Consider the following 57191-nt stretch of genomic DNA (forward strand, 5'->3'; position numbering starts at 1 on the left):
GTGCAGGCGGTGCAGATGCTGAGGTTGGAACTCGCCCTTCGCCAGCAAGCTCGCCCCACATGCTTTGTGGCCCGGCTCGATACCAGTCAACCCCGCATTATCCGCGGGCGTGCGCCTGCTCGCTCGCGCACGTTTTTCGCCGTTCCATGCCGACTACGGCATCACCCGCCCTTTACCCAAGTGCTTGGCTTTGTACATCCAGCGATCGGCTTCGCGCATGAGTTCGTCCGGCGCTTTGCCCGAGCCTGGCTCGTACATGGAGAACCCGACGCTGGCGTTACTGCGGATGACGTCGCCTTTGATGATGATTGGCTCGGCAATCGCCGCCAGCAGCTTTTTCGCCACTTCCCGCGCTTCGTCGGCGCCCGGGACAATGCCTTCCAGCACCACGATGAATTCGTCACCCGCCAGCCGCACCAGGCTGTCAGTCCTTCGTACGCAGGTTTGCAAGCGAGCGGAAATGGTACGCAGCAGATCGTCGCCCGCATCATGCCCGTAGGTGTCGTTGATGCCCTTGAAGCCATCCAGATCGATGAACATCAGCGCCAGCTGCAACCTGGAGCGGTCCGCCCGCGCTTGCGCGATCGGCAGTAATGCATCCAGCGCGCGTCGATTGTGCAGGCCGGTGAGCGCGTCGTGCCGCGCCTCTTGCTCCAGTTCTTTGCGCGCCTGAATGTCCTGAATGATGGAGATGAAGTAATCCAGATCGCCGTTCTCGGACAGCTTCTTGGTCACGCTCAGGCTGACCCACACGGACGCGCCGCCCTTGCGCAGATAACGCTTTTCCAACTGATACCGGTCGATCTCGTTGCCGACCAGTTGATTGAGCAATTCCATGTCCGTGTGCAGGTCATCCGGGTGGGTGATGTCCTGGAAGGTCAGGTGTTTGAGCTCCTCCGGCGTGTAGCCAAGGATCTCGCACAGCGCCGTGTTGACGCTGATCCAGCCACCGTCCGGCGCCACCAGCGCGATGCCCACGGAAGCCAGTTCGAACATCGACCGATAGCCCGCTTCGCTGGCCTTGAACAGTGCGTCAGAGCGGTTTTTCTGCAAGCGCGCCAGCATCAGGTTCTCCCTCAGCTGCACTTCACGACTGACGATGTCGGCCAGATCGCGAAGGATGTCCAGCTCCTCCTGAGTCAGCTCGCGGGGACGCTCATCCAGCGCGCACAAGGTGCCCACGGCGAAGCCTCTGCTGGTGCGAATGGGCACACCGGCATAAAAACGGATATGGGGCGCGCCGGTCACTAACAGGTTGTCACGAAAGCGCTCGTCTTCGGCGGCATCGGGTACGACCAAGGGTGTGCTCTGCAGAATGGCGTGGGCGCAGAAGGCCATTTCTCTGGGGGTTTCCGGCGCATCGAGCCCCGTGCGGGACTTGAACCATTGTCGGTCCTCATCGACCAGCGAAACCAGCGCAATCGGCACATCGAGCACACGTGCCACCAGACGGGTGATCCGGTCGAGCGAGGCTTCGGCCGGGGTATCGAGAATTTCCAGTTGATGCAGCGCCTCAAGGCGCTCGTTCTCACACACAGGAATGGGCGCTTTCATATACCGGCCGATTCTGAAAAGACTGTCTGGAGTCTATACCCCACACCCTGAATGCGCATCCACGGACAGAAATCAGTCATTAATCCGACGCAATCGGCTGCACAGCGGCACGGCGCCGCAGCAACTCGATGAATTGCAACAACTCGCGACTCGCCGCTTCGCCCCGACGCGTCAACAGACCGAACGGCGCCATCCGCTCCTCGATCTTCACGGGCAGCGCCTTGACCAGTCCCATCTTCAGGTAGTCGCGCAGCGCCGACTCGGACAGCACCATGATTGCATCGGTGAGCTGAACCAGTTGCTGCATCGAATACACCGAACTGCATTCGATGATGTCGGCAGGTGCAGGCAGTGCGAGCCGCTCCAGCGCCTGATCGAATGCCATGCGCGCCGGGCTGCTCTCGGGTTGCAGAATCCAGGGCCAGTCGCTGACCAACTCGGCCCAGTCGAGCTTGCGCCGCCTGGCGAGCGGATGGCCCTGATGCACGACGACCATGAGCTGCTCGTTCCCAAGCGGTTCGAACGCATAGTGCTCCCGGTCGGTGGACGCATTGCGACGCGCGATGGCCAGATCGATGCGGCCCTGCTCCAGCAGCTGAATCACCTGATCGCTGGTATCGCCCATGATCCGGATGCGCAACTGAGGGTTGAGCGTCTTGATCTCGGCCACGGCATTCATGACCAGATCAGGCGCCGCGCCCATGATCGTCCCGATCGCCAGATAGCCGTAGCCACCGTGAAGCCGCGCCTGCATGTCGGCCGCGCAGCGATCGAGCCCGCTGAGCGCGGATTCGGCGAAGCGCAGAAGCTCCATGCCCAAGGCCGTCGGGCGCATGCCACGCGGCAGGCGCTCGAACAGTTCGCAGCCGAACATGTCTTCGATTTCGTGAAGCATGCGCGTCGCGGCAGGCTGCGACATGTGCATGTTCAGCGACGCGCGGTGCAGGTTGCGACTGGACCCGAGCACAACCAGCATTTGCAGATGCTTGTAGCGCAGACGGCTGAACAGCTGCTGCGAAGAGACGTTATCAGCCACTGAATGGCCTCCGAGGACTGATACCTTGAAGGTATCGATCTTAAGCTAAAAACGATTAGTCACGCATCGCTTCGCAGCAGTAGAGTCCTTCTCATTCCGGCCAGGACCGGAACGGCGACACGCCGGCTTACGCAGTCAAATAATTCCAAAAAGGAAACTGTCGTGAACACACTCCCCGCGTCCTTGCTGGCCAAGGTCTCATGGCGTCTTCTGCCCTTTCTGTTGCTGATGTACATCATGGCGTTTCTCGATCGCGCCAATGTCGGCTTCGCCAAGCAGGCTTTTCAGGCTGACACCGGAATCAGCGACGTCGCGTTCGCTTTCGGCGCTGGCGTGTTCTTCGCCGGTTACGCGCTGCTCGAGGTTCCCAGCAACCTGATGATGCACAGGATCGGCGCCAAGCTGTGGATGTGCCGGATCATGGTGACGTGGGGCCTGGTGTCTGCGGCGATGGTCTTCGCCCACACCGAAACGACGTTTTATGTGCTGCGCTTCCTGCTGGGCGTGGCCGAGGCCGGGTTTTTCCCCGGCGTCATCCTCTACCTGACCTACTGGTTCCCCAATGCCGCGCGAGGCCGGGCGATGGGCTTTTTCTACTTCGGCGCGCCGCTGGCGTTCATCTTCGGTAGCCCGCTGTCCGGCCTGTTGCTTGAACTCGATGGCGTGCTGGGCAGCCATGGCTGGCAATGGCTCTTCGCAGTCGAGGGGCTGATGGCGACTGCCGTCGGCGTGTGGGCCTACTTCTATCTGGACAACCGCCCGGCCGATGCCAAGTGGCTGACCGCTGCTGAGCGTCAGCAATTGCAGGCCGTGCTCGATGCCGAAGACAGCGAAAAACAGCGCCACGGCAGCGTGCTCAAGGCCATGTGCCAACCAGCGGTGCTGTATCTGTGCGTGATCTACCTGCTGATCCAGGCCAGCGTTTACGGCGTGGTGTTTTATCTGCCCAGCCAGGTCGCGGGCCTGATGGGCAGCAAAGTCGGCCTCATGGTCGGCCTCGTCAGCGCCATTCCGTGGGTCTGCGCGCTGATTGCCGCCTGGCGCGTCCCTGCGATTGCCGACCGCACAAGCCAGCGTCGGACGGTCGCGGCGCTGACGCTGGTGGTGTCAGGTCTGGGCATCGCCGCGTCGGTGACGTTCGCCAACCCGCTACTGGGCATCCTGGCGCTGTGCTTTGCTGCATCGGGGTTCATCGCCGTGCAACCAGTGTTCTGGACCTTCCCGGGAAGTTTCCTGGCGGGCAGCGCCGCTGCGGGCGCCATTGCTCTGATCAATTCGTTCGGCGCGCTGGGCGGATTCGTCGCGCCGATCATCAAGAACTGGGCCGAAGGCGCATTCCAGACGCCGACGGCGGGGCTTTATCTGCTGTCAGTAACCACGCTGATCGCTGCGGCGCTGGTGATGGGCATTCGCTCACCCAGAACCGGGACACCCCACACGTTACCGACCTATCAACACTGATCGCCATTCTCTCGGATCACAGGAGTCCTCCATGAGCACGCCCACCATCAAACACGTCCGCGCTTTCGTTCTGCGGGGCGGCGGTGCCGATTATCACGACCAGGGCGACGGCCACTGGATCGACGACCACATCGCCACGCCAATGAGCAAATACCCGGAATACCGTCAAAGCCGCCGCAGCTTCGGGATCAATGTGCTCGGCACCCTGGTGGTGGAAATCGAAGACTCGGCAGGCAACGTCGGCTTCGCCGTGACCACCGGTGGCGAACCCGCGGCGTACATCGTCGAGAAACATCTGGCGCGTTTTGTCGAAGGCGCGAAGGTCACCGACATCGAGAAAATCTGGGATCAGATGTACCTGTCGTCGCAGTACTACGGCCGCAAAGGGCTGGTGATCAATACCATTTCCGGCGTCGACCTGGCGTTGTGGGACCTGCTCGGCAAAGTGCGTCAGGAGCCGGTTCATCAATTGCTGGGCGGTGCGGTGCGCGATGAGCTGCAGTTCTACGCCACCGGCGCCCGCCCGGACCTTGCCCAGAAAATGGGTTTCATCGGTGGAAAGCTGCCCCTGCACCACGGCCCGGCGGAAGGCGAAGAAGGCCTGCGCAAAAACCTCGAGGCGCTCGCCGTAATGCGCGAGCGCGTGGGCAAGGATTTCTGGCTGATGCTCGATTGCTGGATGAGCCTGGACCTCAACTACGCAACAAGGTTGGCCCACGGCGCGCAAGCGTTCGGACTGAAATGGATAGAGGAGGCGCTTTCGCCTGACGATTACTGGGGCTACGCCGAGCTGCGCAAGAACGTTCCCAAAGGCATGCTGGTCACCACCGGTGAGCACGAAGCCACGCGCTGGGGGTTCCGCATGCTGCTGGAAATGGGCTGCTGCGACATCATCCAGCCGGATGTCGGCTGGTGCGGGGGGATTACTGAGCTGATCAAGATTTCCGCGCTGGCCGATGCCCATAACACGCTGGTCGTGCCGCACGGATCTTCAGTCTACAGCTATCATTTCGTCGCAACGCGCACCAACAGCCCGTTCGCCGAGTTTCTGATGATGGCGCCCAAGGCTGATGAAGTCGTGCCGATGTTCCATCCACAACTGCTCGGCGAGCCGGTGCCGGAAAACGGGCGCATGCGACTGTCCAGGCTTGATCAGCCGGGGTTTGGCGTCACGCTCAACCCTGAATGTCAGCTTCACCGTCCGTACACGCATTGACAGGAAATGGTTATGAAAATACCTCACAACGCGTTCAAGGCCGCTTTGGCCAGACGCGAGCCGCAGTATGGAATCTGGGCCGGTTTCGCCACGGGCTATGCGACTGAAATCGTCGCCGGGCTGGGATATGACTGGATGCTGATCGATGGCGAACATGCGCCGAACACCGTGCCGAGCATCCTTTCGCAGCTGCAGGCGGTAATGCCCTACAGCACCGCACCCGTCGTGCGCGCCGTGACCGGCGATGCCGTGCTGATCAAGCAATTGCTGGATGTCGGCGTGCAGACGTTGATGGTGCCGATGGTGGAGTCCGCCGAGCAGGCCCGCGCGCTGGTGCAGGCAATGCGTTATCCGCCACACGGCATTCGCGGCGTCGGCGGCGGCCTCACCCGCGCCACGCGTTGGGATGCTGTGCCGGATTACCTCAACACGGCTCACGAGGAGCTGTGCCTGATCGTGCAGGTGGAATCGCGCAAAGGCGTCGAAAACGTGGAAGCGATCGCAGCGGTTGAAGGCGTCGACGCCGTGTTCATCGGCCCGGCAGATCTGTCGACCGGCATGGGCCATATCGGCAATCCGTCGCATCCCGACGTCCAGGCCAGCATTCGCCGTGCGGTGGATGCCATCCTTGCGGCGGGGAAAATCTGCGGCATCCTTGCGCCCGCCGAGGAAGATGCCCGACGCTACATGGGCTGGGGTTGCCAGTTCGTGGCCGTAGGCATCGATATCAGCCTGCTGCGTCAGGCGGCGAAGGAAAACCTGGCACGCTATCGCGAACCTCAGGACCTCGCCGCGCCCTCGCGGACGTACTGATCTCCCGAACTGTGGGAGTCAGCGGACGGGCTTTGAAGCCCCCATCGATCAACGGCGTCACACCCGACGCCTTCCCGGCTGAAGCCGGTCCTACGAAAACTCGCGGCGTCTGTAGGACCGGCTTCAGGCGGGAATAGGCACTCATCTGAATTCAGCCCCCTGCTTTCCGACATTTTCTGTCATAAAAACATGCTGATTACTGTGATCACATTAAGACATCACACCCCGATGTCGCCCGATTACAGGAAGTCACCCATGTTTCAATTTTCCCGAATGATGCTGGCCGCAGGCCTTGGCATTGCGCTCAACCTGTCTTTGCCGAGCAGCGCCGGCGCGGCGCAGGAGGTGACCGGCGCGGGCTCCACATTCATTTATCCGGTGCTCTACAAATGGGCGACCGATTACAACCAGAAGACCGGCGTCAGGGTGAATTATCAAAGCATCGGTTCTGGTGCCGGTGTGGCGCAGATCAAGGACGGCGCCGTCGACTTCGGTGCCACTGACGTACCGATGAGCCCGGCCGACTTGCAGACACTCGGCCTGCAGCAATTTCCGTCGGTGATCGGCGGCGTCGTGCCGGTGATCAACGTGGCATCGATCAAGCCCGGCAGCATGAAGTTCACGGGCAGCGTGCTGGCCGACATCTACCTGGGCAAAATTGCGCGCTGGAACGACCCCGCGCTGGTGGCGCTGAACCCCGAGCTCAAACTGCCGGACGCCAGAATCAACGTGGTCTACCGCTCGGAAGATTCAGGGACTACGTACAACTGGGTCAGTTATCTGTCGCGCCTGAGCCCTGAGTGGAAAAGCAAGGTTGGCGCAGGCACTTCTGTGAAATGGCCCGTCGGTATCGGCAGTAAGGGGAGCGAAGGCGTAGCGTCCTACGTGAAGCAGATGCCCAATTCCATCGGCTACGTCGAGTACGCCTACATCAAGCAGCAGAAGCTCAACTTCGGCCTGTTGCAAAACGCTGCCGGACATTTCGTCGTGCCCAGCGCTGAAACATTCCAGGCCGCTGCTGCAACGGCTGACTGGAAAACCGCCAAGGACTTCGACTTGTCGTTGCTCAATGCGCCGGGCGACAACGCTTATCCAATCACCGCGGCGACATTTATCGTGATGTACAAACAGCCCAAAGACGCAGATCGTCAGAAGACCGTTCAGGATTTCTTTCGCTGGACACTGGAAAGCGGTCAGGAGCTTGCGCGCTCGCTGGACTTCGCGCCGATTCCTGACGATCTGAAGAACCAGATCGAGCGTTATTGGGGCGATACGCCCAAGGCGCAATGAACTCCTTGCAACCCGCGGCTCTGGGCGAGTGAACGGACTGTTGCCAGAGCCGCAGATTCGCAACGAATGAAGATTCATGCGAAAACCGTGCGGCATCCGAGGAATGAGGGAAGGCAAGGAAAGTAGCGGAAATGTAAAAGGCGTCCCGAAGGACGCCTTTTTGTGGGCTTCGACACAAGTGGCGTCGGAGCCGGATTTTCTGCCCGGGTACTGCTGGGGCGAAAATGGTCGGGGTAAGGGGATTCGAACTCCTGACATCCTGCTCCCAAAGCAGGCGCGCTACCGGACTGCGCTATACCCCGATGAAACAGAGAAACACCTTGTAAGGCGTTCCTTAAGCGGGTGACGCAATTGGCGTCACTCCCTAAGATTCAACCCGATGAAGCCAGGTCAAAAATGGTGGGTCGTGTAGGATTCGAACCTACGACCAATTGGTTAAAAGCCAACTGCTCTACCAACTGAGCTAACGACCCAAATAATGGTCGGGGTAAGGGGATTCGAACTCCTGACATCCTGCTCCCAAAGCAGGCGCGCTACCGGACTGCGCTATACCCCGACGGTACTACGTCATGAAATTGGCTCCGTGACCAGGACTCGAACCTGGGACCCAATGATTAACAGTCATTTGCTCTACCGACTGAGCTATCACGGAACGATCTATCAATTTCAGATGTAGCGTTTGACGCGCTTCGATACAACAAATTCAGTACATCTTTGCAAGACGAGTCCTGCACTTACAACCCTGAATCTACTGCATTTTCAGCCTCTTCGACCTGTCTGCATCGCTGCGTTCACGTCTCTGAGGCGCGCTATTCTACATTCCCAGAAACACCTGTCAACCCTCTAAATTGCTTTTAAGACAATGATTTGCGACTTTTTTTCGAGAAGGCCCGCAAGCCGCGAAAAACCTGCTTTCGCAGGCAAATGCCGTCGCGAAAAAAAGGGGCTCCTGATGGGAGCCCCTTTCGCGCTTCTATATAGAAGCAGCGGATCAGCCGAACACGATCTCGTCGTCTGCCACCGAGCCCTTGATGCTGGTGCCGGGCATGAAGCCACCGGACAGGATCAACTGAGCCAGCGGGTTCTCGATCCAGCGCTGGATCGCACGCTTGAGTGGCCGTGCGCCATAGACCGGGTCGTAACCGACAGCGATCAGCTTGTCCATTGCCTCAGGCGTCAGCTCGAGTTTCAGGTCACGCTCAGCCAGACGCTGACGCAGACGACCAAGCTGGATTTCAGTGATACCGGCAATCTGATCACGAGCCAGCGGTTCGAAAATCACCACTTCGTCGACCCGGTTGATGAATTCCGGGCGGAAGTGCGAGCCCAGCGCATCCATCACCGCAGCGCGCTGCGCCTCGCGATCACCGACCAGCTCCTGGATGCGTGCCGAGCCCAGGTTGGAGGTCATCACGATCACCGTATTGCGGAAGTCCACCGTGCGACCATGGCTGTCGGTCAGACGCCCGTCTTCGAGCACCTGCAGCAGAATGTTGAAGACATCCGGATGCGCTTTCTCGACCTCGTCCAGCAGAATCACCGAGTACGGCTTGCGACGCACCGCTTCGGTCAGATAGCCGCCTTCCTCGTAACCGACATAGCCTGGCGGCGCACCGATCAGACGAGCCACGGAATGCTTCTCCATGAACTCGGACATGTCGATCCGCACCATGGCCTCTTCGGTGTCGAACAGGAATTCGGCCAACGCCTTGCACAGCTCAGTCTTACCCACACCGGTCGGACCGAGGAACATGAACGAACCACTTGGACGATTCGGGTCCGACAGCCCCGCTCGCGAACGACGCACCGCGTTGGCCACCGCCACCACCGCCTCGTTCTGACCGATCACACGCTCGTGCAGCAGGCTCTCCATCTTCAGCAGCTTGTCGCGCTCGCCCTCGAGCATCTTCGACACCGGTATCCCGGTCCATTTGGACACGACCTCGGCGATCTCCTCCTCGGTCACTTTACTGCGCAGCAGCTGATTTTCAGGCTTGCCGTGCTGATCGACCATTTGCAGGCTGCGCTCCAGATCCGGTATCACGCCGTACTGCAACTCGGCCATGCGGTTGAGATCGCCCTTGCGGCGAGCCGCTTCCAGTTCCTGACGGGACTGCTCGATCTTTTGCTGGATCTGCGCGGAACCGGTGACCTCAGCCTTCTCGGACGTCCAGATTTCTTCCAGGTCGGCGTATTCGCGTTCCAGACGCTCGATTTCTTCCTGAAGTTTTTCCAGGCGTTTTTTCGCGGCTTCGTCGTCTTCTTTCTTAAGCGCCTGAGATTCCACCTTCAGCTGAATCAGGCGACGTTCAAGGCGATCGAGCACTTCCGGCTTGGAGTCGATTTCCATGCGGATGCGGCTGGCAGCCTCGTCGATCAGGTCGATGGCCTTGTCCGGCAACTGACGGTCCGTGATGTAACGATGACTGAGCTTGGCGGCTGCGATGATCGCGCCGTCAGTGATCGCGACTTTATGGTGAACCTCGTAACGCTCTTTCAAGCCACGCAGGATGGCGATGGTGTCCTCTTCGCTCGGCTCGTCCACCAGTACTTTCTGGAAGCGTCGCTCAAGCGCCGCGTCCTTCTCTATATATTGGCGGTATTCGTTGAGCGTGGTGGCGCCAACGCAGTGCAACTCGCCACGCGCCAGCGCGGGCTTGAGCATGTTGCCCGCGTCCATCGAGCCTTCGGCCTTGCCCGCGCCGACCATCGTGTGCAGCTCGTCGATGAACAGAATGATCTGGCCTTCCTGTTTGGACAGCTCGTTGAGCACGGCTTTCAGGCGCTCCTCGAACTCGCCGCGGAACTTGGCCCCGGCAATGAGCGCGCCCATGTCCAGTGACAGCAAACGCTTGCCGCGCAGGCCATCCGGCACCTCGCCGTTGATGATGCGCTGCGCAAGACCTTCGGCAATCGCGGTTTTACCCACGCCAGGCTCACCGATCAGAACCGGGTTGTTCTTGGTTCGCCGTTGCAAAACCTGGATGGTCCGACGAATTTCATCGTCACGGCCGATGACCGGGTCGAGCTTGCCGTCTTCGGCGCGCTTGGTCAGGTCGACGGTGTATTTGTCCAGCGCCTGACGCGACTCTTCGGCGTTCGGGTCATTGACCGCATCGCCGCCGCGCAGGTTGCTGATGGCGTTTTCCAGCGCCTTTTTGCTCACGCCCTGGCCAAGCAGAAGCTTGCCCAGCTTGCTGTTTTCGTCCATTGCGGCGAGCAGAACCAGTTCGCTGGAAATGAACTGATCACCTTTTTGCTGAGCGAGACGATCGGCCTGATTGAGCAGGCGCGCGAGGTCCTGCGACATGTTCACGTCGCCGGTCGGGTTTTGAATCTTGGGAAGCTGGTCGAGTTCTTTGCTCAACGCCTTGCGCAGGCTGTTGATGTCGAAGCCGACTTGCAACAGCAAGGGTTTGATCGAACCACCCTGCTGGTCGAGCAAGGCCTGCATGAGGTGCGCAGGCTCGATGGCGGGATGGTCCATCCCCACCGCCAGAGATTGAGAATCGGATAAAGCGAGCTGTAACTTGCTGGTTAAACGGTCAATACGCATTGGTCACCTTCCTAAATGGGCAGGCCGGAGCAATGAACACACCTTAATGAAGAAAACCTGCCAGATAGCCCTTAGATGTGGCCGATTACGCAGGATTCAAGCGGCAGGCGCTTGACACAGATCAACGTTAGCTTGTCGGGGAGGAATATGAGGAATAAACACGGAAATTGTAGGAGCGTGGCTTGTCCCCGCGATCGGCGACGAAGTCGCCGTAAGTCCAGAGCTCACGATACATCTACCATTGCCAATAACCATGGACGCGACTGCTTCGCAGCCGATCGCGGGGACAAGCCACGCTCCTACAGATATCGCCGTAAAGACTATTGCTCGATCCACACCAACGACGCAAACCGTCCGGTGCGCGCACCTCGGCGGTAGGAGAAAAAGCGCTCGTCGTTGTAGGTCGAAAGACCACCGCCATACACCGCCGTTACCCCGTGGGCCGCCAGACGCGCGCGCGCCAGCTGATAGATGTCGGCCATGAATTTGCCCGGATTGGCACTGGGCACGAACGCATCTGCAGTTTGCGGGTGAGTGGCCATGAAGGCTTCGCGCACTTCGGGGCCGACTTCGAACGCTTGCGGGCCGATCGCCGGCCCCAGCCACACCAGAATCTCGGAAGGCGCATCATCGAAGCTGTCGACAGCCGCCTCCAGAACACCTGCCGCCAACCCGCGCCAGCCGGCATGGGCAGCGGCGACCTGTGTGCCCTGACGATTGCAGAACAAGGCCGGCAGGCAATCGGCTGTCATGATGGTGCAGGCAATGCCAGGCGTCCTGCTCCAGCTGGCGTCAGCCTGCATGACCTCGGCCGGCGTCGCTTCGACGACGTCAATGCCGTGAACCTGCTTCAGCCATGCGGGCTCGACCTGCAGCCGCGAGGTCAGCGTCGATCGGTTCCGGGCGACGGCATGTGGATCATCGTCGACGTGATCGCCGAGATTGAAACTGTCGAACGGCGCCGCGCTGACACCGCCCGCACGCGTCGTGACGCAGGCCTTGATGCCTGCAGGCGCGGGCCAGTCAGGTGTCAGCCAGTCCGTCACGAGTTCACTCATCCGATGAACGCCTCACGGTCCTGCTTGAGCAGGGACAGCAGCCAGACAAAGTCATCCGGCAGCGGCGATTCCCAGCTCATGCGCTGACCGGTCGTCGGATGATCGAGCTCCAGGAAGCGCGCGTGCAAGGCCTGACGCGGGAAATGTTTGAGCGACTCGACCATTGTGGCGCTCGCCGCCGGCGGAATGCGGAAGCGGCCGCCGTAGGCAGGATCGCCCACCAGCGGGAAGTTGATGTGGGCCATGTGCACGCGAATCTGGTGCGTGCGGCCGGTTTCCAGCTTGACGCGCACATGGGTGTGCGAGCGGAAACGTTCCAGAACGCGGTAATGGCTGACGGCAGGCTTGCCGCCTTCCATCACGGCCATGCGCTGACGCTGCTGCCCGTGACGACCGATCGGTGCGTTGATCTTGCCGCCGGCCGTCACCACGCCGATGACGATGCATTCATAGATGCGGCTGACGGTCCGCTTCTGCAGCTGCGCGACCAGTTGGGTCTGCGCCTGGATCGTCTTGGCCACGACCATCAGGCCGGTCGTGTCCTTGTCCAGACGGTGCACGATGCCGGCACGCGGGACATTGATGATGTCCGGCACGTGGTGCAGCAACGCGTTGAGCAACGTGCCGTCGGCATGGCCGGCAGCCGGGTGCACGACGAGGCCCGCCGGTTTGTTGATCACCAGAATCTGGTCGTCTTCGTAGACGATGTCCAGTTCGATGTCCTGAGCCACCCACTCGCCTTGCGCCTCTTGCTCGGCCTGCAGCACCAGCACAGCGCCGCCATGCACGATGTCACGCGGGCGCAGAACGCCACCGTCCACTGTCAGGCGGCCGTCTTTGATCCAGGCGGAAAGGCGCGAGCGCGAGTGCTCTGCGAATAATTGGGCGGCGACTTGGTCGAGGCGTTGACCGCCCAATTCGGACGGCACCTCTGCGCGGAGTTCTATGATCTCAGACATGCTCAAACTAGGAGGTGGCACGGGCCTTTGGTTTCGGCTGTGCGCTTGTGGTTAAATACGGCGTCTTTTGTCCCGGGGGTTCCACGGGGCGCCCATCATAACAGGACGGTCCTGCGCAAGACAGCAGGCCGTTATAGGGACGCAAGCCGCCATGCAAGTGAAACACCTGCTGCTGATAGCCATCCTCGGACTTACCGCTGCCTGTTCTTCGAAGAAAGAAGTCATCGACGAAAACCTCAGCGAAGTCGAGCTGTACCAGCAGGCGCAGGCCGATCTGGACAACAACAGCTACAACAGCGCCACTGAAAAGCTCAAGGCGCTTGAATCGCGCTACCCGTTCGGTCGCTATGCCGATCAGGCACAGCTGGAACTGATCTACGCCAACTACAAGAATGGCGAACCTGAAGCCGCGAAATCCGCCGCCGAGCGCTTCATTCGTCTTCACCCTCAGCATCCGAACGTCGACTACGCCTACTATCTGAAAGGCCTGACATCGTTCGACCAGGACGTCGGCATCATCGCCCGCTTCCTGCCGCTGGACCAGACCAAGCGTGACCCGGGCGCCGCGCGCGACTCTTATAACGAGTTCGCCCAACTGACCAGCCGCTACCCGAACAGCCGCTATGCCCCTGACGCCAAGCAGCGCATGATCTACCTGCGCAACCTGCTGGCCGCGTACGAAATCCACGTGGCTGACTACTACCTGACCCGTCAGGCATATGTCGCTGCCGCCAACCGCGGCCGTTACGTGGTGGAAAACTTCCAGGAAACCCCATCGGTCGCCGACGGCCTGGCGGTGATGGTAGAGGCGTATCAGCGTCTGCAACTGGACGATCTGGCCGACACCAGCCTCCAGGTCCTGAAAGCCAACTACCCGGACCATCCGCAACTGGCCGACGGCAAGTTCGAACCCCGCACGCCAGACCCGGACAACCGCTCGTGGCTGTCGAAAGCGACACTGGGCCTGATCGAGAGCCGTCCGCCGCTGCCGCCGGGAGAAACTCGCGCCAACCAGGACGTGATCAAGCAGTACCAGGACGCCAAGGAAGCGATTCCTGCCGATCTGCTGCCTGAGAACCAGCCAGCCGAAGAAGAAAAGAAGAACGATGACGACGACGGCACGCCGAAAAGCCGCTCGATCTTCAGCTACATGACCTTTGGCCTGTTCGACTGATCCAGTCCCGGCAAAGCGTCAGACGAAAAGAGGCCCTGCGGGGCCTCTTTTTCATTTCCGGCAATCTTGAGCGCTGCAGATCACTGTGCGCCCGACAATGCCTTGGCTACACTGCGGCATCTTCACTTCATAAGCTGGTAGACATGATTCGCTTGATTATGTGGATTGCCTTGGTCATGGCGATCATCTGGTTGTTCAAACGCGCCACAAAAAGGCCGGCCGCCAGGCCCAGGGCCGCATCGCCTGAGCCCGACGCTGCACCGATGGTGCGTTGCGCGCAATGTGGTGTGCATCTCCCGCGCGACCGCGCCTTGAGCCAGAACCAGCAGTGGTATTGCACCGAAGCGCACCGGCTGCAGGGCCCCGCCGCCCGTGACCGCTGAAAGCCTGTCGCTGGCAACCCCGCAGGCCCAGCGCATTCTGCGGCTGTACCATCTTTACCGGCTCAGCATCGGCATCCTGCTGGTGCTGCTCATCTCCAGCAGCCTGGACGCCGAGCTGCTGGAGCTGGCGGACATCGAGCTGTTCCGCACCGGTTGCTGGCTGTATCTGGTGTTCAACATTCTGGTCGTCGTGCTGCTCGAACGGCCCAGCCGTCAGGGCCAGCTGTTCACGCTCGCCATGACCGACACGCTGATGCTCGCTGCCCTGTTCTATGCCGGCGGCGGCGCGCCGAGCGGCATCGGTAACCTCATCGTCGCGTCGGTGGCCATCAGCAACGTGTTGCTGCGCAGGCATACCGGCCTGTTGATCGCGGCGGTTTCGGCGATCGGCATCATTTACCTGACGTTCTATATCAGCTATCACAAACCGGCCGCGTCCAACCACTTCGTTCAGGCAGGCTCGCTGGGCGCATTGTGCTTTGCCGCTGCGCTGCTGGTGCAGACCCTCGCCAGTCGCCTGCAGGTCAGCGAGGACATTGCCGAGCGTCGTGCTGCCGACGTCGACAATCTTGAAGAGCTCAACGGACTGATCCTTCAGCGCATGCGCACCGGGATTCTGGTGCTGGACTCCAACCGCGAAGTACTGCTCGCCAATCAGAGCGCGTTGAACCTGTTGGGACACGAGCGTTTGCTGGGCGAGATCATCGACGCCTACTCCCCGCAACTGGTCGAGCGTCTGCGCCAGTGGCTGATCAACCCCACGATGGTCCCGCGCAGCATTACCACGTCTGCCATCGGCCCGGTGCTGCGTCCCGGGTTCGTTGCGCTGACCCGTGGCAGCCATCGACACACGCTGGTGTTTCTCGACGACCTGTCGCAGATTTCCCAGCAGGCTCAGCAACTCAAGCTCGCCGCGCTGGGCAGGCTGACGGCCGGTATCGCCCACGAGATCCGCAATCCGCTGGGCGCGATCAGCCATGCGGCGCAGCTGCTGGGCGAGTCCGAGGAACTGAGCGGGGCGGACCAACGTCTCAGTCAAATCATTCAAGATCAATCACGACGGATGAATCTGGTGATCGAGAACGTTCTGCAGTTGTCTCGTCGACGTCAGACCGAACCTCATCTGCTCGATCTCAAGCAGTGGCTCGAACACTACGTCGAAGAGTTGCGCGGCAGTCTGCCAGCCGACCAGACCGTGCATCTGGACATCAGTCCCGGCACGCTGACAACGCGCATGGATGCCGAGCAACTGCAGCAAGTGGTGACCAACCTGGTGCAGAACGGGTTGCGCTACAGCGGCCAGTTGCACCAGAACGCTCAGGTCTGGCTGCGGCTTTTCCATGCGCCCTACAGCGAGTTGCCGAGCCTGGATGTCATGGACGACGGCCCAGGCGTTGCCGAAGAGCATCTGACGAAGATATTCGAGCCCTTTTTCACCACGGAGAGCAAAGGGACCGGCCTTGGCCTGTACCTTTCGCGCGAGCTGTGCGAAAGCAATCAGGCGAGCCTGAATTACACACCCCGGCAAGGTGGCGGAAGCTGCATGCGAATCACCTTTGCCCATCCGTTCAAATTGAGTTGAGCATGAGCCCACGGCAAAAGATCCTGATCGTCGACGATGAGCCGGACATCCGCGAACTGCTGGAGATCACTCTGGGGCGGATGAAACTGGACACGCGCAGCGCCCGCAACGTCAAGGAAGCGCAGGACTGGCTGGCGCGCGAGGCGTTCGATCTGTGCCTGACGGACATGCGCTTGCCGGACGGCAACGGCCTGGAGCTGGTGCAACACATCCAGAAACGCCATACGCAGGTCCCGGTGGCGATGATCACCGCCCACGGCAGCGTCGACACCGCGATTCAGGCCCTCAAGGCCGGCGCCTTCGATTTCCTGACCAAGCCTGTGGACCTCGGCCGTTTGCGCGAATTGGTCAGCAGTGCGCTGCGCTTGCCCAAGGCACCGTCGAATGACACGCGCCTCGATCATCGTCTGCTCGGCAATTCGCCACCGATGCAAGCGCTGCGCAAGCAGATCGGCAAACTGGCGCGCAGTCAGGCACCGATTTACATCAGCGGCGAGTCTGGCAGCGGCAAGGAGCTGGTCGCGCGTCTCATCCATGAGCAGGGCCCTCGGGTCGAGCAAGCATTTGTGCCGGTCAATTGCGGAGCGATCCCAACCGAGCTGATGGAAAGTGAGTTCTTCGGGCATCGTAAAGGCAGCTTCACCGGCGCCCACGAAGACAAACCCGGTCTGTTCCAGGCAGCCAGCGGCGGCACGCTGTTTCTCGACGAAGTTGCCGATCTGCCACTGGCGATGCAGGTAAAACTGCTGCGCGCGATTCAGGAGAAATCCGTCCGCGCCCTGGGCGAGCAACAGGAACAGGTGATCGACGTTCGTGTCCTCTGCGCCACGCACAAGGACTTAAGTCTGGAAGTGGCGGCCGGTCGCTTCCGGCAGGATTTGTATTATCGGCTCAACGTGATCGAACTGCGGGTTCCGCCGCTGCGTGAGCGTCGCGAAGACATCGAAGAGATCGCCAACAATGTCCTCAGGCGTCTGGCCGAAACCGCAGGCGACGCCCCTGCCCGGCTGCCGCCTCACGCACTGGCAGCGCTGAAAGGCTATCGCTTTCCCGGTAACGTGCGCGAGCTGGAAAACATGCTCGAACGCGCTTATACGCTCTGCGAAGACGACCAGATCAACACCGAAGACCTGCGCCTGGCCGAACCCGCCAGCACGCAGTCCCAGCCCGGCCCCAACCTGTCGGACATCAACAATCTGGAAGATTACCTCGAAAGCGTCGAGCGCAAACTCATCCTGCAGGCCCTGGAAGAAACCCGCTGGAACCGTACCGCCGCCGCGCAGCGCCTGAACCTCACGTTCCGATCAATGAGGTACCGCCTGAAGAAGCTTGGTCTCGAGTGAATCGGCCTTTCACGACGGGGATTTGATCGTTCCCAAAAAGGGTATGGTCGTACCCTTTTGGGAACGATCCATCAGCTCAAAGGGGGCAATGACCACTGCATCGAACACCTAACCCTGCAGCCGCGCTGCCGGCGCGTAGGGTGATGGGTCGATGATCGGAGTGTCGCCCAACAGCAGGTCGGTAAGCAGTTGGCATGAGGCGGGGGCGAGGACGAGGCCATTGCGGTAATGCCCGCAGTTCAGCCACAGGCCTTGATGGCCCGGCACCGGCCCGATGAAGGGAATGCCATCTGGCGAGCCGGGCCGCAGTCCTGCCCAATGCCCCACCACTTCGGCGTCGGCCAGCGCGGGGAGCAGTTCAACGGCTGAAGCCATGAGGCTGTGCAGGGCATTTTCGGTGGGCGTCTTGTCGTATCCCTCATGCTCGAGGGTGCTGCCGACGAGGATGTGACCGTCGCGACGCGGAATGGCGTAGCGGCCCTTGGCGAGGATCATGCTCGGCAGAAAATCAGACGCGCATTTGTAGAGAATCATCTGGCCCTTCACGGGTTCGACCGGCAACGCGAGATCGAGCCTGGTAAGCAGATCGCCGCTCCAGGCGCCCGCTGCCAGCACCACGCTGTCGGCGAGGAGATCGCCTGCGGCGGTGCTCACGCCGATGACTCGCGTGCCGTCGCGGACAAAATCACGGACTTCACATTGCTCATGCACCACGACATTGGGCAGCGCCAGCAATGCGGCCTTCAGGGATTTGACCAGCCGCGGGTTGCGCACATTGGCAACGTCGGCCATGTGGACGGCGCGCGAATAGCCGCCACCCATCACCGGAACGGCGTCATACACCGCCGAGATGTCCACAGCGCTCAACGGCCGGTTCTGCCGGGCCGCCCAGGCCAGCGCTTCTGCTTCGTCATCCAGATCGAGCCAGTACAGCCCGGTCTTGTGCACTTCGGGATCGATACCGGTCGAATCCGCCAGTCGCTCGGCGAGCTGCGGGTAAAAGTCCTGCGACCAGTGCGCCAGTGCCGTCACCGCCGGGCTGTATCGCCATGGATAGAGTGGCGAAACGATGCCGCCGCCCGCCCATGAAGACTCCCGCCCTACCCCGCTGCGCTCGAGCAAGGTGACGCTCGCGACCCGGGAAGCCAGATTGAAGGCGGTCAACAGACCGATGACGCCGCCGCCGACGATAATCACGTGTTGCCTGGACATGCTGAACTCGATCATCAAAAAAAGTGAGCGCTGTTATCGTCTGTCGAATAGTCGTCGACATGACTCAAGAAATGCGAAAAACGGACGCTATGCCACTGGTCTGGCGAATAACTCCAGACATCCACTACATAGCGACTTCCAACCTGAGTAGTATCACCATATTTCGAACGAAAAACGGAATTTCCTTTATGGATTTCAGCTCCGGGCTCTCGGGTCCACCTACGCGCCTGAATTTGCGTCGCAGCTGTCAAGGTCCTGACAAGGGCAGTAGCCACGGATTCACCCTGATCGAGTTGATCGTGGTGGTCGTGATCGTGGCCATTTTTGCGGGGATGGCAATGCCGAGCTTTTCGAGCCTGCTGCATCGCATGAACGTTCGGGCGGCGTCTGACGAGCTTTACGACTTGCTCCAGTACGCGCGGTCCGAGGCAGTGACGCGCGGGGCGAGAGTCACTGTGAGCGCGCCGGTCAACACCACGGAAATCAGTGTGGTCACCGGCACCGTGACGCTCAGAAAAGTCGGTAGCGGCGGGCTGCAGACGGGCGTCGCGATCAGCTCCGCAGTGAACAGCGTGGACTTCACGACCACCGGAACCGCATCAACGAACGCCTGCTTCCAGATCAACTACCCCACCGATTCATCGACCACCTCGCAGTACGTCACGTTGCTCACCAGTGGCCGGATTTCGCCTCCCACCGCCACCAAACCGAGTGGCTGCTGATGATGATCTCAGCACCGAGCCGCAACGCCGGGTTCAGCATGATTGAAGTGCTGGTCAGTCTGATCATCATCGTCATCGGCGTACTGGGCATGGTCGCGCTGCAGAGCAAAGCCATTCCATACACGCAAGATTCGGTACAACGCAACGCCGCGATCATGCTGGTGGACGATCTGGTCGAAATCATCCGCAGCGCGCCAGCGGACTGCACGGACGCGAACTCATGTCTCAAGGCTCCGGGCGCACCGTTCCCGGCTGCCGCGACCAAGTGCATCCCGACACCGGCCACCCTCTCAGAACAGATTGGCTGTTGGGCCATCCGGGCTGGAGCCACGCTGCCCGGTGCCGATACCTTACTGGCATCGAACTTTTATATCTGCAAAACCCCTACAAAAGATAACGCCGATAATGTCGACGCCTGCACGACCTCCAGCGCGACTAACACCGAGCTTCAGATCCAGGTGGCCTGGACCGTGAAGAACGAGGCTGAATGCATGTCCGGCAGCTCATCGACGATCGCTGGTACCTGCACTTACCGATTGAGGACGCGCATCCGATGATCTCAGCAGTCCTGCGCAGCCGGCAGAAGGGTCTGTCGCTGATCGAGTTGATGGTGGCCATGCTCATCGGAATGTTCCTGATTCTGGGGGTCACGCAGATTTTCATTTCCAACCAGCGAGCCTACCTGTTTCAACAAGGTCAGATGGGCAACCAGGAAAACGGCCGTTTCGCCCTTGCGATCCTGAGCCAGGAGCTGTTGAAGGCCGGCTATCGCAGTAATCTCGGCGCCAGCATTCCCGCAGACGCCACGCTGAGCGGCTGCACATTCCCGGCGGGCGCTGCGGTGGTTGCGCTGTCGGATACATCGCTGTGCATTCAGTATCAGGCGACCAACAAGCTGGACGTGACCTGCCAGGGCGGTGTGTTGGCGAACGCCGACAAGGACAGCATCACCAGCCCTTACTCCGCCAGAACAGTGCCCTCGACGACGCGTCCAAAAATCGTCGAGAAGATCGCTTTCGTTGCCGGAACGGGAACCGATAACGGTGCCATTACCTGCACCAGCGGAACCACGACCCAGCAACTGGTCAGCGGGGTCAAGGACCTGCGTTTCGAATACGGTTCGGGCGCCGCGGATTCAAAAACCGTCAGCACCTTCAGTACCACACCGACCGGCACGATCGCAGCGGTGCGCTACAGCGTACTCATGCAAAGCCCCGGCACCTCGATGATCCGGGACAACACCAGCGTTGTCTCGCCCGCGCTCAAGGACTGGAACGGTCGCTACGGCACCACCTACGCCGATGTGAACAGCATTTATCAGATCGTGCAGGGAACCATCATGATCAGGAACCAGATGCAATGAGGCGCTCGATCCGCTTCGTCATGCAGTCGAACCGCAGCCAGACCGGCGCGACGCTGCTGGTGGCAATCATGATGCTGCTGATCATCACCCTGCTGGCACTTTCGAGCATGCGCGGGGTGTCGCTCGAGTCCCGGATCACGGGCAATCTCAGGCTGCAGAAAACCCTGACCAACGCTGCCGAAGCGGGGCTGCGGATCGGTGAGCAGAGCATCAACCAGTGGCAATGTTCGGTGATTGCAGGCAACCCCAATAAACCCTGCATGGCCATTCCCACCACGCTGGTCAATGGCGACTATGCGCCCGCCTTTACGGCGGCGAATACGGCGAATATCAATCTGGTGACCACCTACCAGAACAACGAATACACCGGCGCCAACGTCGAAGTGGAATGGTATGTCACGGATTTGAAACTGCTCGACGGGCAGGCCCAGAACAACTGCGCGTTGCTGACCAAGGACTGCGGCCGACATTATTACGAAGTCACCGCCTGCGCATCGACCGTACGCTGCTCCAGCGATACTTCGACCCAGCGCGTCATCCTGCGATCCGTTTTTGCCGTGTCCGACTCATGAGTGCATACCTGATAGCGAACAACCATGAATAAGCCAAATCCGCTCAGCAGTTTCATCGTTGCCATGGCCTGCCTCCTGCTTTTGCCGACCGCAGCCCGAGCCGCCGTCAGTCAGGTGCCGGCGCAGCTGCCGCTGTTCGTCAACAACTCGGTGCCGCCGCTGAACATGCTGGTGGTCGGGCGCGATCACAAACTGTTCTTCCCGGCGTACAACGATGCGTCGGATCTGGATGGTGATGGCTCGATCGATATTCGTTACAAGCCATCGATCACTTATCTGGGCTACTTCGACTCGCTGACCTGCTACACCTACAGCAACAACTATTTCACTGCCTCGTCTAAAACGACAGTCGCCAACCTCAAAAAATGCCCGGGAAGCTGGAGCGGTGATTACCTCAACTACCTGACGACTTCCCGCGTCGATGCTCTGCGCAAAGTGCTGTATGGCGGCTATCGCAGCACGGACAGTACAAGCCAGACGATTCTGCAGCGCGCGTACATTCCCACCGACGCTCACACCTGGGGCAAGGAATACCGCAGCCCGACAGTGGACGGCTACAACCTCTCCGACTACACGCCTCTGTCCAACCCGACCGGCAGCAACTACACGCTGTTCGCCAACAACACGCAATCCAGCGTCCCGCTGCTGCGCGTGCTGTCCAACGTCTCGAACATCCGCATTTTTGGCTGGGTTTCCCGCGAAGTGACCCAAGGGGGTTCCTACGCCACCAACACCAGTTTCCAGGACGTTTTCGTTTCGCCAACGGACTATCGGGTTCGCGTCGAGGTGTGCAAGACCGGTTTTATCGAGAGCAACTGCAAGCTGTACCCGAACGGCAAATACAAACCTACCGGCATCCTTCACGACTTCGGTGAAGGCAATCAGATGTACTTCGGCCTGATGACCGGGACTTATCAGAACAACATCCAGGGCGGCGCGATTCGCAAGCCCATCAGCAGTTTCTCCAACGAAATCGACGCTTCCACCGGCATCTTCAACGACACCGGGATTGTGGGCACGCTCGATGACCTGACGTTTTCGTCCGGTTGCAGCACGTCCGGCAACACCATCACTAACTCGAACTGCCCGAACTGGGGTAACCCGCTGGCAGAAATGATGTTCGAAACCATGCGCTACTTCAGCGGCGCGACGACACCGACCAGCGGCTATCTGTCCGGCGCGGCGGACACGTTGCTCGGTCTCAGCGGCCTGACTTCCTGGACCAACCCATACTCGGCCACGCCCAGTGCCGACGCCACGACGCCAACCTACCCAAGCTGCTCCAAACCGTTCGAGACGCTGTTCAGTGACGTGAACCCGACGTATGACTCCGATTTGCCCGGCAGTGCATTCAGCTCGACCGCCTCCCCAAGCGCGACGACGGCCCTGAACAAGCTGAACGTGCAGACGCTGGGCCAGACGATCTGGAACAACGATGTAGGCTCGGGCAGCAAGAACGTCAACATCGGTGAGACCGTCGGCATCAATGACACGGCGCCCACTGCAAAAGCCGCTGCAAGCCTGGGTAACATTCGCGGCCTGCCGGAAGAGCCGACCAAACAGGGTACGTTCAACGCCGGTGCGGTCGCCTACTATGCCAACACCAATCCGATCACCTCGCTGGGCAACCAGAAGGTGCAGACCTTCTCCATCGCACTGTCCTCGACACTGCCGCGCATTCAGATGCCGGTCGGTACCGGCACCATCACGCTGGTACCTTTCGGCAAGGTGACCAACGGTGTCACCGAGCAGATTACCGGCTTCTATATCGACTCGATGTACAACATGCCGGGCCAGCCGACAGATAAGACCATCAATGAGGGTCGTGCCCAGGCCGTGTTTCGGGTCGTGTTCGACGATTGCGGTCAGGGTTGCGACTACGACATGGACGCTATCGTCCTGTACACGGTGGCCGTCAACGCATTGGGCAGTGTCGATGTGACGCTGCAGACCGCTTACTCGGTGTCAGCCGCCGAGTCGCACATGGGCTACACCATTTCGGGCACGACCAACGACGGCATCTACCTTGAAGTCACCGGCGGTGGTAACGGCAACCAGCACTACTCGCTGGATACGCCAGGCACCCGATTGCCGGGGGACTGTGCGCCCAGTACGGCTTGTACAGGAACGAGTGACCTGCTCCCGGGACGCAACGGCTCGAACGGTAGCCTTTTCAACCCGACGCGCAGCGATACCCACCCTCGCCGATTCACAGCGTCCTCTTCCCGCGCTGTTACCAACCTGAAAGACCCGCTGTGGTACGCAGCGAAATGGGGCGGCTTCGGAGACGCCAACAACACCAGCAGTAGCCTGCCGGTCAGCGGCCAATGGGATTCCAACACCAGCGGAACGCCGGACAATTATTTCCTGGTGAGCAACGCTGCGACGTTGAAAGACCAGCTTTCGTCTGCGTTCAACCAGATTCTGCAGAAGAACAGTTCGGTTGCCACGCCTGCCGTTTTACCTAAGCTGGGCACCGAAAACTCTTCATCGCGGTATCTGAACAGCCTCAACGTCGCGACCTGGAGCGGAGACCTGATCAAGACCACGATCACTTACACCACGACCAATCCCACCGGCAGTACGGTCCAGAACTGGGTCGCTTCGCAGCAGGTTCCAGCCTGGAACCAACGCAACATCCAGATGGCCAATCAGGCAGGCAATGCCCTGCAGCCATTCACGTACACCAATCTGGGAAACCGGACCTACGCCGACATTGCGCTGCAATCGACGCTGACGTCCGACCAGGTCGACTTCATCAAGGGCGATGTCAGTAAAGCCACGTCGACGTATCGTCGGCGCGCCTCGTTGATCGGCGACCTGGTGAACTCTTCGCCGGTGGTGGTCACCGGCGCGCTGTACGATGCATCCGTCGCCGACACGCTGAATGGCACCGTTGGCACCACCAGCAGCTACACCGCATTCAAGACCAGTCAGAACGATCGTCGGGGTCAGATCTATGTCGGCGCAAACGACGGGATGCTCCATGCGTTCGATACCGCGACAGGCGTTGAGAAGTTCGCGTTCATTCCATCGGCCGTCATCCAGAATCTGAGCACCCTGACGAACAAGGACTACAACAGCAACTCCGCGCTGCACCGTTACTACGTGGACGGCACCCCAGTTGTCGCGGACGTTTACATCTCAGGCGCCTGGCGCACCATTCTGGTCGGCACGCTGGGGGGCGGCGGACGTGAAATCTTCGCGCTGGACATCACCAATCCGGACAGCATCAGCCTGCTGTGGGAGTTCACATCGGAGAACGATGTCGACCTCGGCTCGACCTTTTCGACCCCCGTGATCTCGCGCTTGCACACCGGAGAATGGGCCGTCATCGTCGGCAACGGCTACAACGGCAACAATGGCAACGCCTCGCTGTTCGTCCTCAACGCCGCCACGGGCGGGGTCGTCAGCAAACTGACCACTTCGGTAGTAGGCAACAACGGTCTGTCATCGCCCGTGGTACTGGACGCCAACGCGGACGGTATCGCCGACTACGTCTACGCCGGTGACCTGCTGGGCAATCTGTGGCGCTTCGACTTGATCGGTTCATCGCTGGTCGCCAACGCGACAGCGGCCAACTTCAAGGTGGCATTCGGTAACAAACCGCTGTACACCGCCACCGTCAGCGATGCTTCAGGTGCAGCGGTGCAGTCGATCACGGCGGCACCTACCGTCGTGGCTCACCCCTCCTCTGCCGGGACGATCGTCATCTTCGGCACAGGCCGTTATTTCACTTCGGCGGATAAAACCAGTACGGATCTGCAAACGCTTTATGGGATCTGGGACAAGCAGACAGCCGGCGCAGCCGCCGCTTCCACACCGGTCCTGGCCAGATCAAGCCTGCAACAACAGACAATCACTTCACAGGTCAATAACGCGGTCTTCGGCTCGGCGACCAACAACATCCGCCTCGTAAGCACCAACCCGGTGGACTGGACCACCAAGTCCGGCTGGTACCTCAACCTGACCGTCAACAACGCCTTGTTGGGCGAACGCATGGTGGATCCGCTGAGTATCAGCGGCAGTGTTCTGTTCGCCTCGACCCGTACGCCAAGCACCGATGTCTGCAGCCCTGGCGTCAGTGGCTGGGAGTACGGTCTGGACCCGACCACCGGTGGCAGGACCACTTTCACTGTGTTCAACCTGCGTCGTAACGGCACCATTTCGACGGCCGACAATTACAACGACAACGTGGTGAGTGGCATCAGCATGGCAGCTGGCGGCGTGGCTATCAGTTCCACGGGTGATCAGAAAACATCGACGCCTTCGGACGGCGATTCGATCATCGTCAACACCGGTACGGGCTACGTCGGTCGTCAGAACTGGCGCGTCATTCCTTATCCTGCGCAATGAGGCAGTATTCAATGCATCGTTCAAAACACTCGCAACGCGGTTTCACCCTGATCGAGCTGATGATCACCGTCGCCATCGTCGCGATTCTGGCGACCATCGCGTATCCGGCTTATACGAAATATGTAATACGCGGATATCGGTCTGAAGGAATGGCGATGCTCACTGACGCAGTTGCCCGTATGGAGCGCTACTATGCTCAGAACAACAGTTACGCCGTGCCAGCACCGGCGCTGGAGAAAATCGGAATCACGAACGCCAACTCGATTAACAACAAGTACACTCTGAGCTTTTCCGGCACCCCCACTCCCACGACTTACACCCTGCAGGCGACGCCGATTAATGCCCAGACTGCCGACAGCTGCGGGACGCTGAGCATCACCCAGGACGGCACCAAGACTCCAGCTGACTGTTGGAAGTAAGGCAGCTAACGCCCCCAACAACCCTGCACACTGGCACCGCCCGACATCCCCTCATTATCGCGCCTGCCCGTGTTATCCAGCACGAAGCTCGCGCAGCGGTCGCCAGCCATCGGCGTGCCCGCAATCGGTCGGGCCGTAAGGACGAAAGCGCGCTCGGAGCGCTCTGTCTCGATGGCGTAAAACCGGTTGCCCACGGAGGGTTGATGGCTGAAAGCCGGCGGCCCCGTGACATCGGAATACTGCCCTGCCCGTGAGTGAAATCGCTCAAGCTTCTGCGCTTCGTCCACCAGCAAGGCGGCGATCTCGGTGCGACGCGCCTTCTTGCTGTACTCGCTGTACTGCGGATAAGCCACCACGGCGAGAATTCCGATGATGGCGACCACCACCAGCAGCTCGATCAACGTGAAGCCTCTGCTGCACACAGACATTGTGCCTCCCCTCATCGCCGTTGCCGCCACATGATGCGGCGCTGCTCGGTGTGCACGCTCTCCAGCACGGTTCGCGACGAGCCCTGAAGGCCCACGGCGGTGACGCGGTACAACGTCCACGGCCCTTCTCCTGGCGCCACGCCTGCCGGAGTGTCAGTTTTGCCTAAGTGCTGAATGCCATAGAAGCCGCCGTTCGCCGCAACCCACTCTATGCCGGACCCACCGGCAGAACCGCCACTGACCAGCGTCAATGCCTCTGGCGGCGGCAAACAGCTGGCGGCAGTCGAGCATTGCTCACGCTCGAAACCGGGTCGGGTGACCGTGGCCTCGGCAATCCGCAGGATTGCTTCGGCGGACTGGAACGAGGCGACGTTCAGTCTGAGGCTGCCCGCGACCTTCTCCTGAAGCGTGGCGTTCTGCATCGACGACGTCGCCAACAGCGTCAGCATCAGCAGAAACACCAGACTGACGATCAATACGACGCCCCGTTGGGCACGCATCTTCAAGCCGCTCACCCAAGCCGGTTGCGAACAGCCGCAACCACGCTGAAGGTCTGCTCCGGCATCCGGGCGTCGGGGTCGAACAGCGTGAGCGTCAGGCGTACGCTGCGTATCAAGGCGCTGTCGGCGTCGGCCACATAGCGCGCGACGCTTTGCTGATCGCGGGAGTGGGCCACGCCGAAGAGCACGCTGAACGCGCGAACGTGACTGATCAACGGTTGCCCGTTCAGCGCCAGTTCGCCACGCGCCTTGTTGAACTGATAGACCTGTCGGCGGATTGGCAGCGCCAGCTCACCCGCCGCCACCCCGGGCGCCTTGCCACTGGAATATGCCGTCGCAGCCGACACGCAGTCCGTGTGCACCACCCAGGTGTGCCAGGCCCCACCACCTTCAACCGCAGCGGTCGCCAGCGTCAGCGAACGTCGGTTAGCGTCCCACCTGACAGGCTCGTCAAACGCCTCTGAAAAACTGCCGCCGTTGCTGGCATCCGTCACGTTCGACAGGCAGCCGAACATGCCGGCAAGGCTGATTTCCCGCACGATTTTACTGAGGATGAAACGGGCATCTTCCTGCATGGCCGCCGAAGACGTCTGACTCAAGTAGGTGCTTTTGGCGCTGACGAATACCTGCATCAGGGCCAACGACATGACCAGCCCCAGCACCAGCGCCAAGAGGATTTCCACCAGCCCGAATCCTTTCACCCGCGCCTTCATGGTCGCGCTCCCGGCTCTGCGCCAACCCTGCTGCTCAGCGTCCAGGTCTGCGTGTCTGCCATGTCCTGCCCGGCTCGGGAGTCGTTCCAGGTCAGTGTCATGCGCACCGACGAGCCTTGGTGCGCAATGCTGGCTTGAGCATCGTCGCCCAGCCGTTGCCGCAACTGGGTGGCGAAATCGAACAGGTCCTGATCGCGAGGCACATCAGGATTTTCGGTGACGGGGGCCTGGTCCAGCGAGGCCAGCGCGTAATTGCCCTCAGGGTTGGCGCGCATGCGCTCGAATAAGTCATGGGCAATGAAACTGACCTGCAGGCTGCGCGCCGAGCTGTCGGTGTATTTCAGCGCGCCGAGCTGCAGCATCGCGCCCCCCAGTACGCCGAGGCTGAGAATCAACAGTGCGACCAGAACCTCAATCAACGTCATCCCTGTCTGACTCGATGCTGCCTGCATTCAACACCTCCAAATCCCTGTGCAGCCCCCAGTGAAGTCGACACACGGAAACTTGCCCGATGGATGTGTAACGGCGGCTTGCGGACATATCGGCTGACACCCTCGGGGTTGCCAGGGCAACGGCAGTGACGTCTGCTTGGGCGCGCCACGGTCAGGGAGATCGGTCACATGAAGCAACGAGGTCTGACGCTCATCGAGCTGCTTGCAGGACTGCTCATGCTCGGGATTCTGGCGACGCTTGCGATCCCCGCATTCGGCGCGCTGGTCGATTCACAGCGACGGCAGGACACCGCCCATCAGTTGGCGAGCGGGCTGCGAATGGCGCGCTCCGAAGCCATCGTGCGCAGTCAGCCGGTGATCATGCAGGCACTGGAGAATGACTGGAGCCGAGGCTGGCAGGTTTTCGTGGATAACAATCAGAATCAGTTTCGCGACGATGATGAAACGTTGCTGGCCGAGAACGCAGGCCAGCGCAACGTCAGGGTGGTGGGCAACAGCAAGGTGATGACGCGCATCGGTTTCGACAACACCGGGCGCTTGCTCAATAACGCTAACGGCACGCTGGCGGTGTGCTTAAAAGAATCAGCCGCCAGCCATTATCAGGTAGCGATCGCCGTTACCGGGCGGGTCAACCTGCGCAAAGAGGGTTTCACCCGTGACCCGTGCGCATGACGCCGGTTACTGAACCTGCTTGACGCGCAGTTCCTTGGGCATCGAGAACGTGATGTTTTCTTCACGTCCCGCCAGCTCGTCGGCCCCTGTCGCACCCCACTCGTGCAGCTGCTGGATCACGCCGCGCACCAGCACTTCCGGAGCCGATGCACCTGCCGTGATGCCGATGCGCTCGACACCGTCGAACCAGCTGCGCTGCATGTCTTCGGCGCCGTCGATCAAATAGGCCGGAGTCGCCATGCGCTCGGCCAGTTCGCGAAGACGGTTGGAGTTGGAGCTGTTTGGACTGCCGACCACCAGCACGACGTCGCACTCGTCAGCCAGTTGCTTGACCGCGTCCTGACGGTTCTGGGTGGCGTAACAAATGTCGTCCTTGCGAGGACCGCCGATCGCCGGAAAACGCGACCGAAGGGCGTCGATGACCCGACTGGTGTCGTCCATGGACAGCGTCGTCTGGGTCACGAACGCCAGTTTCTCGGGGTTGCGCACATTGAGCCTGGCGACATCGTCCTCATCCTCGACCAGATAGATCGCGCCGCCATTGCTGGCGTCGTACTGCCCCATCGTGCCTTCCACTTCAGGATGGCCTTCGTGCCCGATCAGGATGCATTCGCGCCCGTCACGGCTGTAGCGTGCGACCTCGATGTGAACCTTGGTGACCAGTGGGCATGTGGCGTCGAACACCTTCAAGCCACGGCCGGCGGCTTCGCTGCGCACCGCCTGGGACACGCCGTGGGCGCTGAAAATGACGATGACGTCGTCAGGCACCTGATCCAGCTCTTCGACGAACACCGCGCCACGGCTGCGCAGGTCTTCGACGACGAATTTGTTATGAACCACTTCATGACGCACGTAGATCGGCGGGCCAAACACTTCCAGCGCGCGATTGACGATTTCGATCGCACGGTCCACCCCGGCACAGAATCCACGTGGGTTGGCGAGCTTGATTTGCATGATGTGCCTCGTATCTACGCGCAATGAAACATAAAAACGAAAAGGCCCCGAGCCATGTCGGGGCCACAGACTCCCTGATGTCTCAGAGCGCCCTCACCTCGAAGATTTCCACTTCGAAGGTCAACGTTTTGCCGGACAGCGGATGGTTGAAATCAACGGTGACCTGTTCATCGTCGAACGCCTTCACCACACCTGGCAATTCAGTATTGGCCGCATCGTTGAAGATCACCAGCAGCCCTTCGGCCAGCTCCATGTTCTGGAACTGCGAGCGGGGCATGATCTGCACGTTCTGCGGGTTAGGTTGACCGAAGGCGTTTTCCGGCTGGACCTGGAGGGTGCGCTTGTCACCGGCCTTGAAGCCGAAGATGAGCGCCTCGAAGCCAGGCAGCAGGCTGCCGTCGCCGACTTTGAAGGTGGCCGGCGCCTTGTCGAACGTACTGTCGACCGTGTCGCCATTCTCCAGGTGCAGCGCGAAATGCAGCGTGACTTCCGTGTTCTGACCGATGCGTGTTTCCTGTGCAGCGTTGTCGGTCATCGACTGTTCAGTCATTGACGGTTTCTCCAGTTTTCTTGCTCTTGAACATGTCCAGAGCAAGCATGATCGCGCCGACGGTGATGGCGCTGTCCGCGACATTGAAGGCCGGGAAGCCGTGTTCTTTCCAATGCACGAAGATGAAATCTATGACGTGGCCGATGAAGATCCGGTCGTAAAGATTGCCGAGCGCTCCGCCCAGTACGAGGGCGAGGGCAATCGCAAGCCAGGTCTCGTGACGCCCCAGGCGCTTGAGCCAGACGATCAGCACAATGCTCACCACCACGGCGATCAGCGCGAACAGCCAGCGCTGCCAGCCGGAACTGTCGGCCAGAAAACTGAACGCAGCGCCCGTGTTGTAAGCCAGCATCCAACTGAAGTAATCAGGAAGGATGACGATCTGCTCATACAACTCCAGGCGATTCTCGAAGTAGAACTTGCTGGCCTGGTCAATGACCACGACCAGCACGCTCAACCACAGCCAGCTCAAGCGGCCCATACGGCCAGCCGACGCGTTAGGCATAGTGACGGACCTCGCCAGCACCGCTGATGTTGTCGACACAACGACCGCAGATTTCCGGATGCTCGGCGTGAACGCCGACGTCCTCGCGGAAGTGCCAGCAACGTGCGCACTTGGTGTAACCGGACTTGACCACCTTGAGCTTCAAGCCGGCCACTTCGGTGACCACGGCATCGGCCGGTGCGCTGACGAACGGCGCAACGCTGGCCTTGGAGGTGATCAGTACGAAACGCAGTTCGTCACCGAGCTTGCCCAGATCGGCGGTCAGGTCGTCTTCAGCATAAAGGGTCACTTCAGCCTGCAGGTTGCCACCGATGGCTTTCGCCGCCCGCTGGTTTTCCAGTTCCTTGTTGACCGCGGTCTTGACCGCCATGATCCGATCCCAGTAGGCGCGGTCCAGCTCGAAGCCTTCCGGCAGCTCGCTCAGGCCTTCATACCAGGTGTTGAGCATCACCGACTCGTTGCGTTCGCCCGGCATGTATTGCCACAGCTCGTCCGCAGTGAATGCCAGGATTGGCGCGATCCAGCGCACCAGCGCTTCGGAGATATGGAACAACGCGGTCTGGCAGGAACGACGCGCCTTGCTGTCGGCGCCGGTGGTGTACTGGCGGTCCTTGATGATGTCCAGATAAAAGCCGCCCAGCTCCTGCACGCAGAAGTTGTGCACTTTGGAATAGACGTTCCAGAAGCGGTATTCGCTGTAATGCTCTTCCAGTTCACGCTGCAGCAACAGGGTGCGATCCACCGCCCAGCGATCCAGCGCCAGCATCTCATCGGCAGGCAGCAGGTCGGTGGCCGGATTGAAACCGGTCAGGTTCGAGAGCAGGAAACGTGCAGTGTTGCGGATACGACGGTATGCATCGGCGCTGCGCTGCAGGATGGTTTCCGACACGGCCATTTCGCCCGAGTAATCGGTGGCCGATACCCACAGACGCATGATGTCGGCGCCCAGCGTGTCGTTGACCTTTTGCGGCGCAATGACGTTGCCCAGCGATTTGGACATCTTGCGGCCGTTCTCGTCGACCGTGAAGCCGTGGGTGAGCAGTTCGCGATACGGCGCATGCCCGTCGATCGCACTGCCGGTCAGCAGCGAAGAGTGGAACCAGCCGCGATGCTGGTCCGAACCTTCCAGATACAGGTCGGCGCGAGGACCGGTCTCGTGGCCCATCGGATGCGAACCGCGCAGAACGTGCCAGTGCGTGGTGCCCGAATCGAACCAGACGTCCAGGGTGTCGGAAATCTTGTCGTACTGCGAGGCTTCGTCGCCCAGCAGTTCAGCGGCGTCCATCTTGAACCAGGCTTCGATGCCTTCGTTCTCGACGCGCTTGGCGACTTCTTCCATCAGCTCGACGGTGCGTGGGTGCAGCTCGCCGCTCTCCTTGTTCAGGAAAAACGGGATCGGCACGCCCCAGTTGCGCTGACGGGAGATGCACCAGTCCGGACGGTTGGCGATCATCGAATGCAGGCGCGCCTGGCCCCAGGCCGGCACGAACCTGGTTTCTTCGATGGCCTTGACTGCGCGGTTGCGCAGGGTGTCACCCGAAGTCGGCTGCTTGTCCATGCCCACGAACCACTGCGCAGTGGCGCGGTAGATCAGCGGCGTTTTGTGGCGCCAGCAATGCATGTAACTGTGGGAAATGGTTTCGGTATGCAACAGCGAACCGACTTCCTGCAGTTTTTCGATGATGGCCGGGTTGGCTTTCCAGATGAACTGGCCGCCGAAGAACTCGAGCGATTGCGCGTAGACGCCATTGCTCTGAACCGGGGTCAGGATGTCGTCATTGACCATGCCGTAGCGCTTGCAGGTCACGAAGTCGTCTTCGCCGTAAGCGGGCGCGGAATGCACGACGCCTGTGCCGGCGCCCAGTTCGACGTATTCAGCCAGATACACCGGCGACAGACGATCGTAGAACGGGTGGCGGAAATTGATCAGTTCCAGGGCCGAACCTGGAGCGGTGGCCAGCACCGTGCCTTCGAGGTTCCAGCGCTTGAGGCAGGCTTCGACCAGCTCTTCGGCCAACACCAGCAGGCGCTCACCGGTATCGACCAGCGCGTAGTTGAACTCGGGATGAACGTTAAGCGCCTGGTTCGCCGGGATGGTCCACGGGGTGGTGGTCCAGATCACGATCGCGGCGGGTTTGCTCAGGCTCGGCAGGCCGAACGCGGCGGCGAGCTTGTCGGCGTCTGCGATCGGGAAGGCAACGTCGATGGTCGACGACTTCTTGTCCTGATATTCGACTTCGGCTTCGGCCAGTGCCGACGCGCAGTCGAAGCACCAGTTGACGGGCTTCAGGCCCTTGAACACGAAACCGTGCTTGACCATTTCCGCCAGCGCGCGGATTTCTCCGGCTTCGTTGGTGAAGTCCATGGTGCGATACGGATTGGCCCAGTCGCCCAGCACACCCAGACGGATGAACTCGGACTTCTGGCCTTCGATCTGCTCGGCCGCGTAAGCACGGCACAGTTCGCGGGTCTTGTCCGCAGGCAGGTTCTTGCCGTGGGTGACCTCGACCTTGTGCTCGATCGGCAGACCGTGGCAGTCCCAACCCGGAACATAAGGCGCGTCGAAGCCCGAAAGGGTCTTCGAACGGACGATCATGTCCTTGAGAATCTTGTTGACCGCATGACCGATGTGGATGTTGCCGTTGGCGTACGGAGGGCCGTCGTGCAAGACGAACTTTGGACGATCCTTGCCAATTTCACGCAGCTTCTGGTACAGGCCAATGCTGTCCCAGCGCTGCAGAGTTTGCGGCTCGCGCTGGGGCAGGCCGGCCTTCATCGGGAAGGCGGTGTCCGGAAGATTAAGCGTGGCTTTGTAGTCGGTCATTTCAAGCTCTAAGTTAGCGGTTGACCATGCCCCAATGGGCACGGGCGGCAGCGACATCCGCATCGATCGCCGTCTTCAGCGCCTCAAGGGAGGCGAAACGCTGCTCATCACGCAGCTTTTGGTGGAATACCACCGTCAAGCGCCGGCCATAGATATCGCCGGCAAAATCCAGAAGGTGAATCTCAAGGTGAGGACGTCCGTCCCCTGCCACGGTCGGGCGCACGCCGATGTTGGCGACGCCGGGCCATACCTTGCCGTCGATTTCGGCACTGACCAGATAGACACCGGTCAACGGCACGCGACGACGCTTCAATTGCACGTTGGCTGTAGGCGTGCCCAGCTGGCGCGCCAGTTTCTGCCCATGCAGCACACGTCCGGAAATCTCGAACGGTCGGCCCAACAGACGCGCGGCCAACGCGAAATCGGCGGCAGCCAGGGCGTTGCGGACCTGAGTGCTGCTGACACGGCCGCCGTCGATCTCCACGGTCTGCGCCGCTTCGACGGTGAATCCCTTTTGCGCGCCGACCTTCATCAGAAAGTCGAAATCGCCGACCCGATCACAGCCAAATCGGAAGTCGTCACCCACTTCCAGGTGTTTCACACCCAAGCCGTCTATCAGCACCGTGTCGACGAACTCGGCGGCGCTGAGCTTGCTCAGGCGCTGGTTGAACGCCAGACACAACACCAGATCGACGCCCTCGGCGGCGAGCAGATCGAGCTTGTCACGCAGCCGGGCCAGACGCGCAGGAGCGGTCTCGGGCGCGAAGAACTCACGCGGCTGCGGTTCGAAGATCACCACGCAACTGGGCAGGCCCAACTCCACGGCACGCTCACGCAGTCGCGCCAGAATAGCCTGGTGACCACGGTGAACACCGTCGAAATTGCCAATGGTGGCGACGCAGCCCCGATGCTGGGGGCGCAGATTGTGAAGGCCTCGAACCAGCTGCATAACGCGCTTCTTGCTCATAAAGTGGCCGATTATAACCACACACCGTCGTCAACGACAGGCGACAGATCCGGGCAAACCGCAACAATCGACGTTAACCGGCAAAAACCGACGACTGATCCTACAAGATCGCCTTGCGGGCGAAATGCCTGAGGCGGAAACCCAACAGCAGCAATGTCCCGAAATACGCGCCGATCCCGGCGGCCACCAGCACGCCCAGCCGCAGGAAGCGCTGGAGCATCTGCCCGTCTGACCAGGAAGGCATCACCTGCATCAGCCCCAGTAGCACGGCAGACATCACCGACACCGCAACAACCAGCTTGATCAGGAAAATCGCCCAGCCTGGCTGCGGCTGGAACAGATCCTGCCGACGCAACTGCCAGAACAACAGCGCTGCATTGAGGCAGGCCCCCATGCTGATCGCCAGCGCCAGACCGGCGTGGGCCAAGTGGATGACATAGACGAACAACACATTGAACAACTGGGTCACGATGAGGGTGAAGATCGCGATCTTTACGGGCGTGCGAATATTCTGCTGCGCATAAAAGCCCGGCGCGAGGACTTTGATCACGATGATGCCGAGCAAGCCGACCGAATAAGCCACCAGCGCCCGCTGAGTCATCGCCGCGTCTTCGCCATCGAATTTGCCGTACTGAAACAGCGAAACGGTCAGCGGCTCGGCGAGCAGGCCCAGCGCCAGCGTACACGGCAGCACCAGCAGGAAGCACAGGCGCAGCCCCCAGTCGAGAATCCGCGAATATTCATGCCGATCCTTGCTCGCGTAGGTCTTGGAAAGAATCGGCAGCAGAATCGTACCCAGCGCAACACCCAGCACGCCCGATGGCAGCTCCATCAAACGGTCGGCGTAATACATCCACGACACTGAACCGGCCACGAGAAACGATGCGAAAATCGTATTGATGATCAACGATATCTGGCTGACTGACACGCCGAGCATCGCCGGCAGCATCTGTTTCATCACTCGCCACACGCCGGTATCGCGCAGGTTGATGCGCGGCAGAACGAGCATTCCGATCTTCTTCAGATGCGGCAGTTGATAAAGCAGTTGAAGCAATCCGCCCGCCAGCACGGCCCAGCCCAGGGTCATGACCGGTGGATTGAAATACGGGGTGAGGAACAGCGCAAAGAAGATCATCGCCAGGTTCAGCAGCGTCGGCACGAACGCAGGGACCGAGAAGCGATTCCAGGTATTAAGGATGGCGCCGGCCAGCGAGGACAGCGAGATCAGCAATATATAAGGAAACGTCACGCGCAGCAGATCGGACGTCAGCTGAAACTTTTCGGGGGTGTCGGCAAAGCCGGGCGCAGTCGCCCAGATGACCCACGGCGCGAAAATAATGCCCAGCACTGTGACCAGCGCCAGCGCCAGGGTCAGCATCCCCGTGACGTACGCGACAAAGGTGCGAGTGGCCTCCTCGCCCTGCTGGCTTTTATATTCAGCCAGAATCGGCACGAACGCCTGCGAGAAGGCGCCTTCGGCGAAAATCCGGCGCAACAGGTTGGGCAGTTTGAAGGCGATGAAGAAGGCATCGGTCGCCATTCCGGCGCCAAACGCCCGGGCGATGATCGTGTCGCGGACAAAGCCCAGCACCCGCGAAAGCATTGTGATAGAGCTGACGGCGGCTAGCGATTTGAGTAGGTTCATCTAAAGGTTGTGCGCCCGACCAAAGGAAGCGCCAAAGCGCGATCCATTTATGCGATACTCCGCGCCGCAAAACAGCACTGAGCCAAAAACCGCGAGTTTACAGGTCGTACGCCGGAAAGAAATCACCTCGGCATCACACTGCGACCACTCAGCGGAACGCATCAACTGCCCTTGACAAGCATCAAACTCATCGGCATGATTCGCGGCCTATTTTGTTAGCTATTTCCCAAGTCTTTCGAGGAGCTCGACGGTGGCCAACTCACCTTCCGCCAAAAAACGTGCAAAACAGGCTGAGAAGCGTCGCAGCCACAACGCCAGCCTGCGTTCCATGGTTCGTACCTACATCAAGAACGTAGTCAAAGCCATCGACGCAAAAGACGCTGAAAAAGCGCAAGCTGCTTATGTTCTGGCCGTGCCAGTTATCGACCGTATGGCCGATAAAGGCATCATCCACAAGAACAAAGCTGCTCGCCATAAAGGCCGCCTGAATGGCCACATCAAGGCTCTGAACCTTGCTGCTGCAGCCTAAGCGACCCGCTTGTTAAAAAACCGACCTCAGGGTCGGTTTTTTATTGCCTGCGATTCTTGCGCATGACCAGCTCATGACTTGCTGCAACACATGGAGAAACGCGACTTGCCTGCGCCAGGCCTGAAGGCCCCAGCCAGCCATTGATGCAAGCCGAGACCTCCATTCGAGCACGCCATCAAGGCGCGGGCGCTGGGGACCACGGCAGAATCGGGATTGCCGTCACCGCATTCTGTGGACTGCCCTCGATCACACGATCGCTGTAAACGAGGTACACCAGCGTATTGCGTTTCTTGTCCAGGAAACGCACCACCTGCATGGTCTTGAAGACCAGCGATGTGCGCTCCTTGAAGACCTCATCGCCATCCTTGAGCTCTTCCTTGAAGTGAATCGGCCCGACCTGGCGACAGGCGATGGACGCCTCGGCCCGATCTTCCGCCAGACCCAGCCCACCTTTGAGCCCGCCGGTCTTGGCGCGGGACAAGTAGCACGTCACCCCGTCCACCTTGGGATCGTCGAATGCCTCGACGACGATCCGGTCATTCGGCCCGACAAACTTGAAAACCGTCGACACCTGACCGATCTCTTCGGCCGATGCCAGCAAGGGCAGCATCAACAATGCACCCACCATCCCTTTCAGCGCTCGCATCACAACTTCCTTCTATTAGTGACCGGATTCAGACCAGAATCAGGTTGTCGCGATGAACCAGCTCCGGCTCGGCCATATAGCCCAGCTCCCTGACGATCGCATCGGACGGCAGACCGATGATCTTTTGTGCTTCCAGCGCACTGTAATTGCTCAGGCCACGCGCGATTTCTCGTCCATCGGCCGCCACACACACCACCATTTCACCGCGGCGGAAACTGCCCTGCACAATCTTCACCCCCACAGGCAACAAGCTCTTGTTGCTCTCGGTAAGGGCCTTCACGGCACCATCGTCGAGCACCAGCGTGCCTCGGGTCTGCAGGTGCCCTGCCAGCCATTGCTTGCGGGCGGCGAGCATGCCGCGCTCCGGAGACAACAACGTACCCAGACGCTCCCCAGCCTTCAGACGCGCCAGCACCCGCTCGATGCGGCCACCAACGATGACCGTGTGCGCGCCTGACCGCGCCGCCAGACGCGCCGCACGCAGCTTGGTCTGCATGCCACCACGCCCCAGCGCCCCGCCAGTGCCACCGGCAACGGCGTCGAGCGCAGGATCATCGGCACGCGCCTCGTAGATCAGTTGCGCCTCGGGATTGTTGCGAGGATCGGCGTCGAACATGCCGTCGCGGTCAGTCAGAATGACCAACAGATCAGCCTCGACCAGGTTGGCGACCAGCGCAGCCAAGGTGTCGTTGTCGCCGAAACGAATCTCGTCAGTGACGACAGTGTCGTTCTCGTTGATCACGGGCACGACACCCAGCTCGACCAGCGTGCGCAGCGTGCTGCGTGCGTTGAGGTAGCGCTTGCGGTCGGAAAGATCGTCATGGGTCAGGAGAATCTGCGCCGTATGCCGCTGGTATTCCGCAAAGCTGGACTCCCACGCCTGCACCAAGCCCATCTGACCGATAGCCGCAGCCGCCTGAAGCTCATGCATGGCACTCGGTCGTGCAGCCCAGCCCAGACGACTCATGCCGGCAGCCACCGCGCCGGAAGAGACCAGAACCAGTTCGACGCCCGCCTCATGCAGCGCCACCATCTGCTCGACCCAAACACCCATCGCGTTGCGGTCCAGACCCTTGCCGTCCGCCGTCAGCAGCGCACTTCCGATCTTGACAACCCAACGCTGGGCACCTGTCACCTTGCTCCGCATGATCGTTCAACCTTAAGCCAGAGAATCCGAATTCGACATACTAAAACGCCGCTATCAAAGCGGCGTTGTAGTTTACTTCACTCGATCATTCACGGACGTAAATGATTTCCGGACCATCTTCATCGTCCTCGAAATCATCATCCCAATCGTCATCGCCCATGTCGTGCACGCTCTTCACGCCACTGCGGCGCAGTGCACGCTTGTCGTCCAGCGCTTGCAGTTGGGCACGGGCCTCGTCTTCGATACGCTGATCCAGCTCGGCCAACTCTTCGGCGTAGGCCGGATCATTGGCCAGACGGTCGGCGCGATCTTCGAGGTAACGCATGATGTCGTGGCTCAGACGCTCGGTGCCCTGTTTGGCAATTGCCGAAATCATGTACACCGGGCCAGTCCATTGCAGACGCTCGACAATCTGCGCCTTGACCGCTTCATGCTGATCTTCCGGCAGCATGTCGCACTTGTTCAAGACCAGCCAGCGATCACGATCCGACAGCGCCGGGCTGAACTTGACCAACTCGTTGACGATGACCTCGGCAGCATCAGCCGGATTGGACTCATCCAGCGGCGCCATGTCGACGAGGTGCAGCAACAGACGAGTACGCGCCAGGTGCTTGAGGAAGCGAATACCCAGGCCTGCGCCATCGGACGCACCCTCGATCAGCCCCGGAATGTCAGCGATAACGAAGCTTTTCCAGCGATCGACACTGACCACACCCAGGTTCGGCACCAGCGTGGTGAACGGATAGTCGGCAACTTTCGGCTTGGCGGCCGAGACCGAACGAATGAAAGTACTTTTGCCTGCGTTCGGCAAGCCCAGCAGACCGACGTCCGCCAGCACTTTCATTTCCAGTTTCAGGTCACGCTGCTCGCCCGGCTTGCCCGGCGTGGTCTGACGCGGCGCGCGGTTGGTACTGGATTTGAAGCGGGTGTTACCCAAGCCGTGCCAACCACCCTGCACCACCAACAGACGCTGACCGGCTTTGGTCAGGTCACCGATGATTTCCTGGGTGCTGGCATCGATCACGGTCGTGCCGACCGGCACGCGCAGGATCAGGTCTTCACCTTTGCGACCGGTGCAATCGGTGCTGCCGCCATTGGAGCCACGCTCCGCATCGAAGTGACGGGTGTAGCGATAATCGACCAACGTGTTGAGGTTCTCGTCGGCGACCATGTAGATCGAGCCACCGTCACCACCATCACCGCCGTTCGGACCACCGTTTTCGATGAATTTTTCGCGACGGAAGCTCATGCAACCGTTGCCGCCGTCACCGGCTTTCACCCGAATGGATACTTCATCAACAAATTTCATAACGCACGCCTCCCGTCACAAAGACGAGCAAACAACATAAATTCATAAGGCTCTTGCAAAGATGAGCGTTGCGGTACCGATCAAAAACCAGCGCTTCACACCACAACGGCCCACACAAACAGCTTTGCAAGAGACTCACCGACCAATTTTGCACAGTCCCTACAAACGAAAAAGCCCTGTCGCGAGACAGGGCTTGATCTGCTAACGCAAGATTATGCCGCGGCTTGAGCCTTAGGCACGATGCTTACGTAGCGACGACCGAAGGCGCCTTTGACTTCGAACTTGATCACGCCTTCGACTTTAGCGAACAGGGTGTGATCCTTGCCCATGCCAACGCCGTAGCCAGCGTGGAATTGGGTGCCGCGCTGACGCACGATGATGTTGCCCGGAACGATTACCTGGCCGCCATACATCTTCACGCCAAGGCGTTTGGCTTCTGAGTCGCGACCGTTACGGGTACTACCACCAGCTTTTTTGTGTGCCATGAGTTCAATACTCCTATTAGGGTATCAGGCTGAAAAATCAGGCCTGGATACCGGTGATTTTGATCTCGGTGAACCACTGGCGGTGGCCCATACGCTTCATGTGGTGCTTACGGCGACGGAACTTGATGATGCGGACTTTATCGTGACGACCCTGGGAGATCACTTCAGCCACAACGGTAGCACCGGCAACGACTGGAGCGCCGATATTGACGTCGTCACCATTGGCAACCAGCAGAACGCGGTCGAAGGTAACGGTTTCGCCAGTAGCGACTTCCAGTTTTTCAATTTTCAGGTATTCACCTGGGGCGACTTTGTACTGCTTGCCACCAGTAACGATTACTGCGTACGACATGGTATATCTCCGAAAATCCTGCTCACCCAGCTCTTTATAAGAAGAGTATCGGCTGGCATGGCTGCATGGGGCTGGAAAGGCTCGTCATGCAATTGCGTAAGGCAGGTGCTGCCCAGGAAAGTTAGGGTGCGCGATTGTACGCAAGCCGCGAACGCCTTGCAAGCTGCGTTACGTCACGCCTTGACAGGGTGGGGCCTGCAACCTAGCATGCCGCGCAACCCTTCTGGAGCACGCCTCGCTGATGCAACCCCAAGCCTTCTACCGCGCTGTGGCGGACGACTTTACAGCCGTCGACCACATTATCAAGAAGCAGCTGACGTCGCGCGTGCCGCTGGTCTCGAAAATCGGCGACTACATCACTTCCGCCGGCGGCAAACGCCTGCGCCCGCTGCTCGTTCTGCTGTGCGGCAAGGCACTGGGAAGCGGCGGTGACCATCTGCGCCTGCTGGCGGCAACCATCGAATTCCTGCACACGGCGACCCTGCTGCACGACGACGTCGTCGACATGTCCGGGATGCGCCGTGGCCGCTCGACCGCCAATGCGATGTGGGGCAACGCGCCAAGCGTGCTGGTCGGTGATTTTCTCTATTCGCGCTCGTTCGAAATGATGGTCGAACTGGGTTCGATGCCCGTGATGCAGATCCTGTCCAAGGCAACGCGCGTCATCGCTGAAGGCGAAGTCCTGCAGCTGTCCAAGGTGCGCGATGCCAGCACCACCGAAGAAACCTACATGGAAGTGATTCGCGGCAAGACAGCCATGCTGTTCGAGGCCTCGACTCACAGCGCCGCTGCACTGGCCAACGCCAGCGCCGAACAAAGCGAAGCGCTGCGCACGTTCGGTGATCATCTGGGTGTTGCATTCCAGTTGGTCGACGATCTGCTCGACTACCGTGGCGACGCCGAAACCCTGGGCAAGAACATCGGCGACGACCTTGCAGAAGGCAAACCGACGCTGCCTCTGATCTACACCATGCGCGAAGGCACGCCGGAACAGGCGGCCCTGGTACGCAAGGCGATTCAGAAAGGCGGTCTGGAAGATCTGGAAAGCATTCGCGAAGCGGTTGAGCAATCAGGCTCGCTGGATTACACCGCGCAACTGGCTCGTGACTATGTCGCCCGCGCCATCGCCTGCCTGGATGTCCTGCCAGCCAGCGAGTACCGCGATGCACTGATCGAGCTGAGCGAGTTCGCCGTCGCCCGCACTCACTGATCCGGCTCGGCACCTGAAGAAGCCCGTCCACGCGACGGGCTTTTTTGTGCCCGCACGGATCATCGACCTCCGGCACGCCGCAGCGGCGAACAGCTGACCCACATCAACCCCGACGCAAAGATGCGAATTAATCTCAAATAGATCCTTGCTATTCTGCGGATAAGAATTATTCTCATTGAAACCTCAAGGAGAACGAACATGACTTATTTGATAGACGCCTGGCTGGATCGCCCACACCCTTACCTGCGAATTCTGCATCGCGAAACGGGTGAAGTGTGTGCGGTATTGCATGAGGACGCGCTGGATGAATTGCGGGATCAGGGTGACCTGGATGTGATCAGCCTGAGTTCGTGCGAACCTGGCATTCAGAAGGAAATGGTGCGCAACCTGTTTCTGTTCTGCTACGCCCGGGCGTTGCGCCCGACGCTGGAACTGCATTGATCATGACGACCGCGTCGACATTGCCGAGCGAGCCCTGCAGCCTGCTCGGCAATCATTCAGCCTGACGCTTGAGCCGTACGGCTCAGCTGTACCGCCTTACAGAACGTCCAGCAGCTCGACGTCGAATACCAGAACGCTGTGTGGAGGGATGCTCCCCACGCCCTGCGCGCCGTATGCCAGCTCGCTCGGAACGTACAGGCGCCACTTGCTGCCGGCCTTCATCAGTTGCAGGGCTTCGGTCCAGCCAGCGATCACGCCACCGACCGGAAATTCAGCTGGCTCGCCACGATCGTAGGAGCTGTCGAAGACGGTGCCATCGATCAGCATGCCGTGGTAGTGGGTGCGCACGTTGCTTTCGCGCGTCGGCTGAGCGCCGTCGCCTTGGGTGATGACTTCGAATTGCAGACCGGATTCCAGGGTGGTCACGCCTTCACGCTTGGCGTTGTCGGCCAGGTAAGCCTTGCCAGCGCCGGCGGCGGCTTCAGCCTTGGCAGCCGCTTCGGCTTGCATGATGTCGCGAATGACTTTGAAGCTTGCAGCCATTTCTTCCTGGCTGACGCGGCTCGGCTTGCCACCGAATGCATCGGTCAGGCCCGCGAGAATGGCGTCAAGGCTGACACCCGGTGGCGGGTTGTCGCGCAGCTGGTCACCCAGCTGACGGCCGATGCCGTAGCTGACGCGCGTTTCGTCGGTGGACAGATTGACTTCGGACATGACACTGCTCCGCTTATGGAGCACCCGCAGGTGCCCCGAACCAAAAGGCCGAGCAGCCTAGCACAAGGAGGCCGGAGCGGTAATGGTCAACCCGCGCTGCGCACGGCAACACGCCGCGCACAGGCCGGGCCGTCAGTGCTTGGTGACTTTATCCAGATAGCCCATTGCAAACGCCGAGACCACAAACGTCATGTGGATGATCACGTACCACATCAGGTACTGAGGCTCGATGTTCTTGGCATCCATGAACACCCGCAACAGGTGGATGGAGGAGATAGCGACGATAGACGCGGCGACTTTCATCTTCAGGGAAGATGAATCCATCTTGCCTAGCCAGTTGAGTTTTTCCTTGTCCTCGTCGATGTCCAGCTGAGAAACGAAGTTCTCGTACCCGGAAATCATCACCATCACCAGCAGCCCCCCGACCAGTGCCATGTCAATCAGCGACAGCAGCACCAGTATCAGGTCTGACTCGGCCAGCGAGAAGACATTGGGGATGACGTGGAAGATTTCCTGAAAGAACTTCAGCGCCAGCGCCAGAAGTCCCAGCGACAAACCGAAGTAGATGGGGGCCAGCAGCCAGCGCGAGGCGTACATGGCATTTTCGATAAAGCGTTCCATTGAAACTCACAGTTGATTGAAAGCTGCCGAGTATAGGGCGATCGCTGCGCGCTACAAGCCGCCCTGACACCACTCGAAACAATTAGCCGACGTAACGCTCCCCGAAAGCGCCGTGGTGCCCTGCACGCGCAGGAACACAACCGCCGCATTCACCGTGCTGCCGGCACACCTCAATTGACGGGAGTACTGCGCTGTTGCTGAGAGGCATCGCCATTGATTCGTCGGAGCTCGCCCTGCAGGTGCAGGCTCCAGATCGGGATTTCCTCAGCCGTCTGATAGCCATGCAGCGCAAGGCTTTCGGCAATCGCATCGAGCACTGACTCGGCGGCCACTGGACCATGGAACGGTCCCTGAGCCTTGAGCGCCGAAGGCTGCTCTCCTGACATTCCCGCTGCGAAGAGCAAGGTCCACATACCATTATCGCCAGACAGCGGGCGTACGACACATTCGATTCGGGTCACCAGACCCAGACATTGGCGAGTAAGACAGAGGCTGCGCGGCATGGCGAGCTCCTCATTGATTGCAGTATTCACCCCCTTGAACGGCGAAGAGAGCGCGTCAGTCCCTTTGACAACTGCTGCAACACGACAATATCGAACAAATGCCCCGTAAGAAAAGCGTGAAAATAAAAAGGGCGCCGAATGGTCATTTGGCCACTAGGCGCCCCTGTTAGTTGACGTCAAACAGTCAACTTTTCAGCTCCGGCTGTAACTGTGGCGCCTCTTTTTCGAGCTCCTTGAGGTCCTCTTCGCTGAGCATTTCGGCGATATCGCGCAGTCGATCCACCACGCGGCCGTTGACCGAGTTTTCCGGGAACTGGCCGTCTTCGTCCGCGTCGCCCACAGGCTCGCCGACCAGCAGGCTCAAGGCCTCATCGACCTGACGCACCGCATAGACGTGGAACTGCCCGGCACGTACCGCCTGCAGCACGCGCTCATCGAGCATCAACGTGGCGACGTTCGCCTGAGGGATGATCGCGCCCTGATCGCCCGTCAGACCCCGCGCCTCACAGAGTCGGAAGAAGCCTTCGATTTTTTCGTTGACCCCGCCCACCGCCTGCACTTCGCCAAACTGGTTGATCGAGCCGGTGATCGCGAAACACTGTTTCAGCGGGGTCTTGGACAATGCCGAAATCAGCGTGCAGACCTCGCCCAGAGAAGCGCTGTCGCCATCCACATAGCCATAGGATTGCTCCAGCGCGATGCTGGCGGAAATCGCCAGCGGGAATTCCTGCGCGTAACGGCTGCCCAGATAACCGGTGAGGATCATCACGCCTTTGGAGTGGATCGGCTGGCCGAGGTTGACCTCACGCTCGATGTCGACAATCCCGCTGCCGCCCGGGTAAACCGTCGCGGAAATCCGCGCCGGTACACCGAAAGCCGAGTCGCCGACCTCAAGCACCGTCAGGCCGTTGCACTTGCCGACGGCAGCGCCATCGGTGTCGATCAGAATGATGCCAGCAAGCATGTCGTCGAGAATCCGTGCCGACACCCGCCCGGTACGCGTGGCCTTGGCTTTGAGCGCGCGCTCGATATGGCCTGCATCGGTGCGCTCGTCATTGGCCAGGCTGCGAATGAAATCCGCCTCGCTGACCAGTTGAAAGAGGTCACCGATACGCGCCGACAACCGCCCCTGATGCTCGGCAAGCCGGGCGCTGTAAGTGGCCAGACGCGCGACAGCGTCGGCCGTCAGCGGCGCCATGCCCTCCTCCGAAGTCCGGGTTTTGAGCAACTGGGCGAACTGCTCCAGGCTCTCATCGACCATCGGGATGTCTTCATCGAAGTCCACCAGCACGCGGAACATCTCCTGGAAGTCAGGATCCAGGTCTTGCAATGTGTAATACAGCGACCGCGCGCCAATGATGATGACTTTGACCTGCAGCGGAATCATCTGCGGGGTCAGGGTCACGGTGGCGAGACGACCCAGCTCGCCCAGCGGCGACTCCATCTTCAATTTGCGCGATTGCAGTGCGCGTTTCAGAGCGTCCCAGACGAAGGGCTCGCTGAGCATCTTCTCGGCTTCGAGCACGAGAAAGCCGCCATTCGCGCGATGGAACGCGCCCGGGCGCAGCTGCCGGTAAGTGGTGTAGAGCGCGCCTTGATCCGTGCTGTACTCGATGCGGCCGAACAGGTTGTCGTAGGTCGGGTGCGGCTCGAAGACCACCGGCGCACCACCACTCGCCGAATGACCGACGACAAGGCTTGGGCAGTATTGCTCTTCGAGCAGCTTGCGCGCCTGAGCATCGGCTTTGCTGTCGTCGACCAGTTGCTCGACCACGGTTTTCAGCAGATTGACCTGCACGGCCTGCAGGTAAGCGCAGACCGCGGCGTTCTCGGCGTATTGCTCGGACAGCGGCGCCAGCAGTGGCTGCAAGGCCAGAATGATGGTCTCTTCATTCAGCTGGCGCATCTGATTGTTGGACTCGCGCTTCCATTGCGGAAGGCTGGCAAGCTCTTCATTCAGGCGCTCTTCGAGTGCCGAGATGTCGCTGTGGAAACGCTCGCGCTCGGCTTCCGGAAGCTGTGAAAACTCGGCTTCATCCAGCGCTTTGCCATCCAGCATCGGGGTGAAGGCGATGTTGCTGCTGTCGCGGTACAGGGCGATGTCTTTTTCCAGCGCCAGACGCTCGATGACGTCCAGTGCGCGGTCGTAACGCTGATTGAACGCGCGGTCGATCGAGCTTTTCTTCTGCTGATAGGACGGATGCTCGAACACGGCAGGAAAAGTCGACAGCAAGTTGTCGATCAAACCATTGATGTCGGCGATGAACGAACTGGCGCTGCCGGGCGGGAGTTCCAGTGCGCGAGGCTCGCGCGGCTCATCGAAATTGTTGACGTAAACCCAGTCCGACGGGGTCTGCATGCGCTTGCCCTCAGCTTTGAGGTAGCGCTTGACGAAGGAGAAGCGGCCCGTGCCGGGCTCGCCCATGACGAATACGTTGTAGCCGGGGCGCGGCATGGCGACCCCGAACTGAAGCGCCTCGACCGCTCGTTCCTGGCCGAGCACGCCGCGAAAGGGTTCCAGATCGTTGGTTGTCGTGAAGCTGAACTGTTCAGCGGAAAAGGGACGGGTAAGCGCTTCGGGCGCGAGTCGCAGGCTGGCAGCAACAGGATCGGGCATCGGACATCCTTACATCAGGCGGGGCAGATGGGGGCATTCTGGCGCTCGCCGCACCAGACTGGCAAGGCAAGAGACGGCGGAATGTTTTTCTACCTGACGAACCCGCCTACTCTCCCCCACGGCGCTGGACTACATGCAACAATCTGCAATAAACCACGGAACGTTCAGAACGTGCCTAAACTCCAACCTGCGCGGTCGGTACAAATCGAATAACCGACCCGCCCTGGCGCTTGCCAGGATCCGACCCTTGGTTGAAACAACAGAGACTAAAGCTATGAAACGGATTCTTCTTGGTACTCTCTTCGCCGCTGTGTCCATCAACGCCATGGCTCAAGCGCCTGGCGGTCCGGACTGCGGTTGGGGCAACATGCTGTTTGAAGGGCAACGCGGCACTCCGGCTCACTTCCTCGCTTCCACCACCAACGGCACCTCGGGTAACGCCACATTCGGCATGACCTCGGGCACCAACGGCTGCTCCACCAACAGCGCGCTGACTTATGGCGGTAAATCCTGGTTTGCCATGAACGGCATGATGGACGAGCTTTCCAAAGACATGGCGATGGGCCAGGGCGAAGCACTGACGACCTACGCGGTCGTACTGGGCGTTGCACCGGAAGACCGTGCGCATTTCGCCGCAGTCACCCACGAGCACTATCAGCAAATCTTCAACAAGGCAGACGCCACCGCTGAAGATGTCCACAGCAACACCCTCGACGTACTGAAGAACGATCCGACTCTGGCTAAATACGCAAGCCAGGCCTAAAGTCGTGCCACCTGCCTTCCTCCCGGAAGGCAGGATTTCACTGTCATTGCCCACTTCTGATTAGTTGCCAATCTATGCTCAAACGCCTTGCCTGGCTGGCGCTCTGTGTCTGCGCCCCGCTGTATGCCGCGCCTCATGTCGACAATGATCGTTTGCAGCAACTGGCCCAATCCAGATTCTGGATTTCCATCGGCCACTACGAAGCCGGCAAGCTCGGTGGCTGGCGAAGCTACGTTGATGACCCGAAATTTTTCCTCGCTGCCAACGGTGCTCACGACCCGAAGGCCGAGCTGGCCGCGACCCTGGAGGCGATTTATCGCCCCGTGGTGCCAGGCAAAGAAGACCTGCATCCGCAATGTGTTTACCCCTCGCGCACGCGTTTTCTGCGCGACGAATTGAAGCTTGCCGATCTGCCCGCCGTCGACTGCAAGGAGTTCAACAAATGGTTCTCCGACGTCGCCCCGGACAGCACGGTATTGATCTTTCCGGCTGCGTATCTCAACAGCCCGTCTTCGATGTTCGGCCACACGCTGTTGCGCATCGATCAGGCTGACGTGCAGGCCAACAAAACCGCGCTGCTCAGTTACGCGATCAACTTCGGCGCCTACATCGAAGGTTCGGACAACAGCATCCTGTACGCCTGGAAAGGCCTGATGGGCGGCTATCCCGGGCTGTTCGCGCTGGTCCCGTATCAGGAAAAACTCTCCGAGTACCGCAGTCTGGAAAACCGCGACCTGTGGGAATACCGCCTTAACCTGACGCCAGAAGAAACCCGGCGCATGGTCGAGCATGTGTGGGAACTCAAACAGATTCGCTTCGGCTATTTCTTCTTCGATGAAAACTGCTCGTATCGCCTGCTGGAGTTGCTGCAGGTGGCCCGTCCGAGCCTGAACCTGACGCCGCAATTTCGTCTGACCGCGATTCCGACCGACACCGTTCGCGCCGTCAAGGACGCAGGTCTGGTGGAAAAAATCGACTATCGGCCCTCCAAGGAGCGCGAGCTGCTCAGCCGTGCCGAGCCCTTGAGCCATGACGAGCAACAGTGGGTGCTCAAGGTCAGCGCCGACCAGCAACAAATGCAGAGCGCTGATTATCTGGCCCTGCCCAAGGACCGACGCGCGTTGATTCAGGACGCGGCGTATCGACTGGAGCGCTACCGCGCCAATGGCCAGGAGCGGGATTCGGCGCGAGCGCAGCGCAGTTATGACTTGCTGCGGGCCATCAGCACCAACCCGCCCCCGGCGCTGGAAATCGAGCGCCCCGGATTGCCTGAGGACGGCCACGAATCGCGAACCTGGCAACTGGGCGCAGGCACGCGTGACAACGAGGCTTTCGCCGAGTACGGCCTGCGCATGGCCTATCACGACTTGAACGACAACGCCTACGGATTTCCGTTGGGCGCTCAGATCGAGATCCTCCAACTGAAGTTGCGTCAGTACGAGGACAGCCGCTGGCAGTTGCAGCAACTGGACCTGGCGACGATTCGCTCGCTCACACCGCGCAATGACTTGTTGCAGCCGTGGTCATGGCAGGTCGCGGGCGGCCTGGAGCGCGTGCTGGGCAAGCACGGCGACGAGAATCTGGTAAGCCATGTCAACGGCGGTGCCGGCGGAACCTGGAAACTGGGTGACGACGTGCTGGGCTTTGCGCTGGGCACCGTGCGGATCGAGCACAACAATGACTTCGACGCGCTGGTCTCACCCGCCGCCGGTTTCGACACCGGCGTTCTGTGGCGCAACGGGCTGGGCAACCTCAGCCTGGAGACCAAGGGCGACTATTTCATCAACGGCGAAGTGCGGCGCACGATCAGTCTGAATCAGCAGTGGGAACTGTCACGTAACCTTGGGCTGCGCCTGAGTGCGCAACGCGAATTCAGTCAATTGAGCTCGCCGGTGAACGAGGTCATGCTGGAATTGAAGTGGTATCACTATTGAGTGGCGAGTTGCTGATTTTTCAGCGCAATGACCGACGCCTTCCCGGCTGAAGCCGGTCCTACGAATGCACGCGGCGCTCAGTAGGGTCGGTTTCAGCCGATCCTAGTAGGACCGGCTTTAGCCGGGAAGAGGCCAAACCCGGCCACGCAGTGTACGCGGTGTTTTAGCCGACCCTCAGTAAGACCGGCTTCAGCCGGGAAGAGGCCAAACCAATTTCGCCGGTGCACGCGGTGTTGTAGTCGACCCTCAGTAGGACCAGCATTAGCCGAAAAGAGGCCAAACCGGCCACGCAGTGTACGCGGTGTTTTAGCCGACCCTCAGTAAGACCGGCTTCAGCCGGGAAGAGGCCAAACCAATTTCGCCGGTGCACGCGGTGTTGTAGTCGACCCTCAGTAGGACCAGCATTAGCCGAAAAGAGGCCAAACCGGCCACGCAGTGTACGCGGTGTTTTAGCCGACCCTCAGTAGGACCGGCTTCAGCCGGGAAGAGGCCAAACCAATTTCGCCGGTGCACGCGGTGTTGTAGTCGACCCTCAGTAGGACCGGCACTAGCCGAAAAGAGGCCAAACCGGCCACGCAGTGTACGCGGTGTTGTAGTCGACCCTCAGTAGGACCGGCACTAGCCGAAAAGAGGCCAAACCGGTCACTCTCAGTGCGTGCCAAGTCACAGTGCCTGCTGAGCGTGCATCGCGGTATAGCCTTCCTCCTCGATGAGTCCGACCACCCGCTCCGCCGCCAGCTGGCTTTGCACCTTCACTTCTCCCTTCGCCAGATCGACCTGCACCTGCGCCGACGGGTCTTGACCCTGAATGGCATCGGTAACGGCACGCACGCAATGTGCGCAGGTCATGCCTTGAACGTTGAATACCTGCATGGGTGACTCCTCATTCCAGTGAAAAACAGTGAATGACGGCATCTTCGACCTTCCCATCATAGGAAGGTCAAGTTTCTGGTCAATCTGCCGGGCTGGTATTCCGCGATGCCCTGAGCCAAAGTGTTTCATCCACGAATATCAGGAGAATCGGCCATGCGCTGGTCAGCCTTCCGCATCGCAGGTTTCATCGGCCTGCTGGCTTCCGCTTCCTGGGCTCAGGCCGATCAGGACTACGGCGTGCTCATCATTTCCCGTGAGCGGCTGGAAGTCGCAACGTCCTGCGAGATCGGCATCTACATGCAAGACCAACTGGTCGGTCGTCTGTTCCAGGAAGAATCCCGCTCATTCAACCTGCCCGCGGGCGACCTGTCCGTTCGCCTGCGCGTACTGCCCGGCCAGATGCCCGGCTGTTCGCCAGGCATCGAGGCGCAGAACAATACGCGCCTGCATATCAATGCCGGCGACGTCCTCAAATACCGCATCGCGTCCGGGCCACAGGGCATGTATCTGAAGAAGGCCGATCTGAATTACTGAGGGCTTGGGGCACACGCCGCCCTGCCGCTAGCTCTGTGAAAAATCGGGACTTGACCTTGCCAACGTGGCAAGGTTGATCCTTGTGGGCAACAGCCTCAAGGAGTGATCTCCATGTCCAGTCCCGTCACCTTCGATCTGCCGATCACCGGCATGACCTGCGCCAGTTGCGCGGGTCGTGTCGAACGCGCGTTGCGCAAAGTCCCCGGCGTGCAGAGCGCCACCGTCAACCTGGCCAACGAACGCGCTCACGTCGAAGTGCTCGAGCAGGTCGACCCTGCCAGCCTCATTGCCGCTGTCGACAAGGCGGGCTACGGCGCCAGCCTGGCGCAGGATCCTGCAACTCAGGCTGCCGATCAGCGATTACGTCACGACAATGAGCGCTGGCATCTTTTGCTGGCCATCGCGCTGGCGCTTCCGCTGGTGCTGCCGATGCTGGTGCAATCACTTGGCGTGCACTGGATGCTGCCGCCGTGGGTTCAGTTTCTACTGGCAACACCCGTGCAGTTTTTCCTCGGCGCGCGTTTTTACGTCGCGGCTTACAAGGCCGTTCGGGCGGCCGCCGGCAACATGGACCTGCTCGTTGCACTGGGCACCAGCGCCGGTTACGGCTTGAGCCTTTATCAATGGTTGACCGCGACGCCCGGCAGCATGCCGCATCTGTACTTCGAAGCGTCGGCGGTGGTCATCGCGCTGGTACTGCTCGGCAAATACCTGGAAAGCAGCGCCAAACGCCAGACCGCCAGTGCAATTCGAGCGCTGGAGGCTCTGCGGCCTGAACGGGCGATTCAAGTCATCGACGGCCAGGAGCGTGAAGTGGCGATCAGCGCGCTGAAGGTCGGCGATCAGGTGCTGGTCAAACCCGGCGAGCGATTTCCGGTGGACGGCGAGGTCATCGAAGGTCAAAGCCACGCTGACGAAGCGCTGATCAGCGGCGAAAGCCTGCCCATCCCCAAGCAACCCGGCGACAAGGTCACCGGCGGCGCGATCAATAGCGAAGGTCGGCTGCTGGTGCAGACCCGCGCCCTGGGCGCCGAATCAGTCCTGGCGCGCATCATTCGGTTGGTCGAAGAGGCGCAGTCGGCCAAAGCACCCATCCAGAAGCTTGTGGACAAAGTCAGTCAGGTGTTCGTACCGGTCGTGTTGCTGATCGCTGCAGTCACGTTGAGCGGCTGGTTGCTGGCAGGCGCTTCGCTGGAAGCTGCGCTGATCAACGCCGTCGCGGTGTTGGTCATCGCCTGCCCTTGCGCACTGGGCCTGGCCACGCCGACCGCCATCATGGCCGGCACCGGCGTCGCGGCACGCTACGGGATTCTGATCAAGGACGCCGAAGCCTTGGAGCGCGCTCACAGCGTCACCGCGGTGGTCTTCGACAAGACCGGCACACTCACTTCCGGCACGCCGCGCATCGCCCACATGACGGCCGTCGACGGCGACGACAACATGCTGTTGCAACAGGCGGGCGCATTGCAGCGCGGCAGCGAGCACCCACTCGCCAACGCTGTGCTGGATGCGTGCAGCGCGCGTGGGCTCAAGCCTGAGCAAATCGAGAACAGCCGCTCGCTGGCCGGACGAGGCATCGCAGGCACACTGGATGGCCGCGACCTAACACTGGGCAACAGGCGCCTGCTGGAAGAAAGCGACCTCGACATGGGCGCGCTTGCAAACGCCGCACAACAGTGGGAAGCCGAAGGCCGCACGTTATCGTGGCTGATCGAACTGAAACCCGCGCGCCGGGTGCTGGGCCTGTTCGCCTTCGGGGATACCCTGAAGCCTGGCGCCGCTCAGGCCATCGAGCAACTGAGCAGGCGCAACATCAGCAGTCATCTGCTGACGGGTGATAATCGCGGCAGCGCGAACGTCGTCGCACAAGCACTGGGGATCACCGACGTTCACGCCGAAGTCCTGCCCGCCGATAAAGCCGCAGCAGTGGTCGCACTGAAAAAAACCGGTGTGGTGGCCATGGTCGGCGACGGCATCAATGACGCACCGGCCCTGGCTGCGGCTGACATCGGCATCGCCATGGGCGGCGGCACCGACGTTGCCATGCACGCATCGGGTATCACCTTGATGCGCGGCGATCCAAGGCTGATTCCGGCGGCGCTGGACATCAGCCGCAGGACCTACGCGAAGATCCGTCAGAACCTGTTCTGGGCCTTCGTCTACAACCTCATCGGCATCCCGCTCGCGGCGTTCGGTCTGCTCAACCCGGTGCTGGCGGGCGCCGCAATGGCCCTGTCCAGCGTCAGCGTCGTCAGCAATGCCTTGCTGCTCAAAACCTGGAAAATGACCGGGCACACGTCCGATCAAGGAGACGCGCCATGAACATCGGCCAAGCAGCAAAGCAAAGCGGCCTGAGCGCCAAGATGATTCGCTACTACGAATCCATCGGCCTTTTGCAGGCCGCAACCCGCACCGACAGCGGCTATCGCCTGTATGGCGCCAACGACCTGCACACCCTGGCCTTCATCAAACGCTCCCGCGATCTCGGGTTTACCCTGGAAGAGGTCGGCAAGCTGCTCACCCTGTGGCAAGACCGTGGTCGCGCGAGCGCCGACGTTAAAGCATTGGCGCACAAACATATCGTCGAGTTGAACCAGAAGATCGAAGAGCTCGCCGGACTGCGGGACACGCTGCAGGACCTCGTGGAGCATTGCCAGGGCAATGACCGACCGGACTGCCCGATATTGAAGGATCTGGAGTCGGGTGGGTGTTGCGCTCCAAAGTGAGCGGAGAATATACCGAGCGTTAAAACACTTCGCGATAACCACTATCACCAATCAATATGAAGCGCGGGCGCAGTAACGCCAGCACTGGTCTATCCCTTTAACTCGGGGAGCAAAACTGACATCGACTCCAGGCGGTGAGGGCTATATAACCGTCGTTCCAAACTGATTAAGGCCTTGATATGAAAAAACGCCAAGCAGTGATGACTTGGCGTTTTCGGTTTACTGCATCCACGGCGGAGGCGGTTCTTCGGCTTTATCGGCCGGGGAGTCATCGGCGTTGCGGGCGGCCTGGCGGCGCGCTTCGTCACGCTGCGCCGCTTCGATCTCGCGCAGCACGCTGTTGACGTCGGCGACGTCATCGGGATCTGCGAACACACCGGTCAACACCGTGGCCGGGGACAGCGTGCCTGCCTCGTAATAGGACCACATTTCCCGAGCGAAACGGGTCTGCTTTAATTCAGGCGCAAAGCGACCGAAGTACGAAGCCATGTTGCCGACGTCGCGCTCCAGCATGCTGAATGCGTGGTTGTTGCCTGCGGCGTCGACCGCCTGAGGCAGATCGATGATCACCGGGCCGTCCGGAGAAAGCAGCACGTTGAACTCGGAAAGGTCACCGTGCACCAGTCCGGTACACAGCATGAGCACGATCTGCTGAATCAGAAAGGCGTGATACTCGCGCGCCTGATCGGGCTCGAGGGTCACGTCATTGAGACGCGGCGCCGCATCGCCATACTCGTCACTGACCATTTCCATAAGCAGCACGCCTTCAAGGAAGTCGTACGGTTTTGGGACTCTCACACCGGCGTTGGCGAGCCTGAACAGCGCGGCCACTTCGGCATTTTGCCACGCGTCCTCGGCCTCCTTGCGGCCGAATTTCGACCCTTTGGCCATGGCTCGAGCATCACGGCTGTTGCGGACCTTACGGCCCTCCTGATACTCCGCAGCCTGACGGAAACTACGTTTGTTCGCCTCCTTGTAAACCTTCGCGCAGCGCAGCTCTTTGCCACAGCGCACCACATAAACAGCTGCCTCTTTGCCACTCATCAGTGGGCGCAGCACCTCGTCTACCAGACCGTCCTCGATCAGGGGTTCAATGCGTTTTGGAGTCTTCATCAGCTTTTATTCTGGGTCCTTCGTTGCCAAACACGCGATTGCTGCTCGTTATACGGCAATCCTTTGCCAGCGAGTAGGGGGTCAGGCCGATTGAATCCGTTCGGTTGGTCCCAAGACATGACCTACTCCTTGGCAAGCAGCTTTCATGCCCGCAGATCGATATTGGCCGAATTGAAACGCCAAATTTCGACGATCGACAGACAGCGGTAGTTTTTCGGCCACACGGGCACTGTATTGTTCAGATGCTGAAGAGCTCACCTGGTGTCGTACCAAAAAAGCCCTTGAAAGCGGCAATGAAAGCAGAGGTTGAATCATATCCGCACATCAGGGCCGTGTTTGTCACACTCTCACCCGCCTGCAACGGATTGAGCGACGACAATAGCCGAGCTCTCTGGCGCCAGCTGCGAAAGCTAAGCCCGGTTTCACGTTGAAACAATCGCGTCACGGTTTTTTCCGACATGTTTAACCGTACCGCCCAGCTGGAGAGCGAGGACGATAGATCGGGTGTCTTGATCAATTCGTCACACAGCTTCAACAAATGTGGGTGACGAGGCAACGGCAGCGAAAACCCTACCTCGGGTAGAACAGCAAGCTGGTCAAGCAATACTCGAACCAGCCGAGACTCACTGCTGCCAGCCTCGGGATAATCAGCCGGCAATTGGCAGAACGCCTTGATCAATTCCCGTGCAAGGGGCGTGACTTCCAGCACTCGACAGCGCGAATTCGCCCAGAGGCAGTCCTGCTTGCGCACGTACAGGCTGCGCATCTCGGCACGCGTCGACGTCACCACCTCATGATCCAGTCCGGCCGGAATCCACACTCCCCATTGCGGCGGCGCGAAAAAGCTGCCTTGTTCGGTATGTACCCCCAAAACGCCACTGATGGCGTAGGAAAACTGCACCCATTCATGACGATGAGTCGGCGTCCACGAACCAGCGCTCAGGCTTTCGGCCCTGGCATAGAGTGGACGCGGCAGATCAGTCAGCTCTGGAAGCTGGCGCTGAGTTTCGGGGTTGCGCGATAGGCCAAGTCCGCTGTGGGGCATATGTGTGCCTTTTGTCAGAAGACGAGAGTTTACGCCCCCGCTCCAAAATTTTGGCGGTCGCAGGACGCCGTATCGTGCCTTGCGTGAAACAAGCGCACCTGGTGTACGAACGCGCTCAACGCTCAAGTATCGCCGTCACCCCCTGCCCGCCCGCCGCACAGATCGAAATCAGCCCGCGTCCCTGCCCTGCCACGCTCAGTAACTTGGCGAGGTTGGCGACGATGCGGCCGCCGGTGGCAGCGAAGGGGTGGCCGGCTGCGAGGGAGCTGCCTTTCACGTTCAGTTTGCTGCGATCAATCGACCCCAACGGCGCGTCGAGGCCTAGCCGGGGCTTGCAGTACTCCGGGTCTTCCCAGGCCTTCAAGGTGCACAGCACTTGAGCGGCGAAGGCCTCGTGGATTTCGTAATAATCGAAATCCTGCAGCGTCAGGCCGTTGCGCGCCAGCAAGCGTGGAACGGCGTAGACCGGCGCCATCAGCAAGCCCTCTTCGCCGCGCACAAAATCCACTGCCGCCGCTTCGCCGTCCCGCCAGTAAGCCAGAACAGGCAAGCCGCGCTCGCGCGCCCAGTCTTCGCTGGCCAACAGGACGAGCGAGGCGCCATCGGTCAGAGGCGTCGAGTTGCCGGCCGTTAACGTGCCTTTCGCGCTGCGCTCGTAGGCAGGCTTGAGCGAGGCGAGCTTGTCCAGCGAGGCGTCGGTGCGCAGGTTGTTGTCGCGTGTCAGGCCGCGAAAGGGCGTGAGCAGATCGTCCTGCCAGCCTTCCGCGTAAGCGGCGGCCATTTTCTGGTGGCTCTCCAGCGCCAGTTGATCCTGTGCATCGCGCGGAATGTGCCAGGTCTGAGCCATCAGCTCGCAGTGCTGGCCCATGGACAAACCGGTGCGCGGTTCGCCGTTGCGTGGGAGTTCGGGCTTGAGGTTATGCAGGCGCAACTGGCTCAGCGCCTTGAGCTTGTCTGCCGTGGTCTTGCTGCGGTTGACCTGCAACAGTATTTGCCGAAGGTCCTCATTCACGCCAATCGGCGCATCTGAGGTCGTATCGACGCCACCGGCGATGCCGCACTCGATCTGGCCGAGGGCAATCTTGTTGGCCACCAACAGCGCTGCTTCCAGGCCCGTGCCGCAGGCCTGCTGAAGGTCATAGGCTGGCGTTTGTGGGGACAGGCGCGAGCCGAGCACGCACTCGCGGGTCAGGTTGAAATCGCGGGAGTGCTTGAGCACTGCGCCCGCCACCACTTCCCCCATGCGCAAGCCGTGCAAGTTGAAGCGTTCGATCAGGCCCTCCAGCGCGGCGGTCAGCATGTCCTGATTACTGGCGGTGGCGTACGCGCCATTGGAGCGGGCGAACGGGA

The 57191-nt window shown here is 60.3% G+C and carries 52 protein-coding genes and 4 tRNA genes (1 of these 56 cut by a window edge); 23 read left to right on the forward strand and 33 right to left on the reverse strand.

Going from position 1 to position 57191, the window contains the following annotated elements; genetic code table 11:
* Positions 1-153 precede the first annotated feature (153 nt).
* Positions 154-1554, reverse strand: coding sequence for a sensor domain-containing diguanylate cyclase (locus BMZ10_RS16860; protein ID WP_093464649.1), 1401 nt, complete (start codon positions 1552-1554; stop codon positions 154-156).
* 79 nt (positions 1555-1633) lie between these two features.
* Positions 1634-2530 carry a LysR family transcriptional regulator gene (locus BMZ10_RS16865; protein WP_093465582.1) on the reverse strand — a complete coding sequence of 299 codons (897 nt, stop codon included), beginning with the start codon at positions 2528-2530 and terminating at the stop codon, positions 1634-1636.
* 222 nt (positions 2531-2752) lie between these two features.
* On the opposite strand from BMZ10_RS16865, the gene BMZ10_RS16870 reads away from it, so the two are divergent.
* The 4 genes from BMZ10_RS16870 to pstS all read left to right on the forward strand — a co-directional run bounded on the left by BMZ10_RS16870 (position 2753) and on the right by pstS (position 7370).
* On the forward strand, positions 2753-4051 hold the full coding sequence (locus tag BMZ10_RS16870; RefSeq protein ID WP_093464652.1) for an MFS transporter: 1299 nt from the start codon (positions 2753-2755) through the stop codon (positions 4049-4051).
* A 31-nt stretch (positions 4052-4082) separates the two neighbouring features.
* Complete coding sequence (gene rhmD, locus BMZ10_RS16875; RefSeq protein ID WP_093464655.1) at positions 4083-5267, forward strand: L-rhamnonate dehydratase; 1185 nt, start codon at positions 4083-4085, stop codon at positions 5265-5267.
* 12 nt (positions 5268-5279) lie between these two features.
* Entirely contained in the window at positions 5280-6080 is an 801-nt protein-coding gene (locus BMZ10_RS16880; RefSeq protein ID WP_093464658.1) for an aldolase/citrate lyase family protein, read from the forward strand.
* A gap of 276 nt (positions 6081-6356) precedes the next feature.
* Entirely contained in the window at positions 6357-7370 is a 1014-nt protein-coding gene (gene pstS / locus BMZ10_RS16885; protein ID WP_218147258.1) for a phosphate ABC transporter substrate-binding protein PstS, read from the forward strand.
* Positions 7371-7595: 225 nt separating this feature from the next.
* On the opposite strand, the gene BMZ10_RS16890 is transcribed toward pstS, so the two are convergent.
* The 7 genes from BMZ10_RS16890 to rluD all read right to left on the reverse strand — a co-directional run bounded on the left by BMZ10_RS16890 (position 7596) and on the right by rluD (position 12943).
* A tRNA-Pro gene (locus tag BMZ10_RS16890) sits at positions 7596-7672 on the reverse strand.
* A gap of 95 nt (positions 7673-7767) precedes the next feature.
* Positions 7768-7843: transfer RNA gene (locus BMZ10_RS16895), tRNA-Lys, on the reverse strand.
* Positions 7844-7849: 6 nt separating this feature from the next.
* A tRNA-Pro gene (locus tag BMZ10_RS16900) sits at positions 7850-7926 on the reverse strand.
* 20 nt (positions 7927-7946) lie between these two features.
* Positions 7947-8022 (reverse strand) — tRNA-Asn (locus BMZ10_RS16905).
* 339 nt (positions 8023-8361) lie between these two features.
* Positions 8362-10926, reverse strand: coding sequence for an ATP-dependent chaperone ClpB (gene clpB / locus BMZ10_RS16910; RefSeq protein WP_093464663.1), 2565 nt, complete (start codon positions 10924-10926; stop codon positions 8362-8364).
* Between the two features lie 320 nt (positions 10927-11246).
* Positions 11247-11972, reverse strand: a complete 726-nt coding sequence (gene pgeF / locus BMZ10_RS16915) for a peptidoglycan editing factor PgeF (protein ID WP_093465585.1) — start codon at positions 11970-11972, stop codon at positions 11247-11249.
* Between the two features lie 8 nt (positions 11973-11980).
* Positions 11981-12943, reverse strand: coding sequence for a 23S rRNA pseudouridine(1911/1915/1917) synthase RluD (gene rluD, locus BMZ10_RS16920; protein WP_093464666.1), 963 nt, complete (start codon positions 12941-12943; stop codon positions 11981-11983).
* Positions 12944-13094: 151 nt separating this feature from the next.
* Between rluD and BMZ10_RS16925 the strand changes: the two genes are divergently transcribed.
* The 4 genes from BMZ10_RS16925 to BMZ10_RS16940 all read left to right on the forward strand — a co-directional run bounded on the left by BMZ10_RS16925 (position 13095) and on the right by BMZ10_RS16940 (position 17425).
* A complete protein-coding gene (locus BMZ10_RS16925) occupies positions 13095-14117 on the forward strand; it encodes an outer membrane protein assembly factor BamD (protein WP_093464669.1) in 1023 nt (340 codons plus the stop codon).
* 143 nt (positions 14118-14260) lie between these two features.
* Complete coding sequence (locus tag BMZ10_RS16930) at positions 14261-14500, forward strand: PP0621 family protein (protein ID WP_093464672.1); 240 nt, start codon at positions 14261-14263, stop codon at positions 14498-14500.
* Positions 14490-16082, forward strand: a complete 1593-nt coding sequence (locus BMZ10_RS16935; RefSeq protein WP_093464675.1) for a two-component system sensor histidine kinase NtrB — start codon at positions 14490-14492, stop codon at positions 16080-16082. Before BMZ10_RS16930 ends, BMZ10_RS16935 begins: the two co-directional genes overlap by 11 nt.
* A gap of 2 nt (positions 16083-16084) precedes the next feature.
* A complete protein-coding gene (locus tag BMZ10_RS16940; protein WP_093464678.1) occupies positions 16085-17425 on the forward strand; it encodes a sigma-54-dependent transcriptional regulator in 1341 nt (446 codons plus the stop codon).
* 108 nt (positions 17426-17533) lie between these two features.
* On the opposite strand, the gene thiO is transcribed toward BMZ10_RS16940, so the two are convergent.
* Entirely contained in the window at positions 17534-18637 is a 1104-nt protein-coding gene (thiO, locus tag BMZ10_RS16945; protein WP_093465587.1) for a glycine oxidase ThiO, read from the reverse strand.
* A 188-nt stretch (positions 18638-18825) separates the two neighbouring features.
* Here thiO and BMZ10_RS16950 point away from each other — a divergent pair, with 188 nt between their 5' ends.
* The 6 genes from BMZ10_RS16950 to BMZ10_RS16975 are packed head-to-tail and all read left to right on the forward strand — an operon-like array spanning position 18826 to position 26069.
* Positions 18826-19359, forward strand: a complete 534-nt coding sequence (locus BMZ10_RS16950) for a GspH/FimT family pseudopilin (RefSeq protein ID WP_177182147.1) — start codon at positions 18826-18828, stop codon at positions 19357-19359.
* 2 nt (positions 19360-19361) lie between these two features.
* Positions 19362-19916 (forward strand): type IV pilus modification protein PilV, encoded by a 555-nt coding sequence (gene pilV / locus BMZ10_RS16955; RefSeq protein WP_093465589.1) that lies wholly within the window; start codon positions 19362-19364, stop codon positions 19914-19916.
* Complete coding sequence (locus tag BMZ10_RS16960) at positions 19913-20722, forward strand: PilW family protein (protein ID WP_177182148.1); 810 nt, start codon at positions 19913-19915, stop codon at positions 20720-20722. Before pilV (BMZ10_RS16955) ends, BMZ10_RS16960 begins: the two co-directional genes overlap by 4 nt.
* Entirely contained in the window at positions 20719-21294 is a 576-nt protein-coding gene (locus BMZ10_RS16965) for a pilus assembly PilX family protein (protein WP_256214524.1), read from the forward strand. Before BMZ10_RS16960 ends, BMZ10_RS16965 begins: the two co-directional genes overlap by 4 nt.
* Positions 21295-21318: 24 nt before the next feature.
* Positions 21319-25650, forward strand: a complete 4332-nt coding sequence (locus BMZ10_RS16970) for a pilus assembly protein (RefSeq protein WP_093464686.1) — start codon at positions 21319-21321, stop codon at positions 25648-25650.
* 11 nt (positions 25651-25661) lie between these two features.
* Entirely contained in the window at positions 25662-26069 is a 408-nt protein-coding gene (locus BMZ10_RS16975; protein WP_093464689.1) for a type IV pilin protein, read from the forward strand.
* Between the two features lie 5 nt (positions 26070-26074).
* Here the strand turns inward: BMZ10_RS16975 and BMZ10_RS16980 are convergent, their stop codons facing one another.
* From BMZ10_RS16980 to pilV (BMZ10_RS16995), 4 genes are read right to left on the reverse strand one after another with little or no spacing between them, the layout of a single operon-like run.
* A complete protein-coding gene (locus BMZ10_RS16980) occupies positions 26075-26497 on the reverse strand; it encodes a type IV pilin protein (protein ID WP_093464692.1) in 423 nt (140 codons plus the stop codon).
* Positions 26498-26508: 11 nt separating this feature from the next.
* Positions 26509-26997, reverse strand: a complete 489-nt coding sequence (locus BMZ10_RS16985; protein WP_093464695.1) for a pilus assembly PilX family protein — start codon at positions 26995-26997, stop codon at positions 26509-26511.
* Positions 26998-27008: 11 nt separating this feature from the next.
* On the reverse strand, positions 27009-27710 hold the full coding sequence (locus BMZ10_RS16990) for a PilW family protein (RefSeq protein ID WP_093464698.1): 702 nt from the start codon (positions 27708-27710) through the stop codon (positions 27009-27011).
* A complete protein-coding gene (pilV, locus tag BMZ10_RS16995; protein WP_093464701.1) occupies positions 27707-28162 on the reverse strand; it encodes a type IV pilus modification protein PilV in 456 nt (151 codons plus the stop codon). The genes BMZ10_RS16990 and pilV (BMZ10_RS16995) overlap by 4 nt, the downstream gene beginning before the upstream one ends.
* 168 nt (positions 28163-28330) lie before the next feature.
* Between pilV (BMZ10_RS16995) and BMZ10_RS17000 the strand changes: the two genes are divergently transcribed.
* A complete protein-coding gene (locus BMZ10_RS17000) occupies positions 28331-28834 on the forward strand; it encodes a GspH/FimT family pseudopilin (protein ID WP_093465594.1) in 504 nt (167 codons plus the stop codon).
* Between the two features lie 6 nt (positions 28835-28840).
* On the opposite strand, the gene ispH is transcribed toward BMZ10_RS17000, so the two are convergent.
* From ispH to murJ, 6 genes are all read right to left on the reverse strand, one after another.
* Positions 28841-29788 carry a 4-hydroxy-3-methylbut-2-enyl diphosphate reductase gene (ispH, locus tag BMZ10_RS17005; protein ID WP_093464704.1) on the reverse strand — a complete coding sequence of 316 codons (948 nt, stop codon included), beginning with the start codon at positions 29786-29788 and terminating at the stop codon, positions 28841-28843.
* 82 nt (positions 29789-29870) lie between these two features.
* A complete protein-coding gene (gene fkpB / locus BMZ10_RS17010; RefSeq protein WP_093464707.1) occupies positions 29871-30338 on the reverse strand; it encodes an FKBP-type peptidyl-prolyl cis-trans isomerase in 468 nt (155 codons plus the stop codon).
* Positions 30331-30843: a signal peptidase II gene (lspA, locus tag BMZ10_RS17015; protein WP_093464710.1), complete on the reverse strand. Its 513-nt coding sequence runs from the start codon at positions 30841-30843 to the stop codon at positions 30331-30333. Before lspA ends, fkpB begins: the two co-directional genes overlap by 8 nt.
* On the reverse strand, positions 30836-33667 hold the full coding sequence (gene ileS, locus BMZ10_RS17020; protein WP_093464713.1) for an isoleucine--tRNA ligase: 2832 nt from the start codon (positions 33665-33667) through the stop codon (positions 30836-30838). The genes lspA and ileS overlap by 8 nt, the downstream gene beginning before the upstream one ends.
* Before the next feature lie 13 nt (positions 33668-33680).
* A complete protein-coding gene (gene ribF, locus BMZ10_RS17025) occupies positions 33681-34616 on the reverse strand; it encodes a bifunctional riboflavin kinase/FAD synthetase (protein ID WP_093464716.1) in 936 nt (311 codons plus the stop codon).
* Positions 34617-34734: 118 nt separating this feature from the next.
* On the reverse strand, positions 34735-36279 hold the full coding sequence (gene murJ, locus BMZ10_RS17030) for a murein biosynthesis integral membrane protein MurJ (RefSeq protein WP_093465597.1): 1545 nt from the start codon (positions 36277-36279) through the stop codon (positions 34735-34737).
* A 250-nt stretch (positions 36280-36529) separates the two neighbouring features.
* On the opposite strand from murJ, the gene rpsT reads away from it, so the two are divergent.
* The gene (gene rpsT, locus BMZ10_RS17040) at positions 36530-36808 is read left to right on the forward strand and encodes a 30S ribosomal protein S20 (RefSeq protein WP_007924739.1); all 279 of its coding nucleotides are present in this window, start codon (positions 36530-36532) and stop codon (positions 36806-36808) included.
* A 175-nt stretch (positions 36809-36983) separates the two neighbouring features.
* On the opposite strand, the gene BMZ10_RS17045 is transcribed toward rpsT, so the two are convergent.
* The 5 genes from BMZ10_RS17045 to rplU form a co-directional block, all read right to left on the reverse strand.
* Positions 36984-37454: a CreA family protein gene (locus tag BMZ10_RS17045; RefSeq protein ID WP_093464719.1), complete on the reverse strand. Its 471-nt coding sequence runs from the start codon at positions 37452-37454 to the stop codon at positions 36984-36986.
* A 28-nt stretch (positions 37455-37482) separates the two neighbouring features.
* The gene (gene proB / locus BMZ10_RS17050) at positions 37483-38601 is read right to left on the reverse strand and encodes a glutamate 5-kinase (protein ID WP_093464722.1); all 1119 of its coding nucleotides are present in this window, start codon (positions 38599-38601) and stop codon (positions 37483-37485) included.
* 85 nt (positions 38602-38686) lie between these two features.
* Positions 38687-39910: an Obg family GTPase CgtA gene (gene cgtA / locus BMZ10_RS17055; RefSeq protein ID WP_093464725.1), complete on the reverse strand. Its 1224-nt coding sequence runs from the start codon at positions 39908-39910 to the stop codon at positions 38687-38689.
* 212 nt (positions 39911-40122) lie between these two features.
* Positions 40123-40395 carry a 50S ribosomal protein L27 gene (rpmA, locus tag BMZ10_RS17060; RefSeq protein WP_093464730.1) on the reverse strand — a complete coding sequence of 91 codons (273 nt, stop codon included), beginning with the start codon at positions 40393-40395 and terminating at the stop codon, positions 40123-40125.
* Between the two features lie 37 nt (positions 40396-40432).
* Positions 40433-40747: a 50S ribosomal protein L21 gene (gene rplU / locus BMZ10_RS17065; protein ID WP_093464734.1), complete on the reverse strand. Its 315-nt coding sequence runs from the start codon at positions 40745-40747 to the stop codon at positions 40433-40435.
* A 241-nt stretch (positions 40748-40988) separates the two neighbouring features.
* Here rplU and BMZ10_RS17070 point away from each other — a divergent pair, with 241 nt between their 5' ends.
* A complete protein-coding gene (locus tag BMZ10_RS17070) occupies positions 40989-41957 on the forward strand; it encodes a polyprenyl synthetase family protein (protein ID WP_093464737.1) in 969 nt (322 codons plus the stop codon).
* Positions 41958-42155: 198 nt separating this feature from the next.
* A complete protein-coding gene (locus BMZ10_RS17075; protein ID WP_093464740.1) occupies positions 42156-42398 on the forward strand; it encodes a PA4570 family protein in 243 nt (80 codons plus the stop codon).
* Positions 42399-42494: 96 nt separating this feature from the next.
* On the opposite strand, the gene BMZ10_RS17080 is transcribed toward BMZ10_RS17075, so the two are convergent.
* From BMZ10_RS17080 to BMZ10_RS17095, 4 genes are all read right to left on the reverse strand, one after another.
* A complete protein-coding gene (locus tag BMZ10_RS17080; RefSeq protein ID WP_093464743.1) occupies positions 42495-43112 on the reverse strand; it encodes a BamJ family beta-barrel-assembly machinery protein in 618 nt (205 codons plus the stop codon).
* Positions 43113-43244: 132 nt separating this feature from the next.
* Positions 43245-43733: a TIGR00645 family protein gene (locus tag BMZ10_RS17085; protein WP_093464747.1), complete on the reverse strand. Its 489-nt coding sequence runs from the start codon at positions 43731-43733 to the stop codon at positions 43245-43247.
* A gap of 170 nt (positions 43734-43903) precedes the next feature.
* Positions 43904-44236, reverse strand: a complete 333-nt coding sequence (locus tag BMZ10_RS17090; protein ID WP_093464750.1) for a PA4575 family protein — start codon at positions 44234-44236, stop codon at positions 43904-43906.
* Positions 44237-44420: 184 nt separating this feature from the next.
* Positions 44421-46853, reverse strand: coding sequence for a Lon protease family protein (locus BMZ10_RS17095; RefSeq protein WP_093464754.1), 2433 nt, complete (start codon positions 46851-46853; stop codon positions 44421-44423).
* 274 nt (positions 46854-47127) lie between these two features.
* Here BMZ10_RS17095 and BMZ10_RS17100 point away from each other — a divergent pair, with 274 nt between their 5' ends.
* The gene (locus tag BMZ10_RS17100) at positions 47128-47616 is read left to right on the forward strand and encodes a DUF3015 domain-containing protein (protein WP_093464757.1); all 489 of its coding nucleotides are present in this window, start codon (positions 47128-47130) and stop codon (positions 47614-47616) included.
* A 74-nt stretch (positions 47617-47690) separates the two neighbouring features.
* Positions 47691-49550 carry an Lnb N-terminal periplasmic domain-containing protein gene (locus tag BMZ10_RS17105; RefSeq protein WP_093464760.1) on the forward strand — a complete coding sequence of 620 codons (1860 nt, stop codon included), beginning with the start codon at positions 47691-47693 and terminating at the stop codon, positions 49548-49550.
* A gap of 663 nt (positions 49551-50213) precedes the next feature.
* Here BMZ10_RS17105 and BMZ10_RS17110 read toward each other — a convergent pair.
* Positions 50214-50423 carry a heavy-metal-associated domain-containing protein gene (locus tag BMZ10_RS17110; RefSeq protein WP_093464763.1) on the reverse strand — a complete coding sequence of 70 codons (210 nt, stop codon included), beginning with the start codon at positions 50421-50423 and terminating at the stop codon, positions 50214-50216.
* Positions 50424-50576: 153 nt separating this feature from the next.
* Here BMZ10_RS17110 and BMZ10_RS17115 point away from each other — a divergent pair, with 153 nt between their 5' ends.
* The 3 genes from BMZ10_RS17115 to cueR all read left to right on the forward strand — a co-directional run bounded on the left by BMZ10_RS17115 (position 50577) and on the right by cueR (position 53683).
* Positions 50577-50957: a hypothetical protein gene (locus tag BMZ10_RS17115; RefSeq protein ID WP_093464765.1), complete on the forward strand. Its 381-nt coding sequence runs from the start codon at positions 50577-50579 to the stop codon at positions 50955-50957.
* 111 nt (positions 50958-51068) lie between these two features.
* Entirely contained in the window at positions 51069-53279 is a 2211-nt protein-coding gene (locus BMZ10_RS17120; protein WP_093464768.1) for a heavy metal translocating P-type ATPase, read from the forward strand.
* The gene (cueR, locus tag BMZ10_RS17125) at positions 53276-53683 is read left to right on the forward strand and encodes a Cu(I)-responsive transcriptional regulator (protein WP_093464771.1); all 408 of its coding nucleotides are present in this window, start codon (positions 53276-53278) and stop codon (positions 53681-53683) included. The genes BMZ10_RS17120 and cueR overlap by 4 nt, the downstream gene beginning before the upstream one ends.
* Positions 53684-53902: 219 nt before the next feature.
* On the opposite strand, the gene BMZ10_RS17130 is transcribed toward cueR, so the two are convergent.
* The 3 genes from BMZ10_RS17130 to BMZ10_RS17140 all read right to left on the reverse strand — a co-directional run.
* Positions 53903-54796, reverse strand: a complete 894-nt coding sequence (locus BMZ10_RS17130) for a PA4780 family RIO1-like protein kinase (RefSeq protein WP_093464774.1) — start codon at positions 54794-54796, stop codon at positions 53903-53905.
* 238 nt (positions 54797-55034) lie between these two features.
* On the reverse strand, positions 55035-55841 hold the full coding sequence (locus tag BMZ10_RS17135; RefSeq protein ID WP_093464777.1) for an AraC family transcriptional regulator: 807 nt from the start codon (positions 55839-55841) through the stop codon (positions 55035-55037).
* A gap of 115 nt (positions 55842-55956) precedes the next feature.
* Positions 55957-57191, reverse strand: partial view of an acetyl-CoA C-acetyltransferase gene (locus tag BMZ10_RS17140; RefSeq protein ID WP_093464779.1) — the 3' portion only. 43 nt of this gene lie beyond the right edge of the window; the window shows 1235 of its 1278 coding nt (coding positions 44-1278); its start codon lies beyond the right edge, outside the window; its stop codon occupies positions 55957-55959.

This window comes from Pseudomonas sp. NFR16 (assembly GCF_900108875.1).
GTDB lineage: Bacteria > Pseudomonadota > Gammaproteobacteria > Pseudomonadales > Pseudomonadaceae > Aquipseudomonas.

Bases quoted from the DNA above. Each gene is read 5' to 3' on its own strand.
- ribF (WP_093464716.1), bottom strand. From the start codon at position 34,616: ATGCAGCTGGTTCGAGGCCTTCACAATCTGCGCCCCCAGCATCGGGGC.
- BMZ10_RS16980 (WP_093464692.1), bottom strand. From the start codon at position 26,497: ATGTCTGTGTGCAGCAGAGGCTTCACGTTGATCGAGCTGCTGGTGGTG.
- BMZ10_RS16930 (WP_093464672.1), top strand. From the start codon at position 14,261: ATGATTCGCTTGATTATGTGGATTGCCTTGGTCATGGCGATCATCTGG.
- BMZ10_RS17120 (WP_093464768.1), top strand. From the start codon at position 51,069: ATGTCCAGTCCCGTCACCTTCGATCTGCCGATCACCGGCATGACCTGC.
- clpB (WP_093464663.1), bottom strand. From the start codon at position 10,926: ATGCGTATTGACCGTTTAACCAGCAAGTTACAGCTCGCTTTATCCGAT.
- rpmA (WP_093464730.1), bottom strand. From the start codon at position 40,395: ATGGCACACAAAAAAGCTGGTGGTAGTACCCGTAACGGTCGCGACTCA.
- BMZ10_RS16925 (WP_093464669.1), top strand. From the start codon at position 13,095: ATGCAAGTGAAACACCTGCTGCTGATAGCCATCCTCGGACTTACCGCT.
- rhmD (WP_093464655.1), top strand. From the start codon at position 4,083: ATGAGCACGCCCACCATCAAACACGTCCGCGCTTTCGTTCTGCGGGGC.
- BMZ10_RS17135 (WP_093464777.1), bottom strand. From the start codon at position 55,841: ATGCCCCACAGCGGACTTGGCCTATCGCGCAACCCCGAAACTCAGCGC.
- BMZ10_RS17000 (WP_093465594.1), top strand. From the start codon at position 28,331: ATGAAGCAACGAGGTCTGACGCTCATCGAGCTGCTTGCAGGACTGCTC.
- BMZ10_RS17090 (WP_093464750.1), bottom strand. From the start codon at position 44,236: ATGCCGCGCAGCCTCTGTCTTACTCGCCAATGTCTGGGTCTGGTGACC.
- BMZ10_RS17100 (WP_093464757.1), top strand. From the start codon at position 47,128: ATGAAACGGATTCTTCTTGGTACTCTCTTCGCCGCTGTGTCCATCAAC.
- BMZ10_RS16975 (WP_093464689.1), top strand. From the start codon at position 25,662: ATGCATCGTTCAAAACACTCGCAACGCGGTTTCACCCTGATCGAGCTG.
- BMZ10_RS17075 (WP_093464740.1), top strand. From the start codon at position 42,156: ATGACTTATTTGATAGACGCCTGGCTGGATCGCCCACACCCTTACCTG.
- rluD (WP_093464666.1), bottom strand. From the start codon at position 12,943: ATGTCTGAGATCATAGAACTCCGCGCAGAGGTGCCGTCCGAATTGGGC.
- BMZ10_RS16860 (WP_093464649.1), bottom strand. From the start codon at position 1,554: ATGAAAGCGCCCATTCCTGTGTGTGAGAACGAGCGCCTTGAGGCGCTG.
- BMZ10_RS17045 (WP_093464719.1), bottom strand. From the start codon at position 37,454: ATGCGAGCGCTGAAAGGGATGGTGGGTGCATTGTTGATGCTGCCCTTG.
- BMZ10_RS16880 (WP_093464658.1), top strand. From the start codon at position 5,280: ATGAAAATACCTCACAACGCGTTCAAGGCCGCTTTGGCCAGACGCGAG.
- proB (WP_093464722.1), bottom strand. From the start codon at position 38,601: ATGCGGAGCAAGGTGACAGGTGCCCAGCGTTGGGTTGTCAAGATCGGA.
- cueR (WP_093464771.1), top strand. From the start codon at position 53,276: ATGAACATCGGCCAAGCAGCAAAGCAAAGCGGCCTGAGCGCCAAGATG.
- rplU (WP_093464734.1), bottom strand. From the start codon at position 40,747: ATGTCGTACGCAGTAATCGTTACTGGTGGCAAGCAGTACAAAGTCGCC.
- BMZ10_RS17095 (WP_093464754.1), bottom strand. From the start codon at position 46,853: ATGCCCGATCCTGTTGCTGCCAGCCTGCGACTCGCGCCCGAAGCGCTT.
- BMZ10_RS16950 (WP_177182147.1), top strand. From the start codon at position 18,826: ATGGATTTCAGCTCCGGGCTCTCGGGTCCACCTACGCGCCTGAATTTG.
- BMZ10_RS16865 (WP_093465582.1), bottom strand. From the start codon at position 2,530: ATGCTGGTTGTGCTCGGGTCCAGTCGCAACCTGCACCGCGCGTCGCTG.
- BMZ10_RS16985 (WP_093464695.1), bottom strand. From the start codon at position 26,997: ATGCGTGCCCAACGGGGCGTCGTATTGATCGTCAGTCTGGTGTTTCTG.
- BMZ10_RS17105 (WP_093464760.1), top strand. From the start codon at position 47,691: ATGCTCAAACGCCTTGCCTGGCTGGCGCTCTGTGTCTGCGCCCCGCTG.
- BMZ10_RS17110 (WP_093464763.1), bottom strand. From the start codon at position 50,423: ATGCAGGTATTCAACGTTCAAGGCATGACCTGCGCACATTGCGTGCGT.
- BMZ10_RS16940 (WP_093464678.1), top strand. From the start codon at position 16,085: ATGAGCCCACGGCAAAAGATCCTGATCGTCGACGATGAGCCGGACATC.
- BMZ10_RS17115 (WP_093464765.1), top strand. From the start codon at position 50,577: ATGCGCTGGTCAGCCTTCCGCATCGCAGGTTTCATCGGCCTGCTGGCT.
- cgtA (WP_093464725.1), bottom strand. From the start codon at position 39,910: ATGAAATTTGTTGATGAAGTATCCATTCGGGTGAAAGCCGGTGACGGC.
- pilV (WP_093464701.1), bottom strand. From the start codon at position 28,162: ATGCAGGCAGCATCGAGTCAGACAGGGATGACGTTGATTGAGGTTCTG.
- lspA (WP_093464710.1), bottom strand. From the start codon at position 30,843: ATGCCTAACGCGTCGGCTGGCCGTATGGGCCGCTTGAGCTGGCTGTGG.
- murJ (WP_093465597.1), bottom strand. From the start codon at position 36,279: ATGAACCTACTCAAATCGCTAGCCGCCGTCAGCTCTATCACAATGCTT.
- BMZ10_RS17085 (WP_093464747.1), bottom strand. From the start codon at position 43,733: ATGGAACGCTTTATCGAAAATGCCATGTACGCCTCGCGCTGGCTGCTG.
- thiO (WP_093465587.1), bottom strand. From the start codon at position 18,637: ATGTCCAGGCAACACGTGATTATCGTCGGCGGCGGCGTCATCGGTCTG.
- BMZ10_RS17070 (WP_093464737.1), top strand. From the start codon at position 40,989: ATGCAACCCCAAGCCTTCTACCGCGCTGTGGCGGACGACTTTACAGCC.
- pstS (WP_218147258.1), top strand. From the start codon at position 6,357: ATGCTGGCCGCAGGCCTTGGCATTGCGCTCAACCTGTCTTTGCCGAGC.
- BMZ10_RS17080 (WP_093464743.1), bottom strand. From the start codon at position 43,112: ATGTCCGAAGTCAATCTGTCCACCGACGAAACGCGCGTCAGCTACGGC.
- BMZ10_RS16970 (WP_093464686.1), top strand. From the start codon at position 21,319: ATGAATAAGCCAAATCCGCTCAGCAGTTTCATCGTTGCCATGGCCTGC.
- BMZ10_RS16960 (WP_177182148.1), top strand. From the start codon at position 19,913: ATGATCTCAGCAGTCCTGCGCAGCCGGCAGAAGGGTCTGTCGCTGATC.
- pilV (WP_093465589.1), top strand. From the start codon at position 19,362: ATGATCTCAGCACCGAGCCGCAACGCCGGGTTCAGCATGATTGAAGTG.
- BMZ10_RS16990 (WP_093464698.1), bottom strand. From the start codon at position 27,710: ATGAAGGCGCGGGTGAAAGGATTCGGGCTGGTGGAAATCCTCTTGGCG.
- BMZ10_RS16965 (WP_256214524.1), top strand. From the start codon at position 20,719: ATGAGGCGCTCGATCCGCTTCGTCATGCAGTCGAACCGCAGCCAGACC.
- fkpB (WP_093464707.1), bottom strand. From the start codon at position 30,338: ATGACTGAACAGTCGATGACCGACAACGCTGCACAGGAAACACGCATC.
- ileS (WP_093464713.1), bottom strand. From the start codon at position 33,667: ATGACCGACTACAAAGCCACGCTTAATCTTCCGGACACCGCCTTCCCG.
- BMZ10_RS17130 (WP_093464774.1), bottom strand. From the start codon at position 54,796: ATGAAGACTCCAAAACGCATTGAACCCCTGATCGAGGACGGTCTGGTA.
- ispH (WP_093464704.1), bottom strand. From the start codon at position 29,788: ATGCAAATCAAGCTCGCCAACCCACGTGGATTCTGTGCCGGGGTGGAC.